General features: G+C 51.1%; 55 protein-coding genes, 1 tRNA gene and 1 pseudogene (1 of these 57 only partly in view). 35 read left to right on the plus strand and 22 right to left on the minus strand.

The features are described 5' to 3' along the window. Nucleotides 1-207: 207 nt before the first annotated feature. The 3 genes from MJO52_RS20190 to MJO52_RS20200 form a co-directional block, all read right to left on the minus strand. Nucleotides 208-537, minus strand: a complete 330-nt coding sequence (locus MJO52_RS20190; protein WP_252083744.1) for a superinfection immunity protein — start codon at nucleotides 535-537, stop codon at nucleotides 208-210. Nucleotides 538-599: 62 nt separating this feature from the next. Next, on the minus strand, nucleotides 600-1193 hold the full coding sequence (locus MJO52_RS20195; RefSeq protein WP_252083745.1) for a hypothetical protein: 594 nt from the start codon (nucleotides 1191-1193) through the stop codon (nucleotides 600-602). After that, nucleotides 1193-1693: an RNA polymerase sigma factor gene (locus MJO52_RS20200; protein WP_252083746.1), complete on the minus strand. Its 501-nt coding sequence runs from the start codon at nucleotides 1691-1693 to the stop codon at nucleotides 1193-1195. Before MJO52_RS20200 ends, MJO52_RS20195 begins: the two co-directional genes overlap by 1 nt. A gap of 191 nt (nucleotides 1694-1884) precedes the next feature. On the opposite strand from MJO52_RS20200, the gene MJO52_RS20205 reads away from it, so the two are divergent. Beyond that, entirely contained in the window at nucleotides 1885-2307 is a 423-nt protein-coding gene (locus tag MJO52_RS20205; RefSeq protein ID WP_252083747.1) for an organic hydroperoxide resistance protein, read from the plus strand. A gap of 49 nt (nucleotides 2308-2356) precedes the next feature. On the opposite strand, the gene hutG is transcribed toward MJO52_RS20205, so the two are convergent. Then, a complete protein-coding gene (gene hutG, locus MJO52_RS20210) occupies nucleotides 2357-3325 on the minus strand; it encodes a formimidoylglutamase (RefSeq protein WP_252083748.1) in 969 nt (322 codons plus the stop codon). Further along, nucleotides 3309-4538 (minus strand): imidazolonepropionase, encoded by a 1230-nt coding sequence (hutI, locus tag MJO52_RS20215; RefSeq protein WP_252083749.1) that lies wholly within the window; start codon nucleotides 4536-4538, stop codon nucleotides 3309-3311. Before hutI ends, hutG begins: the two co-directional genes overlap by 17 nt. 187 nt (nucleotides 4539-4725) lie before the next feature. Between hutI and hutC the strand changes: the two genes are divergently transcribed. The 6 genes from hutC (at nucleotide 4726) to MJO52_RS20245 (ending at nucleotide 10861) form a co-directional block, all read left to right on the plus strand. Next, nucleotides 4726-5436 (plus strand): histidine utilization repressor, encoded by a 711-nt coding sequence (hutC, locus tag MJO52_RS20220; protein WP_252083750.1) that lies wholly within the window; start codon nucleotides 4726-4728, stop codon nucleotides 5434-5436. 88 nt (nucleotides 5437-5524) lie between these two features. Next, complete coding sequence (gene hutU / locus MJO52_RS20225) at nucleotides 5525-7201, plus strand: urocanate hydratase (protein WP_252083751.1); 1677 nt, start codon at nucleotides 5525-5527, stop codon at nucleotides 7199-7201. Nucleotides 7202-7468: 267 nt separating this feature from the next. Next, entirely contained in the window at nucleotides 7469-9019 is a 1551-nt protein-coding gene (gene hutH, locus MJO52_RS20230; RefSeq protein ID WP_252083752.1) for a histidine ammonia-lyase, read from the plus strand. 284 nt (nucleotides 9020-9303) lie between these two features. After that, nucleotides 9304-9645 (plus strand): hypothetical protein, encoded by a 342-nt coding sequence (locus MJO52_RS20235; RefSeq protein WP_252083753.1) that lies wholly within the window; start codon nucleotides 9304-9306, stop codon nucleotides 9643-9645. Nucleotides 9646-9742: 97 nt separating this feature from the next. Then, nucleotides 9743-10243 carry a hypothetical protein gene (locus tag MJO52_RS20240; protein WP_252083754.1) on the plus strand — a complete coding sequence of 167 codons (501 nt, stop codon included), beginning with the start codon at nucleotides 9743-9745 and terminating at the stop codon, nucleotides 10241-10243. A gap of 429 nt (nucleotides 10244-10672) precedes the next feature. Then, entirely contained in the window at nucleotides 10673-10861 is a 189-nt protein-coding gene (locus tag MJO52_RS20245) for a hypothetical protein (protein WP_252083755.1), read from the plus strand. Nucleotides 10862-10956: 95 nt separating this feature from the next. Here the strand turns inward: MJO52_RS20245 and pyk are convergent, their stop codons facing one another. Beyond that, nucleotides 10957-12393, minus strand: a complete 1437-nt coding sequence (pyk, locus tag MJO52_RS20250) for a pyruvate kinase (protein ID WP_252083756.1) — start codon at nucleotides 12391-12393, stop codon at nucleotides 10957-10959. Between the two features lie 181 nt (nucleotides 12394-12574). On the opposite strand from pyk, the gene MJO52_RS20255 reads away from it, so the two are divergent. Then, the gene (locus MJO52_RS20255; protein ID WP_252083757.1) at nucleotides 12575-13048 is read left to right on the plus strand and encodes an META domain-containing protein; all 474 of its coding nucleotides are present in this window, start codon (nucleotides 12575-12577) and stop codon (nucleotides 13046-13048) included. Nucleotides 13049-13112: 64 nt separating this feature from the next. After that, the gene (locus tag MJO52_RS20260) at nucleotides 13113-13610 is read left to right on the plus strand and encodes an META domain-containing protein (protein WP_252083758.1); all 498 of its coding nucleotides are present in this window, start codon (nucleotides 13113-13115) and stop codon (nucleotides 13608-13610) included. Between the two features lie 168 nt (nucleotides 13611-13778). Here the strand turns inward: MJO52_RS20260 and smrA are convergent, their stop codons facing one another. Genes smrA through MJO52_RS20275 form a run of 3 tightly spaced genes read right to left on the minus strand, consistent with a single transcriptional unit; the run spans nucleotide 13779 to nucleotide 15694 of the window. Next, nucleotides 13779-14366: a DNA endonuclease SmrA gene (gene smrA, locus MJO52_RS20265; protein ID WP_252083759.1), complete on the minus strand. Its 588-nt coding sequence runs from the start codon at nucleotides 14364-14366 to the stop codon at nucleotides 13779-13781. 18 nt (nucleotides 14367-14384) lie between these two features. Then, nucleotides 14385-15248 (minus strand): SDR family oxidoreductase, encoded by an 864-nt coding sequence (locus MJO52_RS20270; RefSeq protein ID WP_252083760.1) that lies wholly within the window; start codon nucleotides 15246-15248, stop codon nucleotides 14385-14387. A gap of 5 nt (nucleotides 15249-15253) precedes the next feature. Then, entirely contained in the window at nucleotides 15254-15694 is a 441-nt protein-coding gene (locus MJO52_RS20275) for an acyl-CoA thioesterase (RefSeq protein WP_252083761.1), read from the minus strand. A 130-nt stretch (nucleotides 15695-15824) separates the two neighbouring features. Between MJO52_RS20275 and MJO52_RS20280 the strand changes: the two genes are divergently transcribed. Continuing rightward, nucleotides 15825-16193, plus strand: a complete 369-nt coding sequence (locus MJO52_RS20280; protein ID WP_252083762.1) for a hypothetical protein — start codon at nucleotides 15825-15827, stop codon at nucleotides 16191-16193. 1969 nt (nucleotides 16194-18162) lie between these two features. Further along, a complete protein-coding gene (locus tag MJO52_RS20285) occupies nucleotides 18163-18429 on the plus strand; it encodes a hypothetical protein (RefSeq protein ID WP_252083763.1) in 267 nt (88 codons plus the stop codon). A 47-nt stretch (nucleotides 18430-18476) separates the two neighbouring features. Here the strand turns inward: MJO52_RS20285 and MJO52_RS20290 are convergent, their stop codons facing one another. The 4 genes from MJO52_RS20290 to MJO52_RS20305 form a co-directional block, all read right to left on the minus strand. Next, entirely contained in the window at nucleotides 18477-19631 is a 1155-nt protein-coding gene (locus MJO52_RS20290; RefSeq protein WP_252083764.1) for a hypothetical protein, read from the minus strand. Between the two features lie 673 nt (nucleotides 19632-20304). Then, a complete protein-coding gene (gene secB / locus MJO52_RS20295) occupies nucleotides 20305-20799 on the minus strand; it encodes a protein-export chaperone SecB (protein ID WP_252083765.1) in 495 nt (164 codons plus the stop codon). 159 nt (nucleotides 20800-20958) lie between these two features. Then, nucleotides 20959-21219, minus strand: coding sequence for a glutaredoxin 3 (grxC, locus tag MJO52_RS20300; protein ID WP_252083766.1), 261 nt, complete (start codon nucleotides 21217-21219; stop codon nucleotides 20959-20961). Between the two features lie 39 nt (nucleotides 21220-21258). Continuing rightward, nucleotides 21259-21675, minus strand: a complete 417-nt coding sequence (locus MJO52_RS20305) for a rhodanese-like domain-containing protein (RefSeq protein ID WP_252083767.1) — start codon at nucleotides 21673-21675, stop codon at nucleotides 21259-21261. A 227-nt stretch (nucleotides 21676-21902) separates the two neighbouring features. Here MJO52_RS20305 and gpmI point away from each other — a divergent pair, with 227 nt between their 5' ends. The 3 genes from gpmI to MJO52_RS20320 all read left to right on the plus strand — a co-directional run bounded on the left by gpmI (nucleotide 21903) and on the right by MJO52_RS20320 (nucleotide 26150). Then, entirely contained in the window at nucleotides 21903-23450 is a 1548-nt protein-coding gene (gene gpmI, locus MJO52_RS20310; protein ID WP_252083768.1) for a 2,3-bisphosphoglycerate-independent phosphoglycerate mutase, read from the plus strand. After that, nucleotides 23450-24577, plus strand: a complete 1128-nt coding sequence (locus tag MJO52_RS20315) for a murein hydrolase activator EnvC family protein (RefSeq protein WP_252083769.1) — start codon at nucleotides 23450-23452, stop codon at nucleotides 24575-24577. The genes gpmI and MJO52_RS20315 overlap by 1 nt, the downstream gene beginning before the upstream one ends. Before the next feature lie 211 nt (nucleotides 24578-24788). Further along, nucleotides 24789-26150 carry a S41 family peptidase gene (locus tag MJO52_RS20320; RefSeq protein ID WP_286036996.1) on the plus strand — a complete coding sequence of 454 codons (1362 nt, stop codon included), beginning with the start codon at nucleotides 24789-24791 and terminating at the stop codon, nucleotides 26148-26150. Between the two features lie 80 nt (nucleotides 26151-26230). Here MJO52_RS20320 and hisF read toward each other — a convergent pair whose 3' ends face one another. Genes hisF through hisB form a run of 4 tightly spaced genes read right to left on the minus strand, consistent with a single transcriptional unit; the run spans nucleotide 26231 to nucleotide 29016 of the window. Next, nucleotides 26231-26992 carry an imidazole glycerol phosphate synthase subunit HisF gene (gene hisF, locus MJO52_RS20325; RefSeq protein WP_252083770.1) on the minus strand — a complete coding sequence of 254 codons (762 nt, stop codon included), beginning with the start codon at nucleotides 26990-26992 and terminating at the stop codon, nucleotides 26231-26233. Beyond that, on the minus strand, nucleotides 26992-27723 hold the full coding sequence (gene hisA, locus MJO52_RS20330; protein ID WP_252083771.1) for a 1-(5-phosphoribosyl)-5-[(5-phosphoribosylamino)methylideneamino]imidazole-4-carboxamide isomerase: 732 nt from the start codon (nucleotides 27721-27723) through the stop codon (nucleotides 26992-26994). Before hisA ends, hisF begins: the two co-directional genes overlap by 1 nt. A 55-nt stretch (nucleotides 27724-27778) precedes the next feature. Continuing rightward, on the minus strand, nucleotides 27779-28429 hold the full coding sequence (hisH, locus tag MJO52_RS20335) for an imidazole glycerol phosphate synthase subunit HisH (RefSeq protein ID WP_252083772.1): 651 nt from the start codon (nucleotides 28427-28429) through the stop codon (nucleotides 27779-27781). Beyond that, on the minus strand, nucleotides 28429-29016 hold the full coding sequence (gene hisB, locus MJO52_RS20340; protein ID WP_252083773.1) for an imidazoleglycerol-phosphate dehydratase HisB: 588 nt from the start codon (nucleotides 29014-29016) through the stop codon (nucleotides 28429-28431). The genes hisH and hisB overlap by 1 nt, the downstream gene beginning before the upstream one ends. 116 nt (nucleotides 29017-29132) lie before the next feature. Here hisB and MJO52_RS20345 point away from each other — a divergent pair, with 116 nt between their 5' ends. From MJO52_RS20345 to MJO52_RS20375, 7 genes are all read left to right on the plus strand, one after another. Further along, complete coding sequence (locus tag MJO52_RS20345) at nucleotides 29133-29432, plus strand: hypothetical protein (RefSeq protein WP_252083774.1); 300 nt, start codon at nucleotides 29133-29135, stop codon at nucleotides 29430-29432. Between the two features lie 89 nt (nucleotides 29433-29521). After that, nucleotides 29522-31657: a TonB-dependent receptor gene (locus tag MJO52_RS20350; protein ID WP_252083775.1), complete on the plus strand. Its 2136-nt coding sequence runs from the start codon at nucleotides 29522-29524 to the stop codon at nucleotides 31655-31657. Between the two features lie 176 nt (nucleotides 31658-31833). Beyond that, a complete protein-coding gene (locus MJO52_RS20355; protein ID WP_252083776.1) occupies nucleotides 31834-34002 on the plus strand; it encodes an AsmA family protein in 2169 nt (722 codons plus the stop codon). Nucleotides 34003-34363: 361 nt separating this feature from the next. Beyond that, nucleotides 34364-34891, plus strand: coding sequence for a hypothetical protein (locus MJO52_RS20360; RefSeq protein ID WP_252083777.1), 528 nt, complete (start codon nucleotides 34364-34366; stop codon nucleotides 34889-34891). A 561-nt stretch (nucleotides 34892-35452) separates the two neighbouring features. Continuing rightward, the gene (mutY, locus tag MJO52_RS20365; RefSeq protein ID WP_252083778.1) at nucleotides 35453-36538 is read left to right on the plus strand and encodes an A/G-specific adenine glycosylase; all 1086 of its coding nucleotides are present in this window, start codon (nucleotides 35453-35455) and stop codon (nucleotides 36536-36538) included. A 15-nt stretch (nucleotides 36539-36553) separates the two neighbouring features. Next, nucleotides 36554-36829 carry an oxidative damage protection protein gene (locus MJO52_RS20370; protein WP_152455703.1) on the plus strand — a complete coding sequence of 92 codons (276 nt, stop codon included), beginning with the start codon at nucleotides 36554-36556 and terminating at the stop codon, nucleotides 36827-36829. 125 nt (nucleotides 36830-36954) lie between these two features. After that, nucleotides 36955-37030 (plus strand) — tRNA-Phe (locus MJO52_RS20375). A gap of 152 nt (nucleotides 37031-37182) precedes the next feature. Here MJO52_RS20375 and MJO52_RS20380 read toward each other — a convergent pair. From MJO52_RS20380 to MJO52_RS20390, 3 genes are read right to left on the minus strand one after another with little or no spacing between them, the layout of a single operon-like run. Next, nucleotides 37183-37329, minus strand: a complete 147-nt coding sequence (locus MJO52_RS20380) for a hypothetical protein (protein WP_252083779.1) — start codon at nucleotides 37327-37329, stop codon at nucleotides 37183-37185. Next, the gene (locus tag MJO52_RS20385; protein ID WP_252083780.1) at nucleotides 37316-37504 is read right to left on the minus strand and encodes a hypothetical protein; all 189 of its coding nucleotides are present in this window, start codon (nucleotides 37502-37504) and stop codon (nucleotides 37316-37318) included. The genes MJO52_RS20380 and MJO52_RS20385 overlap by 14 nt, the downstream gene beginning before the upstream one ends. Next, nucleotides 37501-38046: a hypothetical protein gene (locus tag MJO52_RS20390; protein WP_252083781.1), complete on the minus strand. Its 546-nt coding sequence runs from the start codon at nucleotides 38044-38046 to the stop codon at nucleotides 37501-37503. Before MJO52_RS20390 ends, MJO52_RS20385 begins: the two co-directional genes overlap by 4 nt. A gap of 967 nt (nucleotides 38047-39013) precedes the next feature. Between MJO52_RS20390 and MJO52_RS20395 the strand changes: the two genes are divergently transcribed. From MJO52_RS20395 to MJO52_RS20430, 10 genes and pseudogenes are all read left to right on the plus strand, one after another. Then, on the plus strand, nucleotides 39014-39928 hold the full coding sequence (locus tag MJO52_RS20395; protein WP_252083782.1) for a restriction endonuclease: 915 nt from the start codon (nucleotides 39014-39016) through the stop codon (nucleotides 39926-39928). 87 nt (nucleotides 39929-40015) lie between these two features. Beyond that, nucleotides 40016-41707 (plus strand): type I restriction-modification system subunit M, encoded by a 1692-nt coding sequence (locus tag MJO52_RS20400; protein WP_252083783.1) that lies wholly within the window; start codon nucleotides 40016-40018, stop codon nucleotides 41705-41707. Further along, nucleotides 41700-43187, plus strand: a complete 1488-nt coding sequence (locus tag MJO52_RS20405; RefSeq protein WP_252083784.1) for a restriction endonuclease subunit S — start codon at nucleotides 41700-41702, stop codon at nucleotides 43185-43187. Before MJO52_RS20400 ends, MJO52_RS20405 begins: the two co-directional genes overlap by 8 nt. A 1-nt stretch (nucleotide 43188) precedes the next feature. Next, nucleotides 43189-44235, plus strand: coding sequence for an SIR2 family protein (locus tag MJO52_RS20410; RefSeq protein ID WP_252083785.1), 1047 nt, complete (start codon nucleotides 43189-43191; stop codon nucleotides 44233-44235). Then, nucleotides 44232-47393, plus strand: a complete 3162-nt coding sequence (locus tag MJO52_RS20415) for a type I restriction endonuclease subunit R (protein ID WP_252083786.1) — start codon at nucleotides 44232-44234, stop codon at nucleotides 47391-47393. The genes MJO52_RS20410 and MJO52_RS20415 overlap by 4 nt, the downstream gene beginning before the upstream one ends. Nucleotides 47394-47766: 373 nt before the next feature. Then, nucleotides 47767-48192, plus strand: coding sequence for an acyl-CoA thioesterase (locus tag MJO52_RS20420; RefSeq protein WP_252083787.1), 426 nt, complete (start codon nucleotides 47767-47769; stop codon nucleotides 48190-48192). Between the two features lie 332 nt (nucleotides 48193-48524). Then, nucleotides 48525-48617: pseudogene (locus MJO52_RS21545) on the plus strand (hypothetical protein); the annotation flags it as partial. A 20-nt stretch (nucleotides 48618-48637) separates the two neighbouring features. Then, nucleotides 48638-49207: a DUF1963 domain-containing protein gene (locus MJO52_RS21550; RefSeq protein ID WP_353505494.1), complete on the plus strand. Its 570-nt coding sequence runs from the start codon at nucleotides 48638-48640 to the stop codon at nucleotides 49205-49207. 469 nt (nucleotides 49208-49676) lie between these two features. Continuing rightward, nucleotides 49677-50543, plus strand: a complete 867-nt coding sequence (locus MJO52_RS20425; RefSeq protein WP_252083788.1) for a PhnD/SsuA/transferrin family substrate-binding protein — start codon at nucleotides 49677-49679, stop codon at nucleotides 50541-50543. A gap of 41 nt (nucleotides 50544-50584) precedes the next feature. Continuing rightward, on the plus strand, nucleotides 50585-51067 hold the full coding sequence (locus MJO52_RS20430) for a low molecular weight protein-tyrosine-phosphatase (protein ID WP_252083789.1): 483 nt from the start codon (nucleotides 50585-50587) through the stop codon (nucleotides 51065-51067). A 287-nt stretch (nucleotides 51068-51354) separates the two neighbouring features. Here the strand turns inward: MJO52_RS20430 and MJO52_RS20435 are convergent, their stop codons facing one another. Beyond that, entirely contained in the window at nucleotides 51355-52692 is a 1338-nt protein-coding gene (locus MJO52_RS20435; protein ID WP_252083790.1) for a dicarboxylate/amino acid:cation symporter, read from the minus strand. Between the two features lie 289 nt (nucleotides 52693-52981). Next, nucleotides 52982-53998 (minus strand): LysR family transcriptional regulator, encoded by a 1017-nt coding sequence (locus MJO52_RS20440; protein ID WP_252083791.1) that lies wholly within the window; start codon nucleotides 53996-53998, stop codon nucleotides 52982-52984. A 16-nt stretch (nucleotides 53999-54014) separates the two neighbouring features. Here MJO52_RS20440 and MJO52_RS20445 point away from each other — a divergent pair, with 16 nt between their 5' ends. The 4 genes from MJO52_RS20445 to MJO52_RS20460 form a co-directional block, all read left to right on the plus strand. Then, entirely contained in the window at nucleotides 54015-54941 is a 927-nt protein-coding gene (locus tag MJO52_RS20445) for a CmcJ/NvfI family oxidoreductase (protein ID WP_252083792.1), read from the plus strand. A gap of 27 nt (nucleotides 54942-54968) precedes the next feature. Next, nucleotides 54969-56297 carry an aldehyde dehydrogenase family protein gene (locus tag MJO52_RS20450; protein WP_252083793.1) on the plus strand — a complete coding sequence of 443 codons (1329 nt, stop codon included), beginning with the start codon at nucleotides 54969-54971 and terminating at the stop codon, nucleotides 56295-56297. Nucleotides 56298-56360: 63 nt separating this feature from the next. Further along, nucleotides 56361-57155, plus strand: a complete 795-nt coding sequence (locus MJO52_RS20455; protein ID WP_252083794.1) for a prolyl hydroxylase family protein — start codon at nucleotides 56361-56363, stop codon at nucleotides 57153-57155. A gap of 228 nt (nucleotides 57156-57383) precedes the next feature. After that, on the plus strand, nucleotides 57384-57671 hold the start of the coding sequence (locus MJO52_RS20460; RefSeq protein WP_252083795.1) for a DUF6058 family natural product biosynthesis protein. It continues 345 nt past the right edge of the window; 288 of the gene's 633 nt are visible here — the first part of the coding sequence; the start codon lies at nucleotides 57384-57386; the stop codon falls past the right edge of the window.

Genomic DNA, 57671 nt, shown 5'->3' on the forward strand with positions numbered 1-57671 from the left:
TGCCTGAGCAGCGAGGAGGCGAACTATACGGACTTCAGGGGGGCACGGCAAGCTCTTCTTGTAATAAATTTTCAAAAGGTGTCTTGAGCAAAAAACAGGCTACGATTAACTCACTATGTAGACGTGTGGAGGACATTAGATCTATATACCTAATCAAAACGGATAGGAGGAATCCGTCCTATCCGCAGCCTGCAATCCCATGGAGCCTTAACGACCGCTTGATGCTGCGTGCTTGCCAGAAACGCCAGCCTCTTTATTTCCACCAGAAGTAATCTGCCCCTTCGCACCGTCTTTATCGCGCAACTTACCGGTGACAGCCCAAGCTAAAAGGGCAACCCAGGCAATCCAGGAAAGCCCTGCAGGCACATTTGCTGCGAGAATTTTACGGAAGTGTTTTCTATTGAGAAAAAATGCAACTATGGCTGGAAGAAACCAAACAGCAAAAAAGAAAACAACAAATAAAAAACCCTTTAGCGGACTAATTTGGCTCAGCAATTCTGAAAAGCTACTAATTAATTGATCGAGATCTGTAAACATATCCTTATTCCAATTTTAAAGCTGTCCTTTTTACAGTCTCGCCCTCATCCATTTACTTACAACTAATTTAAATATTTTTTTTGTAGATCTTCCAAACTGGCCTTTTCGCGTCCAGTACGCCAGTAGACATAGTAACTATATAGAGATAGAAAGGCTGTCACACCTAAAGTAACTAGGAGAGCTTTTTTAGGATCCTTGATGAATGGTGCGTTTGGATCAATTTCAATTGAAATGAAGTGCCAGACCGCAAATATTACAAGCTGAATCAATAAATAAAACCAACAAAAATTTATCTCCCTTCGTTTTCGGCGCAATCTTAATAACGCTAAATCAATATAAGCTTTTGCCGTTTCCTCCAATGGTCCCCATAAGCCACGTCGATTTACTATTGAAAATCCAATCCCCAACGCAAAGATACTAAATACAAAGAATAACCTGATAGATACATCTGCTAGGTTTCTTTCCAGCACTGTCTTGACTATAAAAAGTGCTAAGACAATCCATGTGATAACCTCGGAAACAATCACAAAACGCATACGTCGCTCCTGACGACGTACCCACTTTAATATAGCAGTAGGCACTTTTGTACTAACCTGCTGCTGCTTCCATAAAGTTTCCAGTTCAGACCACTGTTCTTCACTGCTCGCTTTATTCATTACTCACCTCCTGATAAGCAGATGTTCAGCCGTTCTTTTGCTCGATTCAAGCGCACGGCAATATTGCTTTCACTGATACCAAGCACTTCTGAAATTTCCATATAGCTTAACCCCTCTAAACGCAGGGTCAGGGTTTGACGTAAGCCCAGTGGTAGTTTTTTAACCGCAATTAGCAGCCGCTCTGACTTACGCTCTTCTGCCAGGCGCTCATCGGGACCCGCTTGATTGTCTGGCAGCGTCATCAATTCCTCCTCACCCGCATGTTGAGGTTTTCTTCTTGCTATTTCGGTTACACAACGATTGTGAGCAATGCGATAGACAAAGGTTTTTAAGCTGGCATCCCCTCGAAAGGAAGGCAACGCTCGCCATAGCCCCAACCATATCTCCTGGAGAAGATCCTCATGTTCTGCAGTAGTGCGCACATAGCTGCGCGCTATTCGGGAGATACCCTCGGCATACTCGCTTATCGCTTGCTGAAATAATTGATCCCGTAAATCCACCGGCTACTCCATTTTTTTGTAATGAGTACTGTACCGGCGACGCCAAAAACCTTACAAAAAATTTCGTCTACTTTCTCAGTAAGTGTCGATATCCTCGTTTGATCCGATAACTCGGATTTACCTCAGGCTTTACATACCAACACAAGCCAAGACAACTACACTTCGTCTGCAGAATTCCTTAGGACACACTTATGAAGGCTCTCTATACGGCAGTCGCCACGGCGACCGGTGGACGTGATGGACAGGCGGCTTCGTCAGATGGCGCCCTAGACGTAAAGCTCAGCATTCCCAAAGAGCTGGGCGGGGATGGCGGAGGTGGTACCAACCCCGAGCAATTATTTGCGGCAGGCTATTCGGCTTGTTTTATCGGCGCGATGAAATTTGTTGCGGACAAGGAAAAGGTCGCTACACCGAACGATACCAGTGTGCGAGCTGAAGTTGGCATAGGACCCAGCGGGAAAGGCTTTGGGCTGGAAGTTGATCTCTATATAGAGCTACCGGGCATGGATCAGGTGGTAGCTGAACGCGTGGCCTTAAAAGCTCACGAGGAAGTTTGCCCCTACTCCAATGCAACCCGCAATAATATTACCGTGAGGCTGCATATTACGGTTTAGAAGCATAAGGCTGCCAACCCCTGGCAGCCTTACAGGCCACTTTACCCTCTTACTCTTGGCGAGTTGAGCGCGCGGCCCCATTCGTTATTTGGAAAACCAACCTTGCTGCAGTGCGCGCACCATGATCTTCAATATCGAAATAGGGATTAAACTCGGCCATATCCGCCAAGCAAACCTTGTTTGAGTCCAGAACGGTATCCAGCAGCTCTTCGAGTAATTCCAGCGGGACTCCACGCCCAGAGGGGGCACTGACCGCAGGCATTACTGCTGCTGGTAATACGTCCAGGCATACTGTGAGGTACAGAAAGTCCACCTTATCGGTAAAGTCCCGGATCTGCTGTTTTATTTTATCCAGATTCCAGCTGCTAATTTCTCGATCGCGAATGACTTCTGCACCCAGTTCATCGGCACGATTGTAAAGCGCCGGCGTATTGGCATTATCGGCAGCACCGACACAGAGATAATTGAAAGGGCGGCCATTGATCTGGCACTGTTCCGCAATTTGATAGAAAGGTGTACCCGAGGAGCCCTTGGGTGAAGGGATACGCAAATCCAGATGGGCATCAAAATTGATAATACCCAGGGTCTTTTCCCGGTGTAGCTCGCGCATCCATCGCGCTATGCCCTGATAACTACCAAGCGCGATTTCATGTCCACCCCCCAAAACCAGGGGAAAGTGTCCGTTAGCCAGCAACTCATTGATACGCGCACCGAGTAGTGCCTGTGCGGATTCCAAATCCTCACGATCGACTCGTACATTGCCGGCATCATAAAGAGGTAAATCAAAGGTGGCGGGCAGATTGGCAGTCGCCAAGCGTAGGATTCGCGGCCCTTTCGCAGCGCCAATACGCCCTTTATTGCGGCGCACACCTTCATCCGAGGCGAAACCGAGGATGGCAATTCCAGGGGGGTTATCCAGCTGCAGCGGCGAAACACGTTGGTGCCAACGCTCCCCGGCGCGACCGTCCTCACTGTCTGTGCGGCCACTCCACAAGCGCATATCAGCCAGCTGTAACATCTTTACCTCCCAGGAAAATCTGTGCGGGTTTCAGCGCGCCAAATTCATAGGCCAACTGATCTGGGGTATCCATCGGCCATAACACCATATCTGCGCGCAATCCGGGCCGCAGTACTCCGCGGGAACAGCAGAGCCCCAAGGCCCGCGCGGCTGCGCGAGTCACCCCGGCCAACGCCTCCGCTGGGGTAAGGCCAAATAGGTTGCAGCCCATATTCATCATTAACCGCAGAGAACCGATAGGGCAGCTACCGGGATTCAGGTCTGTGGACAAAGCCATGCAAACCCCCGCCTCGCGCAGTTTCTCTACCGGTGGCATCTGGGTCTCGCGCAATGTATAAAAAGCTCCAGGGAGCAAAACTGCCACGGTGCCGCTTTCAGCCATGGCCAGCACATCCGCATCGCTAATATATTCAATATGATCTACGGAGAGGGCGCTGGCTTTGGTTGCCATCTCAGTGGCGCCAGTGCGTGCCAGCTGCTCGGCATGCACTTTAATGGGCATGTCCAACTGCTTGGCGGCATCAATTACCCGCTGACACTGCTCTACGGTAAAGCCGATGGTTTCGCAGAACATATCCACCGCATCGGCCAGTTGCTCGCGCGCGACTGCCGGCAATATCTGCTCGCAAATCAAATCGATATATTCATCGGCACGACCATCGTATTCCGGCGGCAGGGCGTGAGCGGCCAAACAGGTGGTAACGATTTCTACCGAATTGTGCTGCGCCAAACGGCGAGCGGTGCGCAGCTGTTTCAGCTCCGTATCCAGATCCAGGCCATAGCCGGATTTGATCTCGACAGTGGTGGCCCCCTCGGACATCAAGGCGCGAAGGCGCGGCTCCGACAAACGGTATAATTCCTCAGCACTGGCGGCACGAGTGGCCCTCACAGTGGAAATAATGCCACCACCAGAACGGGCTACTTCTTCATAGCTCTCCCCGCCCAGGCGGCGGGCAAATTCTCCAGCGCGGTGACCGCCGTAAACCAGATGGGTATGGCAATCGATCAGGCCCGGTGTCAACCACTGCCCCTCACCGTCGATCACCTTATCTGGAGCACAGTCCGGTAACTCGCGACGCGGCCCCAGCCAAACAATCTTGCCGCCGGTTACCGCCACTGCGGCATCCTCTACAGCACCGTAGCCCCCGGCAATCGAAGGGTCCATGGTAGCGGCGTTCACATTCGTAATCAGTAGGTCACAGCGTTCTGTCATAAGCTTCTAGCGGCGCGCTTTTCCTTCTTTAACCATAGATGCCCAGTGCAATACCGAGCGGGATTTGGGCAGTCAGCATACAGACCATCGTCCCGGCTTGACAGTCATCTTTAAGACAACCATAGTAGCTTCTATTATTTCTTGTATATACAACCATATACAAGCCATAAAGGCATTAAACCCGAGTATGAATACTGCAAGCGAACCCCGCTACGCGGCGATCAAGCGCCATATCCGGCAAAACATCGAAAACGGCAGCTGGCCCGTGCATTTCCAGGTGCCCTCAGAAAATCAGCTGGCGCAGGAATTCGGTGTCAGCCGTATGACCGCCAGACGCGCTTTAAGTGAATTGACCGATGAGCGGGTACTGATGCGCTCCCAGGGACTCGGTACATTTGTGGCCGAACCAGTACCGGCTGGCTCCCTGTTAGAAGTGCGCAATATTGCTGATGAAATTTCAGCACGCGGCCACAGCTACAGCAATCGAATTTTGCTGGCACAACATTGTATGGCTAACGCCGAAGTAGCCCGTGCCCTGGAAGTGCCGGAACAGGCCAAGGTTTTTCACACCATTATTGTGCACTGTGATAACGGCGTTCCCATTCAGTGGGAAGAACGCTTTACCAATCCGGCCCTGGCTCCCGAATACTTACAACAGGATTTCGCCCACACCACGCCAAACGCCTATCTTTCCAGAGTCGCACCATTGACCGAGGCGGATACCACGGTTGAGGCAATCTCAGCAGAAGCTTCTATTGCCTACGCACTGGAGATCGCCACCGGCGATGCCTGCCTACAGGTGTGGCGGCGTACCAAGAGTAGCGCCGGTACTGTGAGCTTTGCCCGCCTGGTGCACCCGGGTAAACGCTACCGCCTGGGGGCTCAGCTGAGATTCTAATTTCTGCATGTATCTCATACGTCCCGGCAACACTGGATTGCCAATCATAGGGCGCAAGAATTTTTACCTAATAATTTGAGAGGAATGTATGTCCGCTGATAAACGCCACGACCCCAGCCGCAAAATCCGCGCGCCTCGCGGCAGTGAGCTCAATGCCAAAAGCTGGCTCACCGAAGCTCCCCTGCGCATGTTGATGAACAACCTGGACGCCGAGGTAGCTGAACGCCCGGAAGACCTGGTGGTTTACGGTGGTATCGGCCGCGCCGCGCGGGATTGGGAGTGCTACGACAAAATTGTCGAGGTGCTGAAGCGCCTGGAAGACGACGAAACCCTGCTGGTGCAGTCCGGCAAGCCCGTCGGAGTCTTTAAAACCCACGCCGATGCACCTCGGGTATTAATTGCCAATTCCAACCTGGTACCCCACTGGGCCAACTGGGAACACTTCAACGAGCTGGATAAAAAAGGCCTGGCCATGTACGGCCAGATGACTGCCGGCTCTTGGATTTATATCGGCTCCCAGGGCATCGTCCAGGGTACCTATGAAACCTTTGCCGCAGTCGCACGCAAACATTTTAATGGCGAAGCGAAAGGCAAATGGATTCTTACCGGCGGCCTCGGCGGCATGGGTGGCGCTCAGCCACTGGCGGCGACGATGGCCGGTTTCAGCATGATCGCCGTAGAGTGTGACGAAACTCGAATCGATTTCCGCCTGCGTACTGGCTATGTCGACAAAAAAGCCACCAGCCTCGACGAAGCCCTGCAAATGATTGAAGCCGCGATGGAAAAAGGTGAAGCCATTTCCGTTGGCTTGCTGGGCAACGCAGCAGATATTTTCCCGGAAATTGTAAAACGTAATATTCTGCCGGATTCGGTTACCGACCAGACTTCCGCACACGATCCTTTAAATGGCTACCTGCCCCAGGGCTGGACCATGGAATACGCTGCGGAGATGCGCAAGAAAGATGAAGCCGCAGTAGTAAAGGCAGCCAAACAGTCTATGGCGGTTCAGGTTGAAGCCATGCTGGAGCTGCAAAAGCGCGGAGCCGCGACCCTCGACTACGGCAACAATATTCGCCAGATGGCTCTCGAGGAAGGTGTAGAAAATGCCTTCGATTTTCCCGGCTTTGTACCCGCTTATATTCGCCCTCTGTTCTGCGAAGGTGTAGGTCCTTTCCGCTGGGCAGCCCTGTCCGGCAACCCGGAAGATATCTACAAGACCGATGCCAAGGTTAAAGAACTGATTCCCGACAATCCACAGCTGCACAACTGGCTCGATATGGCCCGCGAGCGGATTCACTTCCAGGGACTGCCCGCACGTATCTGCTGGGTGGGCCTGAAAGATCGCGCGCGCCTGGCACTGGCATTTAACGAGATGGTAGCCAACGGTGAATTGGAAGCACCGGTAGTGATCGGCCGCGACCACCTCGACAGCGGCTCTGTAGCGAGCCCCAACCGCGAAACTGAAGCCATGATGGATGGCTCCGACGCTGTCTCCGACTGGCCGCTGATGAATGCCCTGCTGAACACTGCCTCCGGCGCTACCTGGGTATCCCTGCATCACGGTGGTGGCGTAGGCATGGGCTTCTCCCAGCACTCTGGGGTGGTCATTGTCTGTGACGGTACCGAAGCTGCGCGCAAACGTATCGAACGGGTTCTCTGGAATGATCCCGCCACCGGCGTAATGCGCCACGCCGATGCCGGTTACGAGATTGCAAAAAAATGTGCAAAAGAGCAGGGCCTGGACCTGCCCATGCTGAACGACTGATTTTTTACCGCAATAAAAATACCGCCGGCGGAAATCTTTTACAGCCCGAATAACTTTGATCGGGCTGCGCCGCCGGCGCCCAACAGGGTGTTGAAAAAGCCAACAAGCGACTTTTTCAAGCCACCTTTGCGGCACATTTCCACAAAGATGGGCACTCAAATCAAGCATTTGCAGTGCTTGATTTTACGGCAGGCGCTTTCGCACCGCCCGCGCTGGCTGTTTTTCAACAGCCAGCTAAGCAGTAAATATTTTTTGGTGAATGAATTTATGTATCAATTGGAAATCGATCCCGGTCAATTGAGCCTTGCGCAACTGCGCCGCGTAGCCCGCGAGTCGGTGCAGCTGTCCCTGGCGAAAAGCGCCTATCCCGCTATTGAAGCCTCTGCCCACACCGTTGCCCAGGTTATTACCGAAGGGCGAACGGTATACGGAATTAATACCGGTTTTGGTTTATTGGCCAACACCCGTATTGAAAAGCACGACCTGGAAAACCTGCAACGCGCTATCGTACTGAGCCATGCCGCCGGTACCGGCAACTTTATGAGTGAAGCCACCGTGCGTCTGCTGATGGTGTTGAAAATCAACTCGCTCGCGCGCGGCTTCTCCGGCGTGCGCCCGCAGGTTATCGAAGCTTTAATGCAACTGGTCAATGCCGGTGTCTACCCCGCTATCCCTGAGAAAGGCTCTGTCGGCGCTTCTGGCGATTTGGCGCCGCTGGCTCATATGAGCGTGGTACTTCTCGGTGAAGGGGAAGTATTTATCAAGGGCGAGCGCAAGAGTGCTCACGAAGGCCTCAAAGCTGCGGGGCTAGAGCCCATTACCCTTGCTCCCAAAGAGGGCCTCGCCCTGCTAAATGGCACCCAGGCTTCTACCGCCTTTGCCCTGCTCGGCCTGTTCGCCAGTGAAGACCTGTTCGCTGGCGCCCTGGTAACCGGTGCCATTACCCTGGAAGCCGCCAAGGGCTCACGCCGCCCCTTCGATGATCGTATTCACAACGCCCGCGGCCAACAGGCTCAGCGCGACGTAGCGGCAATTTATCGGGACCTGCTCGGTGAAACCAGCCAGATCGGTGATTCCCACCAGTTCTGTGAAAAAGTGCAGGACCCCTACTCCCTGCGCTGTCAGCCTCAGGTCATGGGTGCCTGCCTGCAGCAGATGCGCTTCGCTGCCGAAGTATTGTTGGCCGAGGCAAATGGTGTTTCCGATAACCCGCTGGTATTTACCGATGAGGAAAATCCGGATAACTCCGACATTATTTCCGGTGGTAACTTCCACGCAGAGCCTGTTGCTATGGTCGCCGACAACCTGGCGCTGGCATTGGCAGAAATCGGCTCTCTATCCGAGCGTCGCATGGCGCTGCTGATCGACAGTAACCTATCGGGCCTGCCTCCCTTCCTGGTGGAAAATGGCGGGGTGAACTCCGGCTTTATGATCGCCCAGGTCACCTCAGCGGCACTTGCCAGTGAGAACAAATCCATGGCGCACCCTGCCTGCGTGGACTCACTGCCCACCTCCGCCAACCAGGAAGACCATGTATCCATGGCCACCTTTGCCGGCCGTCGCCTAAGGGATATGGCCGACAATACCTGTGGCATCCTGGCGGTAGAGCTACTCGCGGCCTGCCAGGGATTGGATTTCCGCGCGCCGTTAAAATCCACGGAAAAACTGGAGGCCGCCAAGGCAAAACTTCGCGCCCGAGTACCTTTCTATGACAAGGACCGCTACTTTGCCCCGGATATTGAAGAGGCAAAGCAGTTGCTGAGCAGCGGCGCCTACCTGGAATCCATTGATCCAGCCCTGCTCCCAAGCAGTCATTAATTTCCTTTAATTTCTATAAATTAATTTTTATAGAAGATTTCGTTACTAAATACCGGGGCCTAAATCCCGGTATTTTTTTCTCTGTCTTTGGTCCGCCAGCAACAGCGACTCTAAAGTAGCTGTTTGTCCACGGTCGCGATTTAAAACAAAAAAATCAGTAAAGAGACAAGCTTTTCTTTATCAAGTACTGCTAGAACAATTTTTTTTCTTTGTGAGGAAATTTGCGCCAAAAGTGCTAGGCTGACAATTAGACGTTTTACCCGCCAAAAGGTGTGGAGGTCTAGATGAAACCGCTGTCGCTTCGGCTGCTCCGCCACTCGGGCTACGCGCTGGCTATTGCCACAGGGTTTGCCCTGTCAGCCTGTAACGGGACAGGTTATCCCTGCGGGGGAGGCTATGACTGCTCAGCTAGCTATTACGGATATAGCCCTTATTACAGCAAGTCATATTACAACCTACGGGGCCGCTATGCCCACTGCCACCCCGATGGAACCTGCCACAACATGCAGCATTGCAATTTTTACTGGGATGGGAATTTTTATCGCCTGAGGCCGCCCGCGGTGGTGAACACAAGTTACCAGGTAATTGATCTGCCGGATCCGCCCTACCAGGCCAGGCCCTACTGAGAAAGAAATTCTGTGTGCGTCCATTTGGCACACATAAAGGGGCTTGGCCCCTGCCGGGCCTCTCCGGGGGGAACTTTCGCTTACCGGAGATTGCACTATGAATAGAGCTGTTAAGACGGCTTTTATTGCCGTCACGGTATGCACGGCCCTAACTTTAGGTGCCTGTGCAACCGATAGTTACTATAACGGTGGCTACTACGGCGGTTACTACAGAGGAGGGGGAGTGGCCTACACCTCTTCCTTTGTTTACCCTTACGCAACCCCGAACTACTATCCCTCCAGTAATATCTATGTCTCTTACCGCACACCGGTTTACCAGTATTACCGGGCAACCCCACGCTATGGCTATTATTATCGCGGTGCCTATTCCTATTACCGCGCACCAGGTTATCGCGGCAACCCCCGCTACCGGGCCAGGTACTTTTATCGCGGGCTTCCCTACTACAACCGCTTTAACTCCCCCGGTGCTGCACAAATCCGCTATCGTGCCCAGCACCGTTACTATCGCGGCGGCCACCGAGGATATCGCAGCCACCGCAGCTATAGAGTGCGTGGACACCATCGCGTCCGCGGTGGATATCACCATAGAAGACGCTAGCGTTTAGCTGCTATTAATCCAGCCTTGAAATAGCTGAAATCCAGATATTTCATTTTGCCCGCAAAATGCCGGTACAGATCAATAACATTACCGGTATTTTGCGGACTCACCAATCCACAAAACAACATCAATACAAATTTTAAATGGGTCCGCTAATAACTTTGAATTAATCATTTAGAAATATTCGATTACTTATTTGCACGCAAAAAAAAGAGTGATCAGAAAAATCTCTCTTCGATAACTCACATCCACTCCACAATAATGACCGGCGAGTTTACTCACTGGCTACCAACGCCTGGCTTATCTTTAGCCATTCAACAGCTCTGTCGCCACTTTTTGCAAATTGGCGTTCTTTTCCTCACTTTGACAGCTATTACCACTACCCTGAGTTAAGAAAGCGAATCCTGTAAACCTTGCGAGGTAAGTGCAGTGCAGAAACTCCTGCCGAAACTGCTGCCGAAACTGCTTGCAGTGACACTGGTAATAGTCATTATCGGCTGTTCCACAACTAAATCACAGGGCACCCCAAAATCTTTATCACTCAACGGAAAAAAATTTCACTGCGTTGAACAGGAACTGGAAACAAAAACTCTAGTGCGCTGCGCACGTTCCGGCTAAAAACGAATTTATTAAATACCAGAAAAATACAGATAAAAAAGTAGGGATTTCGATTTAAAAAAAAATTGAATTTTCGCCCAGAGCGAAAAAAATGCTTACTCAACTCTTACGACCCTTAGGGTATCGGTCTGGCCGCCGGCATCTTGTCGATAGCCACGGGAAACCAAGACAAAATCCCCCGATTTTAAAAGACTTCGCTGCTTCAAATGGTCGATTGCCTTGTGGTCACGGGAGGGGCCATCCATACCCGCCACCGCCATTAAAACCGGATCGACGCCGCGATAAAGGGCAACCCGGTTACAAACTCTACGATGCCGGCAAAAGGCGTAAATCGGAATGGCTGCGCGAACCCTGGACATCAAAAGGGCTGTGTTGCCCGTTTCTGTCTGGCAGATAATAGCCTTGATATCTCGACAGTGATTGGCAATGGTGATGGCAGCCATAGCGATACAGGCATCCCCGGCAGGGTAATTGCCACGCAAACTATCCGAAGGGCGCTGTGTTGCACGGTGTTTTTCCGCCCCAATAATTACCTCGTCCATATGCCGAACAGTCTCCACCGGGTAGTCCCCGCTGGCGGTTTCCGCCGACAACATTACCGCATCGGTGCCATCCAACACCGCATTGGCGACATCACACACCTCCGCCCTCGTAGGCACAGGGCTGGAGATCATTGACTCCATCATCTGTGTTGCCGTAATTACCGTGCGATTCAGATAGCGGGCAAAACGAATTAAATGTTTTTGCACCCCCATCAATTCCGCATCGCCAATCTCTACTGCCAGATCGCCGCGCGCCACCATGATGACATCGCTCGCCAGAATCAGCTCCTGCAAGTGTTCATCAGAAGAGATCGCCTCGGCCCGTTCAATCTTGGCGACAATCTGGCTGCTACCCCCCGCCTGCTGTAGAAGCTCCCGCGCCCTATGAATATCCCGCGCATCGCGAGGAAAGGACACCGCCAAGTAGTCCAACTGCAGATCGGCGACAACTTGAATATCGCACAAATCCTTGTCCGTTAATGCAGGCGCGGTGAGGCCACCGCCCCGCTTGTTAATTCCTTTTCGATTGGAGAGCCAGCCCCCATCCTGTACCTCAGTGATAACCGCACTGCCTTCAATTTTCTTGATCTGCAGACTGAGCCGCCCGTCGTCCAGCAGCAGGGTATCTCCGGGGCGGCAGTCCTCGGCCAGCTCGGCGTAATCCACCGAAACCCCGGCGCTGTTGCCCTGCTCCCTTGGCCAAGTGGGGTCCAGAGTAAACTCGGCTCCAGAGCTGAGATGCACACCGCCATTGGTGAACTTGCCCACACGAATTTTCGGCCCCTGAAGATCACCCAATATGGCGATATGACACCCTTGGCGAGCGGCCTCTGCCCGAACCTGCTCAGCGCGGCGGCGGTGCTCGTCGATTTCACCATGGGAAAAATTCAGGCGCACGATGTTCACCCCGGCGGCGACCAGTTGCCCCAGGGTGTCCCCCTTATCGGTTGAGGGACCCAGTGTTGCGACTATTTTTGTCCGCCGGATCATGCCGCACCTAGCCTCGTTTTACTGCCCGGATAGCACTCGCTTTCACAGGTGAAGCATAGCTTGTCACACCTGTCGTCTCTCAACAGAGGCCAGCGACTAAGCTTTGCATAGAGCGGGTTATAGGCTAAAGCGACAGGCCCGTTTGAGATTGTAGGTGCAAGGGTCAGGGAGTAACTCGCCGATGAGCAGGTTGGTGCAACTGTGGCTGCTAGGGGCCCTACTGGTCATTGGCGGATGCCTGTCGAACAGTGCGGAAGAAGCCCGAGTTGTGCAGAGTGCGGGAACAGCAAGTTCAGTCTGCAATAAGAAGTGGCAGCTGGTACGCCTGCGTATTAACGGCGCTGCGGTGCCGATCCAGAAGCCTGCAGATTTTACTTTCGTGTGTAATCTCGATGGCAATGTGATGGGGCGCAGCGGTATTAATACCTACCGTGGCGAGCTGCAGATAACTGAAAACGGCCTGATGTTGTGGGACAGTTCCAGCTTCGCCTCGACCAAGATGAGCGGCCCGGAGATCCTACTGCAGCAGGAAAATGCCTACCTGCGCGCCCTGGCCGGTACTCGCCAGGCATTTACCAAGTCCCGCGGTAAGCGTTTGATCCTTCGCGACGCCTCTGGCGATATTTATATTGAATATGTCAGGGCAGGATCTTGAACACCACCACAGACCACTGATAGCTTTTACGATTAAATGTCGCAAAAACAATGAGAACGACATCATGCCGCGATCTCACTTACGCTTGCAGCTTGTGGTCCCAGCCGTATTGAGCCTGCTTTTTTCCGGGTGTATGTCTTTCAGGGAGCCCACTCCCCAGCCCCCCAAACAGCCGGCGTGGTCTGCCTGTGAGCACGACTGGATACTCTCAAACCTCCGAGATGGCGAGAACACCTACGAGTACACGCTACTGTGGAAAAAGTTCTGGCGCGAGCGCCCATTCTTTACCTGTGATCGCTTCGGCTACGTACGGGGTAACGGTGGCATCAACCCCTATCTGGGGCGCTTTTCTCTCGAGAGCAGCGGCGAACTTTCCTGGCCCAGGTCGCCGATTATCTCCAGAGTGGGAGGTCGCCGCCCCAGTGATGAACTAGAGGCCGACTACCTGAAAGCCCTGCGCAAAACCCGTTTTCTCGAAGTGGTGGGCGACAAGCTGATCTTGAGCAGTAATGACAAATCCACACGGCTAGAATTTAACCGGGTCGATGACATTATGCGTTGAATTCCCGGTACCAATGCCTGTAGCGCAGCCATAAAAAAGGCGACCCAAAGGGTCGCCAATATTACAATCAAGAAGAATCAAAAAGATGAGTCAGATGCGCATTCACGTTGGAAAGCCTCGGCGCGTATCATAGTGCCCACAGATGACAAAAAAATGACATAGCGGTCCTTAAAAACGCCGCTGATGTCTCTCCAGATTCTCCTGACGCTTGCGCTCGCTCTTGCGCAGCAAAAGGTAAGTAGCGCCCATACCACCATGTTGTTTTTGCGCGCTGTGGAATGCCAGCACCTCATCCAGTTGCGGCAGCCAATGATAGATACAGCTTTTCAAAAGTGCGGGCTGCTTGCGGCCCTCGCCCTTGCCGTGGGTAATAAGCGCACAGCGCACATCCGCCTCGACACAATCACGCACAAACTCCACAACGGCGCTGCGCGCCATTTCCACCGAGTGACGATGCAGGTCGAGACGTGCATCCACCGTGTACTTGCCCAGGCGCAGATTGCGATAAACACCGTTCTGCACCCCATCGCGCTTGAATTCGATAGGGTCCCAGGGCGCCACAAGCTCAATATACTCACCGGAAAGAGGGTTCATTTCGCTCTCGGTCAAACGCGTCGCAGCAGCACGGCGCTCGCGCAAGATACGCTCGGATGGCTCGCTCTCCTTGCGCAGGGTGACGCGGCGCTCCTGCACCAGCGGTTTCACGTCTCCCAGCTCACCGAGAGCGTCTTTAAATAGCTTGCTGTCGCCGCTCATGAAATACCCCCGCCAGCGTCAGTCCAAAAATAAATCCTTAGTCAGGTCCCCCGCATTATCGGGGTTGTGGGCATAGTCGGTAAAATCTTTTACCCCGCGTTCCACCAGAAGTTCCTCATCGATCAGCTGACACCCGCTCAAGGCGGCTTCCTTGGTGATCAGTACTTCGTAGGCAGCATCGGCCATAATCGCCGGCCTGCGGCTCTGTTCAAACATCTCGCGGCTACCCACGGCAAACTCAATGGCGGCGGTAGCCACCAGAGTGCGCGGCCACAGAGTATTAACGGCAACCCCCGCCTCGCGCAACTCCTCCGCCAACCCCAGGCTGAGGATAGTCATGCCAAACTTGGACAGTGCGTAGGGCGCAAAAGGCCCCAGCCACTTGGGCTGTAGGTTAAGCGGTGGACACAGGCTGAGGATATGGGCGCTATCCGATTTCTTCAGGTAGGGAATCGCCAGGTGTGCCGTCAGGTACACTGCGCGGCTGTTGATGTCTTGCATCAGATCGTAACGCTTGGGCGGGGTGGACTCGACATTGCTCAGGTTGATCGCGCCGGCGTTATTGATCACTGCATCGATACCACCAAACTTGTCGGCTGCCTGCGCCATCGCTTCCTGCACCCGCTGCTCATCGCGCACATCCACCTGCAGGGCCAAGGCCTTACCGCCAGCGCTCTCCACCTCCTGCGCTACAGAGAAGATGGTGCCGGGTAGCTTCGGGTGGGGCTCTGCGGACTTGGCGGCGATCACAATATTAGCGCCATCCGCCGCGCACTTGAGCGCTATAGCACGGCCAATACCGCGGCTAGCGCCAGTGATAAAGATGGTCTTGTCCTTAAGCGCCCCTGTGTTTTCTGTCAGGGTTACAAACTCTTCACTCATTTTTTTCAGCCTCCGGGGGCAGTCACTGCCGGACTGTAAATTTCCTTGAAGATCGCCGGCATGCGCTTCGGTCTACCACTGGAAAGTTCGATGCATACCAACCGCCACTGGGCCCGCAATACCAATGCTCCATCGGCGGCGCGAAAGACTTGAAAGTGGCGGGTCATATTCAGGCGCCCATCCACCTCGGTGAGCCAGGTGCCGAATACCAGTTCATTCGCCTCTTTCGCCGCCAGTATATAGTCATATTGCCCATGACGAATGGCCATTCCCCGGTCGAGGTCCTGGTAATTTATGACATCCAGACCCAATGCGGCACTATGGGCCCAGGCGGTAGCCTCGCACCAACGCACATACTCGGCATTATTAGCATGGTGTAATCCATCCACATGCTCAGCACTTACCCTGACTCTGTGGATAAAGGGATTGGGTAAATCCCATTGCATAGGCAGCCCCCGCTGGATCTCATAAATGACTGGTATTTATTTTTACTAAAAATGGATAATGGTTACTTGTTGTAGATTAAATGTAATTTCTGATGTAACTAATAAACAATTTGGGTGCGTTGGTGATGGTGTGGCTGATGATTCAATGATAATACAGAGTCTGGCGACATTTTATAGTGAATATAAGGTAAAGGGGTTGATAACTTCGCCATGTAATCTAAATAATTCAAATATTAAAGTCTTTAAGAGTGTTGATATTAAGTGTATTGATGATAGGAAGCTGCTTAATGGTTCATTAATCGCTAAGGAAAGTGTAGGTGCTGATACAGCTATAACAAATAATGTTTTTAAGGGCTTTAGTGTGATTGATGCTCATGGATCAGAATTGATACCTGGAGATATGATTTTTATTAGGGGTATACTAACTGTCTATCAGCAGATGCTGGGGAAGATCAGTTGGGAGATTCTCCAACAAGAAATTATTTTGCAGAGTTTTTGACTGTACTTTCTGCAACCAATACAAAAATTACGATACAGGAAGCAATTTAGTGGAATTATACAGTAAGCCCGCAAGGTGAATCAGGCTCCAGAACAGTTTTTACAATTCAAAAAGTAAATCTTTAGATGATGTTCATTTAAAATTAAATGTTAATGGAAAATCAACAAATGAATTCACCTCTGTTGGTTTGGAGTTTTATAGGAATGGGCTTGTAACAGGTAACTACCATGGCTGGTGTCGCTCCCTTTGAAAATGAAGATCACCTAAAAGACCTGGTTAAATTGGCTAAATCGTTTAATTAGGATGGTAGCCGAACGGTTTACACCGTGGTCGACAAACCGCCAACGTTGGTGATGTTCGTCAAGTTACTTTTACCCATGATTTTAATGTTAATAAGATGGCTAAGTTTGATACTTGGAGCGTGGATTTTTCGTTAAAACAATTTAATAGCGTGGCTTAGCAAAAAGAGGAGCGTTCTAGCCCTACCGTCGAGCCTGTTGTAGATAGCGTTACTAGGAAGGTGATTAGCACAACAATAGAAGAGGCGGAAGATGTAAATCATGGCAATGTTTATAAATTGCTAAAAAACATATAACTATTTGACCATAGAATAAAGATAACCAAGCAATTAAAAATTAATGGTAATAATTACAAATTAGTTAGTGATCAAGTTCGCTTGCAAATGCAGACTTCAGGTCATTGAATTTTGTTGGTTTCTGGTGATGAAAATCCAGTAACGGGAGACCGATTAGAAATTAATACTCAATTAAGTAATAGGGGATTACGTCGAATTTTCTATGGCTTTGTCGAGTGTGTAACTCCTGTTCAAAATGGCTTGCATAAGGTGGTGGGCCATGGATTCTCAGCGCCACTAAATCAAACCACACCTATTAATTTACGCCATGCAATACCGGATAAGGTTCTATAAATAATTAGCAGTAAAACAAGATTGAAATTCATCTTGCCCGATAGTAACTGGGTAAATATTACTCCGGCTAGATTTCAACATATCGGTGGTGGCTATAGGGTGCTGGATTACTTATTAAATGCCAGGCAGTTGTCGAAAGGTTTTTGACACCAATAAACCGAAAGAAAAATTTATATTGACGAGATTGGAAAATCTGTACCTAGTAAGAAGTTAGTTAGATTACCTTCTAATATTTTTCAGTCAGTGAGTGTTAATGGAGGAGTCTTGCCTTTGTTACCAGAGTTACGCTCTGGTGTACAAATTGAAGTAGCAGAAAAACACTCTTTATAAATAGTCTGGATTTTCAAAACGAAACTATGCGTTTAAATTGGCTGGCAAACCCTTAGGATAAAAAAATAAGGGCTGTAGCATGAACCCAGAATTAAGAAAACAAATAACCAAGGAGTTTCCAGAGTTGGCTGCGGTTATTATTTGCCCGTCATGATTGAAGTATTAGCCGTACCCGATACCCCTAAGAAAGGAGGCATTAATGACAGTTACCGACCACGCTTAGGGTTGATGTAGCTTTGTTGGATAGCCAACTGAAAAGTACATCTATATAAAAATATACTGTGCCAATTTCTTTTCAGGGTAGCGGAGGTTAACGAGGTTTTTTTGATTTACCGCCAAATGGAATGCTGGTGGAAATCGTTTGGTCAAATGTTTCACCTGAGAGGCCTTTTGTTCGTTCTGTGTTGGGTGAACATCAAGCCTTACCTTGGATGGATGAGCTCAGCATGCCATGGCAGCAAAGTGAAGATGTAAAGCAGAGCGTGGATGCATCGGGAAAATAGAACCGAAAAACCAATGAAGATATTAAAGATAATTGCTTTAACTATGAGTTAGAGTCCCACAGAAAAATAGAAACCTTGGATGAATAATTTAAGCGTGTACTTCGACATAGCATTGAAGACATAGATAAAAAAACAAATTTAAGCCAGCGCCATACATATTATATCGGCCAGCGTATTTAATTTATTATCTCTGGGAAGTATTAATCAGGTGGCAGGAAAGCATATAACCCGTACCGCCACTAAAGATATTAGTGACCATACTGGTGGTGAGTCTGAAACAGTAGCAACAAAAATTAATCTAGGATCAAAAACAGTTGATTTAGTTACTCAGGCTGAGGCTTTGGCTGCACAGGTAGAAGCCTTGGATGATGCTATCAAAAGCCACACTCATGCTAGTGTGGCTGAGTATGCTAAAATAGATAAACCAGATTCATTCAATAGTGTTAAATCTGATGCAATCAAAATAAAGCCTTAGGCAACTGAGATTAAAGTTACTGAGACTGAAGTTTGATATTCTTGTTATTATGCAATTGATGCGGCTTTATTCTTTTCTTTTGAAAAGTTATTTTCAATTTTACAGCTTAGTATTTTTACTTTAACTTCATATTTGGAAGCCCACCTGATAATTCCACTTTCATATTCTTTTTCCATTTTAGGAATCTTTACTGAAAAGGTATTAACCCTCTCACTTGAGGTTAGGTATTTAAAATAACCTACTGAATTTGAAAGACGCCATCCGGTGCTTACTAGAGCTTTTATGTCAGTGTCGGTTATATCCCCTTTAATAAAAATAAGAAGTTTTTCGCCGACTTTTTCAAAAACCCCTTCAACCTCAATTAAATCAAAAAAAGTATCAATAGGAAGGGCTTCATCTGGCTTGTCTTTAGCAATAATAGTTGTTGGCAGGTTAGTATTTCTGCTCGAAATTCTTTCTAGCGTCTCGATTGTTTCACTTTTGCTTTGAACTCCACTGTGGCCTCCTTCTTTATCGTATTCTATGAACTCACAAGGCCCATAAGAAATTAATGCTCCCCTATTTTCCCCATACCATTTTATAAATGGTAGATAATGGTTGTTAAAGTGAGTTAAGTCCTGGGTGTTCTGTAGAAAAGTAATTTGTGGGATGTACTTCTTATCAGATAAATATCTCATAATATTTATTTTCTGGTGTGTAGGTTTGTACCCAGTGTTATCAATGAACTTATCAAATATTTTGTAATTAAACTTACTCAAATCAGTTTGCGCATTTCCCGCAATGCATGATGACCCTCTAAGAATGCTGGCTAGTAATATACCTGCATAACCTCCACCGGAAGTGCCATAAAATATAATTTTATTATTTCTTAATTTTAATGAGTCTCGGATTTTTGTAATCGCAGATACAACAGAGCGTAAGAATGACCCGTTAGGCTTCCCTAGATACCAAGCAAGTTCTAGACTGTCATTAATTTCTACAGATTTGTCAGAAATAACAATAGAAGAGAAAGGGGTGTCTTTTGTCCATGACTGACGATGAAAAACTGGAGGTTGTTTGATTTTACGGTTAATTGATCCATTTAAATAAATAACTAAATGGTCAGACTCTTTTATATCTGCATAAATTGGTAGGTCTTCACCAAGAAGAGTTCTGTCCAAGTAACCAGAAAAACCTGGATTTAAATAATCCGTAAGTAACATGTAGCTCCTTAATTGTCTTTTTAATTAATTACTTATTTAAACAGTTAGATATACAAAATAGTGTTTAACTTTTTATGTATTGGCATGCATCTATTTACGTGTCTATTTTTTAAGCTGATAAGAAATTCATATGGTTAAGATCAAAAACTTCACTCATTAGGGTCTTGTATAAAACTTGGCTATAGCCAACGTAAATTAGACCAAATTTCTCTTTGATAACGCTTATCACTTACCAATACCACCCCAGGCCAGTGTTCACGCGAAAAAACAACCCCCCCAGAAAAAATTCTCCTCCTCATCTCCCGCGAGACTTTTTTGACACTTTTTTTTGCACGTTTTAGATGGTGCATAAACGGGCGTGAATAGCCGCAGAATACGGGGTGTAAAGATAATGGGGTAAATGCACGGTTTGCAGCTTTAAAACGTACCTGCGCAAGTAGCCAGTTTTATTTGTATGGCGTGAATTCAATAGGGTTACAGGACAATTTAGGGGTTGCACAATTTTGTGTAACTTTCCTCTACAGCCCGCATTCCTTCGTTTGTGTAACTGGGTTTTTTCAGGGCTGGATTTTTAGGCTAAAAAAGAAAAAGCCCTGTAAACACGAGGGCTTGTAGGGCTTTTTTTGAATTCTGGATGGTGGGCCCAGCGAGACTCGAACTCGCGACCAACGGATTATGCGTCCGCGTTAGCCTGTGCGCCTTCCGCTTGTTGCTGCGCCTGATTCAGGGCTTGGGCAAACAGGGCGTCGAAGTTGACTGGCGGCAGCATCAGAGCCGGGAAAGAACCCTTAACAACCGCGTTGTCGATCACTTCGCGAGCGTATGGGAACAGGATCTGTGGGCAGGCAGTGTTCAGGGCCTGAGCTAGCTGCTGACCTTCCAGTCCCTTGATACCGAACAGACCGGCCTGCTTCACTTCCACCAGGAAAGCGGTGTCTTCTTCCAGCTTCACGGTGATAGTGAGCGTCAGTGCCACTTCGTACAGGTCTTCTTCAACCTTGGCGGTCTTGGTGTTCAGCTCCTGATTTACCTGGGGCTTCCACTGTTTCTTGAAAACCTCAACGCCCATGGGAGTCTCGAAGGAGAGATCCTTCAGGTAGATGCGCTGCATCGCGAATTGTACTTGTGGAGCCTCTGCGCTTGCCGCGCCGTTTAATTCTTCAGCCATGTTACTGCCTGTTTTTATAAAAAGTTTATTGATGCCTTCCGTGAGAAAGGCTCCCTGTATGAGCCTTCAGATTGGGGCCTGCAAATACCGTTTCAAGGCCCGGACCGGATTAATAGCAAATAAAAAGAGTCACGTGAGGCACGCGGCGTCAAACCTTTATCAGCCTGCTGACTTAAGCAAGCCGCCAAGCTTACCGCTGCGCTCAAGGGCCATCAGATCATCGCAACCGCCCACATGGAAGTCGCCGACCCAAATCTGCGGCACCGACCGGCGCCCAGCCTTGGCCGCCATCTGTGCGCGCAGCTCAGGTTTATTGTCCACCGCAATCTCGCGATAGTTCACACCCTTGCTGTCGAGCAGCTGCTTGGCGCGAATACAGTAGGGACAAAAACGGGTGGTGTAGATGACTACATCCTGCATAATAAAACTCCGCCTAAAGCCATCTATAAAACTACTGAGCTAGCCCTTGCCTTTGACCAGGGGCAGATTCTGATTAGTCCACTCGCTCATACCGCCCTGTAGGCGACGTACCTGGAAGCCCTTCTGCTTAAGCAGGCGGCCCGCAGGACCTGCGTGCTGACCCATTTTATCGGCGACAATCACCACCTTATCTTTAAAGGGTTCCAGCTCGGCGAACCGCTCGGCCACTTCCCCGTGGGGGATATGCAGTGCATCGACAATATGCCCGGCGGTAAACTCGCTGCGATCGCGCACATCCAACACCTTGGCCCCATCACTGTTGATCAGCCGGGTCACTTCGTGCAGGGAAACCGGTACGCCCGCCTTGTAACGCTCGCTCAGAACCAGCGCATAGAGCAGTGCCACGAGCAGGCCGACCAGCAGCCATTGCTCACTTAAAAAAACGAAAAAATCCACTCCGCCCCCAAAATCCATCGTGGTTATCGTTACGGCGCAGCTGCGCCAAAGCTGGCGGGAGTATACACGATTGTGGCGAATTTCTAACCAGCAAAATCATACTCCAACGGCATGGATATAGACTCAAATGGACTCACCCAACACTATTCGACGTAGTTAAACGATGGCCGAACGGGTTAAAATCCGCGTCCGCAATCCAAACCACCCGATAGAGGAAATCCGTCGCTATGGCCGCTTCGCAAGCCCCGCACAAACGCCCCTTGGTCCTGCTGATTCTGGACGGCTTCGGCCACAGCGACAATGCCGAGTACAACGCCATTCGCGCCGCGAAGTCTCCAGTATGGGACAACATCTGGGCGACGCGCCCCAAGACCCTGATCCAGACCTCCGGTATGGCGGTGGGGCTGCCCGAAGGGCAGATGGGTAACTCCGAGGTGGGACACATGACCCTGGGAGCCGGCCGTGTGGTTTACCAAAATTTCACCCGTATCAATAAGGCCATTCAGGACGGCGACTTCTTCCGCAATACCACTTACACCACTGCGGTAGATAAGGCCATCGCCAACAACAGCGCGGTACATATTATGGGACTGCTGTCCGAGGGCGGTGTACACAGCCACGAGGACCATATCGTCGCGATGGTGACCCTGGCGGCCCAGCGCGGAGCCCGCGCCATTTACGTACACGCCTTCCTCGATGGCCGCGACACGCCGCCGCGCAGCGCCGAGCCCTCCGTCGCGCGCCTGATGCAGGTGTGCGACACCGTCGGCAATGCCCACATGGCCACTTTGGCAGGCCGCTACTTTGCCATGGATCGCGACCAGCGCTGGGAGCGCACCGAATCTGTCTACGACATGCTCACCCTGGGTACCGCAGAGCACAAAGCCACTGACGCCCTGGCGGGATTAACTGCCGCCTATGAGCGCGGTGAAAATGATGAATTCGTTGCGCCGACAGTGATCGGCGAGCCCGCTCCCATCAAAGATGGCGATGCTCTGATCTTTATGAACTTCCGCCCAGATCGCGCACGCCAACTGACCCGCGCCTTTACCGAAGCGGACTTCAGCGGCTTCGAGCGCAAGGCCCAGCCCAAGCTGGCAGACTTTGTCATGACCACTGAATACGCCGCAGACATCCACGCCAGCTGCGCCTTCCCACCAGAAAACCTGGTGAATTCCCTCGGTGAATATCTGTCTGCCCAGGGCAAGACCCAGCTGCGTATCGCCGAAACCGAAAAATACGCCCACGTGACTTTCTTTTTCAGCGGCGGCCGCGAAGCGCCCTACAACGGCGAAACCCGCGAGCTGATCAAGTCTCCGGACGTAGCCACCTACGACCTGCAGCCGGAAATGAACGCGCCGGAAGTAACCGACAAGCTGGTCGCGGCGATTGAGAGCGGCGAGTACGACACCATTATTTGCAACTATGCCAACGGTGATATGGTCGGCCACACCGGTGTTTTTGAAGCGGCAGTAAAAGCGGTAGAAGCCCTGGACCAATGTGTTGAGCGTGTCGTGGATGCAGCCCTGAGCGCCGGTGGCGAAGTGCTGATCACCGCCGATCACGGCAATGTGGAAGAGATGTTCGACACTAACTCCGGCCAGGTCAGTACCCAGCACTCCACCCTGCCGGTGCCTTTTGTATACATCGGCGAACGCAATGTGCAAATGTGTGACGGAGGCAGTCTGGCGGATGTGGCGCCAACCATGTTAGCGTTGATGGATCTGCCACAGCCGGCGGAAATGACCGGCCACAGTTTGGTAAAAATGGACTGATGAAAACTCTCGTACTCTTCCTGATTGCCCTGCTGTCACTGCCCGCCTGGAGCCAGGCGGAAGCGGACCAGCAGGCACGCCTCGCGGAAATCAAGCAGCGCATCGACTCCCTGCAACAGGAGCTCAACCAGGTGCGCGGCCAGCGCGACCAGTTGCTCAAGGATCTGGAAGAGAACGAGAAAGATATCTCCGGGCTGTACCAGCGCATAGACCAGATCAAGCGGGATATGCGCAGCCGCACGGACAAGCTGCGCGAACTGCAGCGAGAGCAGAAACAGCTGCAAGATGCGCGACGAAGTATGCAGCGGCGGGTCGAGCAGGAGATCGCCGCCGCTTACCGACTGGGCCGACAAGAACAGATCAAGCTCCTTCTCAACCAACAAAATCCACAGAATATCGCCCGCCAACTTCGCTACCACGATTACTTCCTCCAAGAACGCAGCCGCGTTATCGACAACTACCTGCAAACCCTCGCCTCGCTGGAAACGGTTTCCGCCTCGATCGAGCGCGAGCGCAATAGCCTGCAGGCGGAACGGGCACAGCTGCAGGAGCGCCAGGACAAATTGCGCAGCGCGCAACAAACACGCAAGCGCACCCTGGAAAAACTCGCGGCGCGGCTCGCCAATGGCGGAGGTGAACTCAAGCAATTGCAAGGGGACCGAAAACGTCTGCAGACCCTGATCGATGAAGTCGGGCGCGCGATCGCCACCCTGGTAAATCCGGACCAGCACAAACCCTTCGCAAAGCAGCGGGGTAAATTACAGTGGCCGGTCAAGGGCCGCCGCGCCAATGCTTATGGACAGCGCCGCGCCAATGGAATCAGCTGGAAGGGAGTGATTATTCGCGCCGCCGAGGGGGAGCCCGTGCAGGCAATCCACCGCGGGCGCGTCGTCTTTTCCGATTACCTGCGCGGCCACGGCATGCTGGTGATTGTCGATCATGGCGATGGCTATATGAGCCTCTATGCACACAACCAATCCCTCAGCCGCAATGTCGGTGAGTGGGTGGAGAACGGTGACACTATCGCTCGGGTAGGCAACAGTGGCGGCCTCACCCACAGTGGGCTTTATTTTGAAATACGCCATCGCGGCCAGGCCCGCGATCCCACCGGCTGGTGCCGTGGCTAACACTTTGCTGCTCTCTTCTGCGACGATACGCCCATTTTTCCCTTGACGCCAGACTTGTGTACCAGTGCAAAAGGGAGTTGTAAGGCAGTTGGGCTTTTCACGACTAAGCCTGTGGCACAGTAGAATTTGGCGGCGCATTAGAATCCCTGCCAATCTCTGCGGTCTACACTTTCGCAAAGCAGCGAAGAAATAAGGCAGAGGTCACAACAATATGTTCATCTCCAAGGCGCTCACCACATTTCTCGGAGCCGCCGCCCTCACAGCCCTGCCGTTAATGGGTCTCAGCGAAGGTGGCCAACAACCCAATCTCGCCACCGAGAACAGCGGGCGCCTCCCCCTCGAAGACCTGCGCAGCTTCGCCAAGGTGTTCGAACAGATCCGTCAGGGCTATGTGGAAGAAGTGGATGATCGCACCTTATTGGAGTACGCCATCAAAGGTATGCTGCAAGGACTCGATCCCCACTCCTCCTATCTGGACCGCCGCTCTTTCGACGATCTACAGGCCAACACCACCGGCGAATTTGCCGGCCTGGGGATTGAGGTGGGCATTGAAGATGACCATATCACTGTGATCACCCCCATGGATGACACTCCCGCCTCGCGCGCGGGTCTCAGAGCCGGTGATGTGATACTGCGCCTCTCCGGCAAATCCATGAAGGGGGTCGGCCTCGATGAGGCGGTGGAATGGATGCGCGGCCCCAAAGGCAGTAGCGTCACCCTGACTATCGCCCGCAAGGGCCGCAAACAGCCCTTCGACGTCACCCTCAAGCGGGACACCGTGCGCGTGCGCAGTGTGCGCAGCAAGGTGCTCGATGAAGGCTACGGCTATCTGCGCATCAGCCAGTTTCAGTTGGATACCGGCGCCGATGTGGCGGAAGAGCTGATCAAACTTCAAAAGAAAGGGGCGCTCAAAGGCCTGATTGTCGATCTGCGCAACAACCCCGGCGGCGTGCTGCAGTCTTCGGTGGAAGTGGCCGACGCCTTCCTTGAGGAAGGGCTGGTGGTCTACACCGAAGGCCGCAATGAGGCCGCCAACCTGAGTTACTCCGCCGAACCCGGCGACCTCACCGAAGGCGCCCCGCTGGTAGTGCTGATCAATGCCGGCTCCGCCTCGGCGGCAGAAATTGTCGCCGGAGCCCTGCAGGACCATCGCCGCGCCGTGGTGATGGGCACCGACAGCTTCGGCAAGGGCTCGGTACAGACCGTGATACCTATCAATAGCGAACGCGCCATCAAACTCACCACCGCGCTCTACTACACCCCTAATGGCCGCTCCATCCAGGCCCAGGGCATCACGCCAGATATTGTTGTGGAAAGGGCCAAGATCACCCGTTTGAAAGATATGCAGCGCCCCACCGAGGCGGACCTGGCCGGCCATTTAAACAATGGCAACGGCGGGGCTGATCGCACCTCGGAAGACCGCGCGCGGGAACGGGAAGAGGGAGAGCACGACAACTGGATGGATCGCGACAACCAGATCTTCGAAGCACTCAATGTACTTAAGGGGCTGAATCTCTACGCTCACAGGGACCGGGGTCTGCGCGAACGCTTTGCCCGCGCAGATAAACAGTAGTAACTGGCGCGCGGCGGGCTCAAGCCCGCCGCCAGCGCATCCGCCCCAGCAGTGACATCCAGCCTTCCTCAGCCCACAGGCTAAACTCGCATCTCTATTCCCGCTTCCTGCATAAACGCCTTGGCTTCGGCGATGCTGTATTCTCCAAAGTGGAAGATACTGGCCGCCAGCACCGCATCGGCGCCACCCTGCAGAACACCTTCGGCCAGGTGCTGGAGATTGCCGACGCCACCGGAGGCAATGACCGGCACTGGCACCGCCTCGCTGACCGCGCGGGTCAGGGCCAAATCAAAACCGTTCTTGGTGCCATCTCGGTCCATACTGGTGAGCAGTATTTCCCCAGCACCCAGCTCCGCCATCTGCCGAGCCCAGGCCACAGCGTCTATGCCGGTGGGCTGGCGCCCGCCATGGGTGAATATATCCCAGCGGTTCTCTCCCACCTGTTTGGCGTCTATCGCCACTACGATGCACTGGCTGCCGAATCGTTCAGCAGCCTCGCGTACAAACTCAGGTTTTTTTACCGCTGCAGAGTTGATCGCGGTCTTATCCGCGCCAGCATTTAACAGGTTGCGGATATCCTGTAAGGAGCGTACCCCGCCGCCCACGGTGAGTGGAATAAATACCTCATTGGCCATCTTTTCCACGGTGTGCAGAATGGTATCGCGCTGTTCGTGGGTCGCCGTGATATCTAAAAAGGTAATTTCATCGGCACCCGCCTCGTTGTAGCGGTGAGCAATTTCTACCGGATCACCAGCATCGCGGATATCGACAAAATTCACACCTTTAACTACACGTCCGGCATCAACATCGAGGCAGGGGATAATTCGCTGTGCTAACGCCATTATGTATTCCGCTGATCACAAAGTTGTTGCGCTTCGCGCAGATCCAACTTCCCTTCGTAAATTGCCCGCCCTGTAATTGCCCCGTAAATTTTTCCGGTATCTAGCAATCTCTCGATATCTTCGATGCTGCTGACACCACCGGAAGCAATTATCGGCAGGTGAGTCGCTTGGGTCATTTCCAAAGTGGCCTCTAAATTGACCCCCTGCATCATGCCATCGCGGGCAATATCCGTATAGATAATTGAGCTCACCCCACAGTCAGCAAAGCGTTTAGCCAATTCCGTGGCTCTTAGCTCAGACACTTCTGCCCAACCCTCAGTAGCTACCAGCCCATCTTTTGCATCCAGCCCCACAATAACGTGTCCCTCAAATTCTTTGCAGGCCTGCTGTACCAACTCAGGAGACTTCACTGCAGCGGTACCAATAATTACCCAGTTAACTCCAGCCTCCAGATATTTCTCAATCGTGTGCAGGTCACGAATCCCTCCTCCAATCTGGACCGGCAAGTCAGGGAAGTGCTTAGCAATTCCAGTGATGATTTCATCATTCACCGGCTTGCCGGCAAAGGCACCATTAAGATCCACCAGATGCAAACGTTTGATTCCCTGTTGAACCCACTCCTCAACCTGGGCCAATGGGTCCTCGGAGAATACGGTGACATCATCCATTTCCCCCTGGCGTAGACGCACACACTTGCCATCTTTCATATCAATAGCGGGTATTACAATCATGCTTCTCTGTTTCCGTCAGCAGTTAACTCAATATTTCAAGATAGATAGTGGCAACTCAGGCCCGGCCATTCCAGTTGACAAAATTCTTCAACAATCTCAAGCCAGTATCCGCGCTCTTCTCCGGATGAAACTGGGTAACAAAGACATTTCCTCTACCCATTGCGGCAGCTAATGGGAGGCCATATTGAGTCTTACCCGCTATCTCATCATTGTTTATTGCCGGAACATAATAGCTGTGTACAAAATAAAAACGGCTGCCATTTTCAATACCTTCCCAAAGAGGGTGTTCGCGAACTTGCTGCACCTTATTCCAACCCATATGCGGTACTTTCAATCGTTCGCTACCCTTCACCGTTAAAAGGTCGCTGGCAAAAAATTTAACCGGCTGCGGGAAGATATCCAGGCAATCGATACCGTTATTCTCCTCGCTGTGGCGCATCATGATTTGCATACCCACGCAGATACCCAATACCGGTGTACCCGCGGCGATAGCGTCTTTGAGCAACGGCGCAAAGCCCGCGTCAACAAATCCCGCCATACAGTCACGAATAGCGCCCACCCCCGGTACCAACAAACGCTCCGCCCCCTGGGCCTGCTGCGGGGTTTGCGCCAGTACCACTTCGGCTTCCGGCGCCACCTTATCCAGAGCACTGGCAACCGAGTGCAGGTTGCCCATGCCGTAATCGAGGACCGCGATCTTGCCCATCACAACACCCCCTTGGTAGAGGGCATGGTGCCAGCCATGCGCGGGTCCAAGGTGAGCGCCATGCGCAGGGCGCGGCCGAAGGCCTTGAATACCGTCTCTACCTGATGGTGGGCGTTGTGGCCGCGCAGGCAATCGATATGTACTGTTACCAATGCGTGGTTGACGAAGCCCTGGAAGAATTCATAGAACAACTCGGTATCAAAATTACCGATGCGTTTCTGGGTAAAAGGCACATCCATCACCAGACCGGGGCGGCCGGAAAAATCGATCACCACGCGGGAGAGAGCTTCATCCAGGGGGACATAACTGTGGCCGTAACGGGTCATCCCCTTCTTGTCCCCCAGAGCCTGAGTAATGGCCTTGCCGAGGGTAATACCGATATCTTCCACCGTATGGTGGTCGTCGATATGGGTATCCCCATCACAATGAATATCCATGTCGATCATGCCGTGACGGGCAATTTGATCGAGCATATGCTCGAGAAAAGGAACGCCGGTAGCAAACTGGCCGTGCCCCTGGCCGTCCAGATTGACGTTGACTTGAATCTTGGTTTCCAGTGTGTCGCGGGTGACGCTAGCCTTGCGCATCGAAAGCGTTCCTTTTATGAGCAATAAGACAGAGGGCGCAGATTATAAGATGAATGATGCCCTCTGTGGTTCGCTAGTGTCAGATGAAACTTGATTCGTAACCGTAAGTACCTATCATGCGCGGTATGGTTACCTTAAAGCGCCGAAAATCCCATTACTGGGCCAGCCTGTTCCTGCTACTTGCATTAGTAGCAGCTCAGCCGCTGTGGGCGGAGCACTTCCATCTTGGTAACAGCCAAGTGGAACTGTGTGACCTGTGCTGCATGCATTCACCCGCAGCACTCGGCAGCGAGCCACTGCTCGTTCAGGCTGAGCCCCAAAGTCACTGCAACCGGCCCTCTGCGCTAGCAGCGCGCGATCGCCAGCCGGAGCGCCAGAGCGCACGCGCCCCTCCCCTGTCCCTGTCTCTCAGCTAACCCTAAAAAAACCAACAATTTATTTTTGTGGATGCCCGCGCCTGTGCGCGTACGGCAGCATCCGCCTGTGACAGGACATAAAAAAACAAATGATCAAGTTCAATACTCTGGCCCTGGCTATTGCCAGCCTGGCTGCGCCCACTATTTACGCCGCTGAATACAACTCGCCCTTGGAAGAGGTCAACGTTACCGTATCGCCGCTGGATAAACCCGCAGATGCTGTGGCAGCACCAGTTTCTATTCTCTCCGGCGACGCACTGCGCAAATCAGCAGCCGCAACCCTGGGCCAGACTTTGCAAGACCAGCCCGGCGTCGCCAATGCCTCCTTCGGCAGCGGCGTGGGCCTGCCGGTTATCCGCGGCCAAAGCGCCAACCGGGTCAAAATACTCAGTGACAACCTGGATGTGTCTGACGCCTCCAATACCAGCGCCGATCATGCCGCCAGCATCGAACCCCTACTGGCCGAGCGCATTGAAATACTGCGCGGCCCCGCCGCCCTGCGTTACGGCAGCGGCGCCGTGGGCGGTGTGGTGAATATTACCGACGGACGTATTCCCACCGCCGTGCCCGAGAAAGTGGAAGGCGCGGTAGAGCTGCGCCACAACAGCGCCGACAATCAGGATGCCTCGGTATTTCGCTTCACCGGTGGCGCCGGGCAGCTGGCTTGGTATGTGGACGGTGTCTACCGGGAAAATGACAATACCGAAATCCCGGGTCTCGCTATCGTTGAGCACGGTGAACATGAAGAACACCATGATCATGAAGAGCACGCAGGAGAAGAAGGCGAACACGAAGAGGCATTCAACACCGATGGCTTCGTGGGCAACACCAATGCCCGCGCCCACAGCTATAGCGGTGGCGTTTCCTGGGTCACCGACAGCGGCTTTATCGGTTTCTCCGTAAACCGACTGGAAAACAATTACGGCATCCCCCTGGGCACCCATGAGCATCACCATGACGATGAGGACCATGCGGGTGAAGACCACGATGATCACGACCATGATGAACACGAGGAGCACGCCGAGGCCGGTGAGATCGATGCGGTACGTATCGACCTGGTGCAAACCCGCTATGACCTGAAAGGTGAGCACCGCTTCGACGGCGATTACTGGGACAAACTGAGCCTGCGCATCGGCTACAACGATTATGAGCATGTGGAGCTGGATGCCGGTAATCCGGGCACCCGCTTCACCAACGAGGCCTGGGAGAGCCGGGTTGAAATAACCCACGATGCCGGCAACGGCTGGCGCGGGGCCTACGGCCTGCAATTGACCGACAAAGACTTTGCCGCAGTGGGTGGCCACGCCTTTATCCAGCCCTCACGCACCCGCAGCGCTGGCTTTTTCACCATGAAAGAGCGCGAGTGGGGTAACTGGCACCTGGATCTGGGCGCCCGCCTGGAGCGAGTGGATATAGATCCGGAAACCGCCAGCGACCGCGATTACAACCTGATCGGCGCCAGCGCGACGCTGCAGTACTTCCTCGCCGAGCACCAGCATATCAGTTTCGGCGCTACCCACTCCGAGCGCGCGCCCGTGGCCGAGGAGCTGTTTGCCGACGGAGCGCACCTGGCAGAATCCCGCTACCTCTTGGGCAACAACCAGCTGGATAAAGAGAACGGCGTTAACCTGGAACTGGGTTATCACCACCACAACGAAGCCGCCAACGGCTGGCACGCTGCGCGTATTGAGGCCAGTGTGTTCTACAACCAGATCGGTGACTATATCTACGCGCAAAACACCGGCGGTGAGGAAGAGGAATTACCGGTCTATGCCTATGCCAACCGCGATGCAACTTTCTACGGTGCAGAGGCCTCGGTGACCTTCCCCTTACAGGGAGGCCACTATGTCACCTTGTTTGGCGATATGGTGCGCGCCAGCTTCGATGATGCCATCGCCGGCGAAAGCTCCGATGTACCACGTATGCCGCCGCTGCGTATGGGCCTGGCCCTGGGGGCCGAGTACGATCAGTGGGGCTGGGAGTGGCGCACGGTACAGGCGGCGGACCAGGACCGCGCCGGTGCCTATGAGGAGCCCACCGATGGCTACACTCGCATGGATCTGAGCGCCGAGTACAACCTCAATATCGGCGGCAGCGACGCGGTGCTCTTTGCCAGCGCCCGCAACCTGCTCGACGAAGAAATCCGCAATTCCACCTCTCTGCTGCGCGACTATGCCCCGGCACCAGGCCGCAGTATCGAAGCCGGCGTGCGGTTTATTTTCTAAGCCACAACTGCTTCAATGGCCCCGCGGCGCACCCAGCTCCGCGGGGCTGCATCTCCTACACTTCCCGGATAGGCTCTCGGTGAACACCTGTGGGAACATCAACCCCCACCGCGGCGTCTGAAGTATTAATACACGCTCGACGTACCTTCTAAAAAAACACAGGGACAATCCACTCCATGGCCTGGATCAAGCGCACATTTATCGCTCTATTGGTCGTTTTCCTGCTACTCGCCGGCGCTGTCGCCTGGCTGCTGGCTGGCCTCGACATCAATCAATACAAGCCGCAACTGGAAAAACTCGCCGCCAAACAGGGAATCTCCCTGCAACTCCAGGGCGATATCGGTTGGCAGCTGTGGCCCAAATTGGGGCTGCAATTAGATGATGTCACCATGGCGCCATTGCAGCTGCCGAAAGAGACCCTGGTGCGCGCCGACAAAATCGCCGTGGGTGTGGCCCTCAAGCCACTGCTGCAGCGCCGCGTGGAAGCCGAGGAAATCGTGCTGGTGGCACCGCAGATCGAACTCTCCGTGGACAAAGAGGGGCGAGGTAATTGGGAGCTGATCAGTGAGGCTCTGGAGGCAAAGAAAAAACAGCCACCCAAGCTGGAGATTCCCAAGGAAACACAAGAGCCCGCCGCGCAACAGGTTGAGCTCAGCCTGGATAAACTGCGTATTGAAAAAGGCCTGCTCTCTTACAGTGATGCCCGCAGCGGCAAGGCCTACAAGGTTGAAAACCTGAGCATAATCGCCGACAACCTGGTGCCCGGCGGCGAGCCTGGGCGACTCAACGCCAATGCCAGCGTGACAGGCAGCGACTTACGTTACCCGCTCAAACTCAAAATGGATAGCACCCTGGCCCTGGATGAAGGCCTCAACGGCCTGCGCCTGCAACCTCTGCAGCTGGTGCTCACCTCCGACAACAACGCCAAAGCCACGATGCACCTGCGCGGCTATGTGCGCCGCGACAACGGCAACCAGCCCTGGCGCGTGCAGATGAATCTAAACGCCAGCGCCGATCCCCTGCGCCCCTGGCTGGAGCTGACCGGCAGTGAAATAGTGACCCGCGATAGCGCCGCACTGCAAAAGCTGAGTATCGAAGCCAGCATCGAAGGCACCGAACAAAAGATCAACCTGACCCCCCTACAACTGCAACTCGACGGCACCACCTTTAACGGCAACGCCCAGCTGCGCAATGCGGAAATGCCGGGGTTAGATCTGAGTCTGCGCGGTGGCGCTTTCAATCTGGACAACTACTTGCCACCCGCCGATGAAAAAGGTGGTAAGCAGGACGAAAAAACCAGTGGGGAGTCAACTACCAAGGCGCCCTCTACTGAAGCCACCGCACAGAGTGTGGAGTCTACCCAGACCCCAACTTCCGCAGAGACCCTGAGTGCCCAACAGACAGAAAAGAAAGCCACCACCAAAGCCGGTACCCAACAGGTATCCGCCGAGCCCCTACCTCTGAGTGATCTGCGCGGCTTTAACGCCAATATCAACCTGGCCTTGGACCAATTACAGGCCGCCGGCCTACAGCTGGACAGCCCCGAAATTCTGCTCACCGTGGATAACGGTCTCTACCAGCTGCAAAAACTCAGCGCCGACCTCTACGGCGGCCAGCTCAATAGCAACGGCCAGTTCAATGCCCGCGCCCAGACCGCAGAGGGACAGGTGCGCGGCGGCCTTGTCGGTGTGGATATCGGCAAGGTCCAGAAGGCGCTGTTCCCCAATGAAAAAGTGCAGGTGGCCGGCGAAGCCAGTGTCAACTGGGACGGGCAGACCAAGGGCAAGACCTCCACAGATCTGCAGCAGAACCTGCGCGCCGCCGTCAATGTGTCCAGTAAAGAGCTGTCCATAGCGCCGTTCAACCTGGAGAAGAGCATGTGCCAGCTGTTCAGCTACGCCGAGAATACTCCACTGCCGGAGAGAAACTGGCCCGCCCAGACCGATCTGCAGGATGTGCGCGCCACAATCGCGGTGAAAGGGGACGAAGTAAAAGTGACCGAAATTCTCGCCGGCATCGAGAATATCGCCATGACCGGCGATGGCGAGGTGGACCTGAAGAAACAGGATTTCGACTTCGCCCTCGGCCTCGCTCTAGTGGGTGAGAGCACCTCCGCCGATGGCTGCACCGTAAAGAACAAACGCTGGCGCAATCGCCCGCTGCCACTGCGCTGCAAAGGCGACTTCGACGATGTGGGCCCAACAACCTGTAAACCCGACAGCCGCCGCCTCGACGACTTGGTGCGCGAAGAGCTGAAATACAAAGCCAAGAAAAAATATGGCGATAAGGTGGAAGAAAAAGTCGACGAACTAAAAGAAAAACTTAAAAATCTTTTCGGCCGTTAATGTAAGCCGCACCGGGTTTCGCCCGGTGCGTAACCCCGCCCCCAATATTGCACGCTATTCCATCTCCGAATCCTCTCCAAAGCGCCAAAGCCACGACAAAAATACCGCGCTAAATTGCAGCAACCAATGACCGCGAAGCGCATAGAGTGTGAATAAACCATTAAAGGACGGGGTTAGTGCGATCTACTTAACGCGGCCCCTAGCCAGTGCCGGGAGCTGTCATCAGGTGCTTCTACATCACCCCGGCCATCTTTTACTTTTATTTATATTTTTTCCCATTGCGCGACAATTTCCTTATTACTTGCACTTTCTTTTTCCAAGATCAGTACAAGCTTGATCGGCCATATAAAGGGAATAACAAATGCCATTAATGCAACGAGCGCAAGACAATAAATCCAAACAGGTGATCACCAAGCTGGTTACTAGCGCTGCGAAAAACACACCTGCAGAGGAGGCCTGGGGTAACCACCACGTGAACTGCTATGCCTGGGCCGCAAACTGCGAGAAGCCCCACAAGGGCAAGCCAGACCCTGGCTCCAACTCCGGCTATGTCGCGGGCTTGGATAATGACCGCCTGATTGAGGGCGCCAAACGCGATGGGATGGCCTATGTAGCCAACGCCCCAGCAAACAATCCCCCGCCTTTCACCAAGGGTTATTACTGTGTTGCCCTGTATAAGTCCACAACCGATCACCACTGGTACCGACGGGACCCGGAAACCGGCTACTGGACGCACAAACCAGGCGCTCACGGAGTGAAAAACTACGGGCCCGGTTTTGTGATTCTGCCCAAGCAGCTGGAGACGGCAAACCATAACTATGGTATGGCTGCCACAAATTATCACTTTGTCGGCTATTTCTATGTGCCGGAAGAGGGTATTCAGGTCTAATCGCTAAGCGAAGATCGTCACGGTGCTGCTCAGCCTGAGCTAGATAAGATGGGCAGCAAAGCCTGCCCTCACCGAATGTTCACCAGAGCGGTCCACCCAGTGTCCGCAACGCGAGTGGAAGCTCCCCCAGGCTATTCGCAGCCGGCGGGGGGTCTAGCAGAGACAATTTCTGCTTCGGGCAGATAGTAATCTCCACCGCTCAAATTCCAACTGATCAATGCTGATCTGATAGCGCGTTTACCCCTCCATTGGCCACACAGGCGGTATCCCTCTCTTTGTAACCCGCTGGCGCATCGACCCGCTACCACGGAACCGCAAGGCTGACGTTGAAAACATAGATACGGCAACACCCGACATAAGTCGCCTTGAAGACCCAGTGCAAAAAAGAGCTTCAATACAACACCAAGAAAAAATATGGCGATTGGGTAGAAGAAAAGGTCGACGAATGGAAAGAAACCATGAAAAATCTCTTCAGCCGCTAAGGCTCAAAGCAAAGTGCACCAAGGTTAGCCCGCGCACAGCCCAAGGTTTCCATCACAAACATCAGCCCGCAGTATCTCCATGACCCCAAAGCAGTTCCAAAACGCCGTTCTTAAATGGTTCGACAAACACGGGCGCAAGGACCTGCCCTGGCAGCAGAGTATCAATCCCTATCGCGTGTGGGTTTCCGAGATCATGCTGCAACAGACCCAGGTCAGCGCGGTGATCCCCTACTTCGAGCGCTTTATGCAGAGCTTTCCCACCCTGGAGAGCCTCGCCACCGCACCGCTTGATAAGGTGCTGGCTCACTGGAGCGGCCTCGGTTATTACGCCCGTGCGCGCAATCTGCACAAATGTGCGCAGACGGTGTTGCAGGAACACGGTGGGGAATTTCCACAGGATGTAGAGGCGCTCACCGAACTGAGCGGCATTGGCCGCTCTACCGCAGGCGCCATCGCCAGTATCAGCATGGGACTCAGAGCACCGATTCTGGATGGCAACGTAAAACGGGTACTGGCGCGCTTCCACGCCGTGGAAGGCTGGCCGGGGCAGAGTGCCGTGGCCAATCAATTGTGGGAGCTGGCCGAGACCTACACCCCGGACAAACGCGTTAACGATTACACCCAGGTGATGATGGATCTGGGTGCCACCCTGTGCACCCGCAGCAAACCCCGCTGTGAAGAGTGCCCGTTAAAGAAATCCTGTGTGGCCCACGCCCAAGGCAATCCGCAGGATTACCCCGGCAAAAAACCGCGCAAGGAAAAACCGGTGCGCAGCGCCACCCTGTTACTGCTGGAATACCAGGGCGAAATTTATCTAGAGCAGCGCCCCGACAGCGGCATCTGGGGCGGCCTCTGGTGCCCTCCCCAAGCAGAAGATGCCAAGGCTTGGCTCAAACAACAGCGTTGGCGCGCCAGTGAAATACAAACGCTGCCGCTGCTGCGCCACACCTTTACTCACTTCCACCTGGATATTACCCCGCTGTGGGTACAGCTCGACAAAGTCTCCACCCAGGTGGCGGAGAGCGGCGCCGGCTGGTATAAACTGCGGCAACTAAACCGCGCCCGCGCGGCCCAGGAACTGGGGCTACCCGCCCCGATCGTAAAGCTGGCAAAACAACTATTGGCGCTGCAGGCACCCCTGCTCGCCCCAACTACGGCCGACTAGAACCAGGAGGAGTCCATGTCCAGAACCGTATTCTGCCGCAAGTACCAAGAGGAATTGGAAGGCCTGGACGCACCGCCCTTCCCCGGCCCCAAAGGCGTCGATATTTTCGAGCATGTTTCCAAAAAAGCCTGGCAGGAGTGGATGTCGCACCAGACCATGCTGATTAACGAAAAGCACCTGAACATGATGGAACCCTCAAGCCGCGCCTACCTGAGCGAGCAGATGATGAAGTTCCTGAGCGGTGAAGAGTACGACGCAGCCGACGGCTACGTACCCCCGGAACAGCAGTAAACGGGCCCCGCAAAGCCTCCCCCCAAAAGAAAAAAAACTTTTTACAATCAAGGGGTTGACTCAGGCCCGCGATAAGGCTTTAATACGCGCCTCGCGACGCAGGGGAAGCCCAGCAAGATCGCAAAGCCCGGATAGCTCAGTCGGTAGAGCAGGGGATTGAAAATCCCCGTGTCGGTGGTTCGATTCCGCCTCCGGGCACCATTTTTAAACCCGCGCAAGCACTCGCTTTCGCGGGTTTTTTAACGCTTGATCAAAGCATTAAAGTTCCCGGCAGCGCCTGGTTCAATTCCACCAAGCCCCCCGCCCCATCAGCTAGAGGGTTTGTCAAAGGGGCATCAAATAGCAGCTACTGCCTATTTTTTCTTTCGGCTGTCACTAGCAAAGCGATTTTGATCTTTCATCAACTTCAATCCAAGCTCCACCTTCTTAACTTTATCCTTCAGCACGGATTTTCTACTTTTTAATTGTGACTGAATATCTCTAATCTCATCTATCTTCATTTCGCTTTAAAATCCTTTTTACATGTATCTCACTAGGGTTTGTAAGCTTGCCTCTCGGCTCATTATCGACATCTTTTTTTGCAAGCTCTTTCAGCTCTTCTATCTCAGGGCGTAGTTTTTTAAGAGATCTTTTTATCTCTTCTCGCCCTTCTTTTGTTGTTGGATCATGCTTCATAACAACCTTCTCTTTTTCATTTGCCCTGGCACCTTTTGATGGTAGTAGGTGCGAGGACCAAAACCTACTGACTGATAGGTCTCTTCTAAATGGGCAAAAGGCTCAATTACCCATATTTCATCTGCACCGACGATATCAGCGAACAGGGTCGCAGCAGCAGAGATTACCGGAAGAGATCTCATCCCCAAAGGACTAGGCCTTACCGGTGTTGACTCTATAAAATCCAAACGTACTTTTGAGCCGGCTCTAGAAGTTTGGCCATATGCCAGCGCCCCCAATGTCCCAGCTGAAGTAAGAGCAATTTCGAACCGATTTGGCTTATTCTGATAAGATTTAAACAGCTCAACCCAATCCCAACCACCCCTATCTTTTCTATATCCTTTGCCTTGAAGGTTCTCCCAGTTATTTGCAAACTGGCAATCTCGCAATGTCACTCCTTTTGCATTAACACCAAAATCATTTCGAATTTCTTCAAATACAATTTCCCGGATAGCATTATATTTCTGCTCCTTTATATTGTGATCATGGCGACGCGGATACACGCATACTCTCCTTTTTATCCAATTAACCCATAGTGCTTCTTGCAGGGATAAGACTTACAAGTTTATCCAGGAGTACGAGCAGCTAGAACCATAAAGAAATTTTAAAAATAGTTTTATGACCGCCCTTGAGAACCAGGTCTCATCCAAGCGTACCTACAATAATTGATAGGCTAATCACTCATACAAAACGTACGTACCATCTAAGTATGTTTATCACTTTATTTTTTGTATAAGAATACAATTAACCGTAACCAGGAAAAGCTATGGAATCACCTCCGTACGGAAAGCAAATCGAAAAAACGTACAACTTACAATTCAACACTTGGTCAACAGGCTTAATTATAAGTATTAGAAAATTCACTCCAGAATGAGTTAAAAACCTTAAAGACTTAACTGATTATAAGTGCCTGAAAAAAAGATAGAGAAGGACACCAAAACGGCCCCTGTTGCACCAACCAAAACTAAAGAAAATTTAAAAAGATTAAGAAAAATAAAAGTCTTGGATTATTTATCTCAATACAAAAATAACAGTATGAGCTGGCAATTTTGCTAATACCGGGGAACAATACTGCTCCTTCAATGCTCCACCCCAAAATATTGAATATCGCTCAACTTTCTCCACTCAAACATCCAAAATATTTGGCCACGAGAAAAGTATTGTCCGCTTAGACTCGGCAATTTCTTATGCAAGCATCATTATTTCTTGCTTCGTTGGCACCATAAATTGAAAGCCGTTTGCACCCTCATTCATCAAGTGGGCTCCACCAGTAACACAAAGCTTACGCAGGCCCTCACTCTAGCTAAGTGGTCGTTGCAGTAATGGCCCCATCCTTTCCCATCGCTCAGAAGTACCAAGCCACGGCCACAACGCCCGGTAATTTCACGCAATCCGCACCTCCAATTACCCCAACCTTCCCCAAAGATTTATGGTATTTTCTATCGCTTAAAACGGCGTCACAAAACCAAAATGCCTATTCCAAGTTATCAACAACTCTTCCGCCCGCTCTTAGCAGCCATAGAAGATGGCCGTGCCCACCAAATGGTCGACCTGCATGAGCGCCTAAGTACATTCTTTGAGCTAACCCAGGAAGAAATCCAAAGGCATCTCCCCAGCGGCCGCCAAACCTATTTCCGCAACCGCCTCGGCTGGGCCCGCACTTATCTAGGCAAAGCAGGGCTTATCGAAATCCCCGTACGCGGTAGCTACAAAATTACCGACCGTGGCCGGCAAGCATTGGTCGACTGCCCCAATGCCATTAGCAACGCCTACCTGCGCCAATACCCAGAGTTTGTAGAATTCACCCGCGGCTCCCGTGAAACCGCTGATAGATCCCAGGCAACCACCACCGACAACGACCTAACCCCAGAAGAACGGCTACGCAGCGCCCACGCCGAGCTCAAAGACACCCTGGCAGACCAATTGCTTACCCATATCAAGCAGTGCAGCCCGCAGTTCTTTGAGCGTTTAGTCGTCGACCTGATGCTCGCTATGGGCTACGGCGGTACCGCCGAAGACGCGGGCCTTGCCACCCAATACAGCGCCGATGGCGGTATTGATGGCATTATTAAGCAAGATCCGCTGGGACTAGACAGTATCTACCTGCAAGCCAAGCGCTACACCGAAAACACCATTGGCCGCCCAGAGATACAAAAATTCTGCGGCGCACTGGATATGTGCCGCGCAAAGAAAGGGGTATTCATAACCACCAGCCGCTTTAGCCAGGAAGCTCAAGCATTTGTGGGCATGATTGAAAAGAAAATTATCCTGATCGACGGCGACAAACTCGCCGACCTAATGATCACCTATGGACTCGGCACTAGTGTCAAAGAAACCCTGACCCTACAAGCCATAGACTCCGATTACTTTAGTGAAGATGATTAATATCGGTCTAAACCTGCCCCATCAGCCGATGCAAGCACTGAAGAACACATCGAACAACCACAAGATTTAACCAATAGTCGTAACTCCATGACCAACAGCGAAGAACAACAGTTTCTCAACGACCTCGAGAAAAAACTCTGGAATGCCGCCGACAAGCTGCGCTCCACCCTGGATGCCGCCCAATACAAGCACACCGTACTGGGCCTGATCTTCCTCAAATATGTCTCCGATGCCTTCGATATCCGCCGCGATGAACTCAGGCAGCAGCTCACCGATGCCGACCACGACTACTTCCTCGACCCCGAGGACTTTGGCGGTGCCGACAGTGAAGACTACGCAGCAGAAATCGATATCGAACTGGAAGTGCGCGACTACTACCTGGAAACCAATACCTTCTGGGTGCCGCAGCAGGCCCGCTGGCAGTTTCTGCAAGACAACAACAAGGCCGTAATCGGCGGTGCCGAACTCAGCTTCCAGGACGAGCGCGGCGAGGACAAAACCCTCAAAATCAGTTCCGTCGGCCACCTGATCGATAACGCCCTGGAAGCCATCGAAGCCGACAACCCCAAGCTTAAAGGGGTGCTCAACAAGCGCTACACCCAGCTGCAAATCGACCAGTCCAAACTGGGTGAGCTGATCGACCTGATCGCCACGGTGCCGTTCAACCACGCCAGCCTCAACAGCAAAGATATCCTCGGCCACGTCTACGAATATATGCTCGGCCAGTTCGCCTTGGCCGAGGGCAAGAAGGGTGGCCAGTTCTATACGCCCAAGTCTATCGTTAGCCTGATCGTGCAAATGCTCGAACCCTTCAGGGGCCGCGTGTACGACCCGGCCATGGGCTCCGGCGGCTTCTTTGTGCAGTCCGAGCACTTTATTACCGAGCATCGTGGCAAGATTGGCGAAGTCTCCATTTACGGCCAGGAATACAACCACACCACCTGGCAGTTGGCCGCGATGAATATGGCCATTCGCGGTATCGACTTTAACTTTGGTAAAGAGCCGGCCAACACCTACATCAACGACCAGCACCCGGACCTGCGCGCCGACTTCGTTATGGCCAACCCGCCGTTCAATATGAAGGAGTGGGATACCGGCGTGGCCGACGATGACAAGCGCTGGCAATACGGCAGGCCGCCGTCTGGCAATGCCAACTTCGCCTGGCTGCAACATATGCTCTACCACCTGGCCCCCAACGGCAGTATGGGCTTGCTGTTGGCCAACGGCTCCATGAGTTCCAACACCAATAACGAAGGGGAAATCCGCAAGCGCCTGATTGAGGCCGACCTGGTGGAGTGTATGGTGGCCCTGCCCGGCCAGCTGTTTACCAATACCCAGATCCCCGCCTGTATCTGGTTCCTGAGCAAAAACAAAGGGGCGCGCACCTCCGTTGCCGGCCGAAAGCTGCGCGATCGCCAAGGCGAAGTACTGTTTATCGACGCCCGCAACCTGGGTTATATGAAAGACCGGGTACTGCGGGATTTTACCCAGGAAGATTTAAACCAAGTTACCGAGACCTACCACAACTGGCAGACCGGCGAAAACTACGAAGACGTACCGGGCTTTGTTAAAGCCGCCAAGTTGGAAGAGCTGCAAAAGCACGATTTTGTACTGACTCCGGGCCGCTATGTGGGCGCCGCTGCGGAAGAAGACGATGGCGAACCCTTTGCCGAGAAAATGGCCCGTTTAACCGGCCAGTTAAAAACGCAGTTTGCAGAATCGGATCGTTTAGAAGCGGAGATTAAAAAGAATTTGGCGGGGTTGGGTTTCGATGTCTGATTGGCAAGATGTAGCGTTAACTGATATCTACGACATTAGTTCTGGCTTATCAAAGCCAGCAGGCTCCTTTGGCTCAGGCTATCCGTTTCTTAGTTTTAAGGAAGTATTTGGAAATTATTTCTTACCTGATGAACTAGAGCAGTTAGTTGAGTCCTCCGAAAAAGAGCGAGCAAAAGGGTCTATTAAACGGGGAGATGTATTCTTAACAAGAACCAGTGAAACAATGCATGAACTGGGAATGAGTAGCGTCGCTCTCAAAGACTACCCAGAGGCAACTTTCAATGGTTTTACAAAGAGACTAAGACCTAAAGTAGACTCTCAATACGAAGTGCACCCTGAATTCATGGGCTATTGCTTACGTAGTTCTAGTTTTAGGACAGGGATGTTGGCGTTCTCTACGATGTCGACACGTGCAAGCTTAAATAACGATATGATTAGCCGGCTCGTAATTCAGTTGCCGCCAATTGATACTCAAAAACATATAGCCAGAGTATTAAAGGCGTTGGATGACAAAGCAACAGTCAACCGCCAAACCAACCAAACGCTGGAACAGATCGCCCAAACATTGTTTAAAAGCTGGTTTGTCGATTTCGAACCCACCCACGCCAAAATCGCCGCGAATCAGGCCGCTCAGCTGCGCCAGCAAGGCCAAAGCGACAGCGAGATTCTAAGCAAAATCCAGCAAGACCCACGCTGGACCAGCGCTCAGGCCGCCATCATCGCCCAAGGCAACCCCGAACAAGCCGCCATCGCCGCCCTTAACGGGGGCCAAGCCTGCGATACCCTAAGCGAAGCGCAGCAAACCCAACTTAAAACCACCGCTGCTTTGTTTCCGGATACGCTGATGGATTCGGAGTTGGGTGAGATTCCAGAAGATTGGGTATATAAAGATGCTTTGAATGTCGCGAATGTTGCAATTGGAAAAACGCCACCTAGAAAAGAAAGCCAGTGGTTTTCTAAGTGCAACGATGACATAAAATGGGTATCGATTAAGGATATGGGAGAGTCTGGAGTATATATCCAGAAAACAAATGAATTTCTAACACCAGAAGCGGTAGAGAAATTTAAGGTACGGCGCATTCCTGATAACACTTGCTTGCTTAGTTTTAAAATGACTGTTGGCAGGGTATCAATAACAGATGGAGAAATGCTATCAAATGAAGCTATTGCTCATTTTAAACTAGACGAGCCATTCACGGTGTCTACAAATTATTTGTATCTTTATCTAAAAAACTTTGATTTCCAAGGGCTGGGGAGCACCTCATCAATAGCAACGGCTGTAAATTCTAAAATGATAAAAAGCATGCCTATTCTAGTCCCAAACAGTGAGACATTAAATGCGTTCAACGAACTTACTTCACCAATATTTTCAACAATTAGAACGCTGACATCAGAAACAAACTCTCTTGAGGATATTAGAGACAATTTGCTACCAAAATTATTAAGTGATGAACTAATGCTCGACAGGGTTGCCGTTTGACATGGAGTATTTGAAGGAACAATTTAATATCGAACTACAGACTGAGTCAAACACATACATTGATGAAGGACGAATACATATACGAGAGATGCATTGGTCTCCAGATGAAATGTTAGGTCTTATCGATGAAAATGTATATGATCAAATTCTTAACGAATGGTTCGACGAACGGAAGCAAAACTACCTGCAAATAGCTGATGAAATTTTAGAAAAATATGACAATCGAGACAGATATGAAAGTTTAAAAGAGACATTTCAGGAGGGAGTTGTGATTCCCTTTATTGGTGCTGGAATGTCCATATCGAGCAACTATCCTGGCTGGAAGGATTATCTTAGGAAGGTTTGCTCTGAAACCAGGGTAGACTTAAGCCAGCTAAATAAACTAATGGCTACCGGCAAATATGAAGAAGCTGCACAATTGTTATTTGATGATATGGGTGCAGCTTCATTTAATGAACATCTTAAAATTACATTTAGTCGAAAAAGAGAGATTAAAGGCCCCGTTAATTATTTGCCAAAAATATTTAATTCTGGAGTAATAACAACAAACTTTGATTCTTTATTGGAAAGGACATATGCAGATCAGGGATTAAAGTTTGAAGAGATAATGTTGGGGAACTCGGCTTCAGAGTTTCCTCGGTTAGCGGCTACAGGCAAACCATTTTTGTTGAAGTTACATGGTCATGCTAATAGACAAAGAGATAGAGTTCTTACCTTTGCTGAATATGAGGCTGCCTATTCAGAAAAAGCAGTGTTGAGAACACTTGTATCTCATACTTTTTTTGCCAAGACAATGTTATTCATGGGATGTAGTTTATCCTCTGATCGGACATTAAAGTTAATGGCTGATTATGTAGAAGAATTTGGCCATGAAAATTTACCGCAACATTATGCTATTGTAAATTTACATGAAAGTGAGGACAGGATTGCTAGAAGAGAACAGCTCGTTGCAGCAAATATCTTTCCTATATGGTATGAAAGCTCCGATCATGATGAGGCCATCGAGGCACTGCTACTTGATTTAGTCGATGGAAATATAAAAATATGATCACGGAAGACCAACTAGAACAACTCTGCCTAGAATGGTTTAACACTCTAGGCTACAACTATACCTGCGGCTACGATATCGCCCCCGACGGCGATACCCCGGAGCGCAGCGACTACCGCCAGATTATCCTGCACAAGCGCCTGCTAAGCAGCCTGGAAGTTATCAACCCCCAGGTGCCGCTATCCACCCTTGAGCGAGTCACCCAGCAGATCGCCACACCCGAAACACCCATCCTGATCAAAAACAATAAACAGTTTCACCAGTGGTTGCAGGAAGGGGTCAAGGTCGAGTTTAAGGATAACAACGGCGAAGTAGTAACCGACTATGTAAAGCTGGTGGACTTCGCCAATACCAAGCGCAACGAATTTTTGGTCGTCAACCAATACACCATCACCGGCACCAAGGGAAGTCGCCGCCCGGACATTATCGTATTTATCAATGGCTTGCCGCTGGCGGTGATTGAGCTGAAAAACCCCGCCGACAACAGCGCTGATATCTGGTCAGCCTACCAGCAGCTGCAAACCTACAAAGAAGAAATCCCCGACCTGTTTATTTTTAACCAGGCGCTGGTCATCAGCGATGGCCTCAATGCCCGCGTCGGCTCCCTCACCGCCAGCAAAGAGCGCTTTTTGCCCTGGCGGGTGGTCAATAACGAGCACGACAAACCGCACTTTGAGTATTTCTTAGAAACCCTGGTAAAAGGCTTCTTTAAGCCCGAACTGTTGTTGGACTATATCCGCCACTTTGTTCTGTTTGAGCAGGACGGCGATCAAATCGTTAAAAAGATCGCCGGTTATCACCAGTTCCACGCGGTGCGCCAAGCGGTGAAAGCGACCGTGGTTGCCGCCGAGCAATCCAGCGCGGTGACCGAACCCCGAGCGAATTATGCCGATAAAGTAGAACCCGGTTCCGGCAAGGCCGGGGTGGTTTGGCACACCCAGGGCTCCGGCAAGTCCATCTCCATGGTGTGTTACGCCAGCAAGTTGCTGGCACAGCCCGCCATGAATAATCCCACTATCGTAGTTGTCACCGACCGCAATGATCTGGATGGCCAGCTGTATAACACCTTCTGTATGGCCGCCGATGCCCTCAAACAGACCCCGGTACAGGCCGGCGACAGAGACGAGCTGCGCCAGATAGTCGCCGCGCGCCAGTCCGGCGGTATCGTGTTTACCACGGTGCAAAAATTTGCCCTACTCGGCGAGGAAACCAGCCACCCGGTGTTGAGCCGCCGCCACAATATCGTCGTGGTCAGCGATGAGGCCCACCGCAGCCATTATGGCGACAAGGCCAGGTTCAACACCCAAAAGGGCACTTACGCCTTCGGCTATTCCAAGCATATGCGCGATGCCTTGCCGGCGGCCTCGTTTATCGGCTTTACCGGTACCCCGGTCGACTCGGCCGATAAAGATACACGCAGGGTATTTGGTGAGTATGTCTCCATCTACGATATTCAGGATGCGGTAGACGATGGCGCCACGGTGCCCATCTACTATGAATCGCGCCTGGCCAAGCTGGATATCCACGCGGCCGATATCGAGGCGCTGAACGAGGATGTTGAAGAGGTTATTGAGGACGAAGAAGATGTGGCCGAGCGGGAGAAAACCAAATCCCACTGGGCCACGCTGGAAAAACTCGTCGGCAGCCAGCCCCGGGTGGAGCAGGTGGCCAAAGATTTAATCCAGCATTTCGACAGCCGCACCGCCTCCATGCCCGGCAAGGCCATGATCGTGGCTATGAGCCGCGAGATCTGTGTTGACCTCTACGATGCCATCGTCGCTATCAAGCCGGAGTGGCACCACCCAGACACCGACAAGGGCGCGATCAAAATTGTGATGACCGGTTCGGCATCGGACAAAGCCAAGTTGCAGCCGCATATCTACAACAAAGAAACCAAGAAAGCGTTTGAAAAGCGCTTTAAGGATGTGAACGATCCGTTACAGCTGGTGATCGTGCGGGATATGTGGCTCACCGGCTTCGATGCCCCCATTTGCCACACCATGTATATCGACAAGCCCATGAAGGGCCACAACCTGATGCAGGCTATTGCGCGGGTTAACCGGGTGTTTAAAGACAAGCCCGGCGGCTTGGTGGTGGACTACATCGGCATTGCCAACGAGTTAAAGCAGGCACTTAAGACCTATACCGGTTCTAACGGTAAGGGCAAACCCACCCACGACGCCCATGAAGCCTACGCCATTCTGCTGGAAAAGCTCGGCGTACTGCACGATATGATGCACGGCTTTGATTACAGCCAGTACGAGACCCAGGCCCTGCAACTGTTGCCAGGCGCCATGAACCATATCCTCAGCCTGAAAAACCCCGGCAGCGGCGAGCTGGATGGTAAACGGCGCTTTCTCGATGTGATGGCTGCGCTCAGCAAGGCCTACACCCTGTGCAGCACCCTGGAGGACGCCGCGCCCTACAAGAAAGAGATCGCCTTCTGGGGCGCGGTGAAAAACGCCATCACCAAGTTCACCGCCATCGACAAGCGCCGCACCGATGAGGAAAAGAACTCCGCACTCAAGCAGATTATCGACAACGCCATTGTCACCGACGGTGTGGATGATATCTTCAGCATGGTGGGCCTGGACCGCCCGAATATCGGCTTGCTGTCTCCTGAATTTATGGAAGACGTCGCCAATCTGAAAGAAAAAAACCTGGCCGTTGAGCTGCTCGAACGGCTACTGCGCGACGAAGTAAAAGCGCGCATGAAAACCGATGTGGTGTCAGAGAAAAAATACTCCGACCGCATTATGGAAGCCCTGCGCAAATACCACAATCGCGCCATTGAAACCGCTCAGGTGATTGAAGAACTGATCCAGATGGCCAAGGACATGGCCGACGATGCACAGATGGCGGAAAACTCCGGCCTCAATACCGACGAAATCGCCTTCTACCGCGCCTTAATCCAAAACCAGTCGGCGGTAAAAGAACTGGGCGATAACAATCTTCGCGAACTCGCCAAATACGTCACCCAGCAGCTGCGCAAATCCACCACCGTGGACTGGCAGGTGCGCGACAGCGTGCGCGCCAAACTGCGCAACCTGGTGCGCCGCGCACTGCGCAAATGGAAATACCCACCGGATGGGGCGGATGAGGCGGTGCAACTGTGCTTAAAACAGGCGGAGACATTGAGTCATAGCTGGAGTGCTTAGGTGTTATAGGAAGCCTCTGGCTTACAGAGCGGTCACAACCATGGCGCGGTTGAAATGCAGGGTGGCAGAACGGAATGATCTCGTTCACCACCTTCTGACTGATTTCGACTGAACATCTCCTGAAAGCTATGCAACTCTGGGCGAGATGTTGGACTGGCAACCTATTTAAGATAGATTTAATCCAGAGATCCCTAGCAATTTATGAATATAAATTCCGATCAAACTTCTGTTAATGAGTAAGAAATAGAAAGTTAATATTGACGTTTTATTGCAGCCTTGCATGCCCCTTACAATATAAAATATAAACCTACTCATAGCTCCGTCAGCCCATTACAATTAACCGCTTTACTGTTTTGATTTAAGTGTAATAACAATGAGCGAAGCCCCCCGCAACCTTCTATATCAGGAAACCTTAGCTGTACGCTGGGGTGATATGGACGCCTTTGGCCATATTAACAACGCCACCTATTTCACCTACTTTGAGCAGTGTCGCTGTAGCTGGCTAGCCTCGATATATAGCTCGGGTGCTCTTAGCAGTAATCAAGGGGATGGTCCTGTATTACTCAATGCTTCAGCCAATTTTCATTTACCGTTGGTATTTCCAGCCAACATTACGATTAGTATGTATGGCGGTAATCCAGGGCGTAGTAGCTTTAATAGCTATTACGAGATCAGAGATGCGGATAACACCGATAAACTCTACACCACCGGTGAAGCTAAGATTGTTTGGGTAGACCAGCAGGCTGGAAAATCCATGCCAGTACCTGATGATATACGGGCCTTATTGCCCACCGCTTAAATTGGATTTCGTCATAAGACTAAGAAGGCAGAAGGAAAGAATAGGCTGCTCTCGGGAAAAATCAGGCGCGGATGCCGAGTTCAAACTTGCAGAGATCTAATCACAACGCATCTCGAATCAGTATGTTCTTTCCTTTCAATACACAAGTGTTAATTAATAGTAAATAAGAACACTGATTGTAAGTACATAGTTTACCTCTCTGTCACAAAATTAAAGGGATGTTGTAATGATTGAAGATGTGAAAAAGCCTTTGGCATGAATGCTTACGCTTATTTGGCTCCCCCACTGAGACAAACAGCTTTTTAGGCGGATTTCCCATTGTTTGTCAGTAAATTAAGTGGCCAGGAAATAATGATCAACCTTTAAGCTTTATCGCCCAGCTGGATTTATCTGAAATTAATGCCGACCAGTGTATTGACTGGCTACCTAAACAGGGGCGACTATTATTTTTTATGACCTTGAAGAGTGTCCTTGGGGCTTTGCCCAAAAAGATAAGGACGGATGGGCCGTTATCTATGAAAATGGTAGCGATGAACCCTTTGAACAACCGTTACCCCTCAATATAGATCCCGAATCTGTTGCTTCAGAAATCAAATATTTAAGGCCTTCTACGTTTACCAGCTACCCCGACTTAGATCGTCTAGATATTTCTTACACAGAGCTATCGGATGAAGATCACTGCGATTATTATGAATTTATCGCGAATAATTATGGGGATGATCCTTACCATCAAGTGGGAGGTTACCCAAAGCCCGTGCAGAATGACTGCATGGAGGAGGAATGTCCGCTGGTTAGCGGTGGCGTCTATTGCGGTGAACCTGAAAGCTTTACCTCAGAAAAAGCAAAACAACTAAGGGACCAGCTAAATGACTGGAAATTACTTCTACAGTTTGATTCCGACGATGATGTTAAGGTTATGTGGGGACATTGTGGCAGGCTCTATATCTGGGTTAAGGAAAGTGACGCAAAGCAATGTAACTTTAATAACTCGTGGATGATTATGCAGTGCAGCTAAATTAAATATCATAAAAATACTAGAACAAATAACTCTTCAAGAATCACACTAAAGCTAACTTATAGCTGACTATAAAAACCGTAGCACACTCAATATATGCAATCTCACGACAATACAGACATAAAACTATCTATTGATTTTGTTTACCTCAATATAGAGCAAGACATAATTTTAAGTAAATGTTTAAATGTCATAGGAGTATAGGAGAGCCATAGAGACTGTTCATCCAAATCTCTTGCAACAATAGACTTACCTATTCTCTGATAGATAAATCATATATAAATATTTACAACTCAAACTACTCACTCACCACAAAATCCACTCCGATTAAAAGAGTCTATTCTTAAAAAAGGTTTTTAATTATGTGTCAACTGGGGTTTTAAGCGCCAAACAAGGAAATTTATCTTATTAAAAAATTAAAAGGCAACACCTATTTGTAGTAGGTATATAGAGCTCAAAGTGGCCCTACATGACTATTTTAAATCTGACTTACTATAATGATTTTTATCAGGGTTCCTCCCCATCAAAAATACGCACAACCATTAATTTATTTTCAAAAAAATTAGCTGTCTGGCTGTCAGAAAATTCAACCGGAACAGTTCTTATTAATGTAAGGGATGGCATGACTGTCCTAGAGCAATATGATGACATGTGTAATGATCACTCTCAAATTGCCCTAATGAAGCCTGTAGAATATATTTTTGCCCATAAAAAAAACAACCATATAATACCTGCCTGTGCTGCATACCGTTCAGCAAATGGCAAAAAAGACACCTATTATTTTTCGCAGATTTATGTCAACAAGGAATCCGGCATCAAGTCCCTCTCTGACTTAAAGAAAAATCCAGGAAAATTCAGGATTGCTTATGGAAATAGATTTTCCACATCCAGCTTCTTAATCCCTGCAGCTCATTTAAAAAGACTTAATATTCATCCATTTCTGCATTTCAAAAAGTCAATTTTCGCCGGGTGCCAAAATTTGGCGGCAAAAGCAGTATACTTAGGAGAGGCCGATATAGGTACCGGCCATGAAGCAGTAATCAAATCACTGGGTGAAACGTACGCCGATGCAGAAGACAAGTTAGTTCAATTGCATAGAGAGAAAATCTATACTGACCCATTAGTTATAAATAAAATTCCCTTGCCAGAGAGCATCTCTTTTAACCTGATACAAAAAGGGCTTATCGAAGTTGTCAAAGATCCTGAAATTAGAAAGTCTTTAAGCATTTTTTGGAGGGGCATGCAAGGGCTTAGCCCTGTCTCTCACCATAGTTATCAAACCGTTGAATCGGCAATAAATGATATGCACTTAAAAGAAAATGACATTCTGTATTAGAGACCCTGCAAAACTACAGGTTAATTTAAAAAGGATTTAACTTGAATATCAAACCTCGCTATTCGATATTGTTTGTCTGCTTAGGTAATATCTGTCGATCTCCTCTTGCCGAGTCAGTCTTTCGCACCAAAGCACAACTCGCAGGATTTTCTTTTTTGGTAGATTCTGCAGGAATTATTAATCAACATGTTGGCGAAAGGCCCGACCAGCGAGCGTTGAAACTAGGTGAGGATAACGGCTATTCATTCAGAAATTTCCATGCAAGGCAGGTCCGAGAGGGAGACTTTTCTAGGTTTGATTATATATTGGCAATGGACAATGAGACGCTAAAATCACTTAAATCTCTTTCTCCAATCCAATATCAATCAAAACTGTATCTATTCTTAGACTTTGCTGGAGACACAACAAAAAAAAACATACCAGACCCCTATTTTGGGGGCTTAAGTGACTTTAAAAAAACATTAAGCGCTATTGAACAGGGAGTAGACTTACTTATTGAAAAATTAAAAGAAGAAAATAATTAAACACAACGTTGAAAAACTCATACCTTATATAAAACAATCAACCCCCTAAAAATAAAAAAGGTTTTCTGCTTAACAAGTGATTTGTTTCCTTTAATTAAAACACATCCAATAAAGTGAGCAATTAATTCATTTTCCCAAGGGCTCATAAAGCTATTCTTAAAAAGTATTGATGACTTTTTGGCTAAGCATAAAAAAGAATCAAATATTTTGCTTATATTTTAAGCAGCTCAATGCAATAGATCACTGCATAACATTCCAGGAATTCTCCCCACATATATTGTCATAATTCAGGCCACCTGAGTGGTCACTTCCTCCAGGTTATCGCTCCCCAGTAACTTATCCATCACCAGACAAGCAGTCAGGTCGCCTGTGACATTTACTGCGGTTCGACACATATCCAGAATCCTATCTACACCAATAATCAAGGCAATGCCCTCAGGAGGAACACCAATACCAGCAAGAATTGTCGCGAGAATAACGATACCCACGCCCGGCGTACTGGGCGAGCCGATGGAGGCCCCCACAGTTGTTAACGTCAACCCAACCAGTTGGGCGGTACTGAGATCAATTCCATAAACCTGAGTTAGGAATACAGCCGCTATCACCTGATAGAGCGCGGTGCCGTCCATATTCACCGTAGCGCCAAGGGGCACAATAAATTTGGCTATGGAAGGTTTCACTCCCAGGGAAGTCTCGGCAGTGCGCATTGAAAGCGGCATAACGGCCGCGGAGCTGGAAGTGGAAAAGGCCAGTAGCTGAACGCCGCTGATGCGCTGCAGGAAGCTCAAAGGCCGCATTGGCGTGGCCAGTGCGACAATCAACAGGTAGAACAGCAGTAGGATTAGTAGCCCCAGAATAACCGTGCCTACATAGACAGACATCCCCACTATCGCCGTTAAGCCCACGCGAATGGCGATATCTGCCAATAATCCGAATACCGCCAGCGGCGCGAACAGCATGGCCCAACCGACTATTTTCAAGGCGATTTCCTGCACTATGCCGAAGGCATAGACTGCAGTTTCACGCTGCTTTTGCGGCAGCAACATCACTGCCACTCCGGTGAAAATCGCGTAAACCACCAGCTGCAGCATATTGCGCATGGCGATGCTCTGATTCAGGTTGGCCGGAATCAGTTCGGCAATTCGCTCCGGTAGCGGCTTGGATTCCAGCATCTGTGGTGGTGGGCTGCCGGGTAATTCAGTAGCTGCCGTGAGCAGGGCCTCATCGATATAGTTACCCGGTTGAATAAATTGGGCCAGGACTATGCCGATAACCACCGCTACTGTGGTGGTGGCAATAAAATAGGGCGCTATACGCAGGCCAACCCGCTTGAGCTGGGATACATTTCCACTGCCACAGAGCCCGAGGATAATGGAGGAGACCACCAGTGGAATCACCACCATTTGGATCATATTCAGGAATAGGGCACCGGGCAGCTTGAACCAGCTGGCCAATATTACGCTGAGATTCTCATCGACCAGCCCAGCCCCTTCCGGCGACAGCAGCAGCCCAATACCGAGCCCCAGCACCATAGCCAACAGGATTTGCATCCACAGGCGCGTGCGCATCAACAGGCCCAGGGATTCCACCATCCTGAACAGGTAAACATTGGAACCATAATTCATACGAGAATTACCAGATTCAAATTCATTAACTCGGCACCCAAAAGGAAAGCCACCAGTATCCTGCAACTCTAGAGCAAAACTCTTTAGTCAGATCAAGTGAGGGCGATCACGCAATCCCAGGCAATGATTGGTAAGAGTGGTTGCAGAAAGATGACACCGTGAGTCCCTAGTGAAAAAGGGCAAGGGGTAGATCGTTCACCACTCTAAAAATACTACGGCCTGTTTACCCACATTCAACACCAATGCTTTATCTAATAGCGAGGCCGCTAAAGAATACTCTTGCGCGTTTTTACTGATGATCCGTCGCTGGAGCAAATTGCTGCGCCAATAACTCCCTGATCCATTTATGCAGCGGATCCTGCCCGCTGCGACTGTGCCAGGCGGCGATCACATCGAAACCGGGGGGCTGGTCGGCAATCGGCAGGGTACTCAGGCGCTCATCGGGCAACAGGCGCGACGGCAGGAAAGCCACGGTATTGGTGGAGGCAATACATTCGGCTGCAGCGGCAAAAGAGGGAACCGACAACACCACATTGCGCTGCAGGCCAAACTCCTCGAACCAGGTATCGGCCATGCCACGCAGTTCTCCGCGGGAGGGAGACACCACCAATTGCGGTAGCGCCGCCAACTGTGCCAATGCCAGGGTTTCCCCTGTTAACTGGCCGGGTATTTTTGCATGGCGGCAGCACACGCAAACATAGTGCTCTCGATATAGCAGCATTGTCGGGCAGTTGTCCGGCACAAAACCGGGTGTACTGAAGACCAAATCTACCTCACCGGTTTGCAGCTGCTGCGCCATGCGGTCGATTTCCAGCTTGAGTACAACCACTTTGAGGCCCGGGGCCTGTTCACGCAGTTTTTTCAGCAGCCCCGGCAATACCACTCGCTGTTCAAAGTCGGTGGCACTGATAGTAAAAATACCGGTGTACTCGGCCGGCAGAAATTCGTGCCCACGCAACAGTGAGGCGATTTCGTTTAACACGCTATCGATCCTCGGTGCCAGCCGTTCTGCCAGGGGAGTGGCTACCACTCCATTGCTGGTCCGAATAAATAAGCGGTCACCAAAGATCTCCCGCAGTCGCTTGAGCTGTTCACTCACGGTCTGCTGAGTCACACCGAGCTGGTCGGCCACCCGGGATAAATTTAACTCCCGCAGAATTGCCTGCAGCAACCGCAGTTGCTTTAGTTCAAGCCGGTCCAGGCGATCGTCTCTGTTGCCCCTAGTCAAACCTGTATCACTCACAATCGTTACTTGATTTTCATTGTATCTGCTCCAGCCTAGCATTGCCGATACATAGACCTTCATGAGTGAGGAACCCACTATGCCAGGCGCGACTCTGCAATCATCGACACCGGGCTTAATGCGGGCAAGTATCAACTACGCAGACCCCAGCGCAGAGCTGGTCTACGACCAACGCCATACAGGCCCCGGCCCCGCTAGCCTGATCGATCAGGTAATCCCCCACCTGGTGACAGTTCATGACGGCAGGCAACTGCAGGCTGCGGGGGAGACCTTCCGTTTGGACGAACAGGGGTTTGAGCTGGTAGTGCCCAGCCTCGGTATCGACCTGCACCAGCTGGATGACACTTTAAAAGCGCTGGATAGCAACAAGCCTTCAGCCAATAGCACAGTGCTTTCGCCAGAATCCCGAGACACCTTGATCCGTACTCAGTGGTATCCGGCGATTGAGCGATGGCTGGCTGCTTATTTGGGGGCGGACCAGGTTGTGACCTTCGATCACACGCTGCGCGCTCAGACTAAAGCAGACGCCATCGCTGAGCAGAGCCGCAGTCGCCGCGCCCCGGTAAAAATCGCGCACAACGATTACACGCCCTGGTCTGCCCAGCGCCAGCTCAAGCAGACGCTACCGGAATACGGCTTAAATCCGGACGATTTTCCCCGGTTTAAGTTTGTGAACTTGTGGCTGCCGCTGCTGCATCGGGTTGAAGAGTCCCCCCTGGCTATGGCGGATCTGCGCAGCGTGGAAGCAGCGGATTTCCACAAAATGCGCCTGATTTATCCAGAGCGGGAGGGGCAGATTTCTGTCATCAGCTCCAACCCTCAACACCGCTGGGTTTGGTTTAGTGGTATGCGCCCCGGCGAAGGGTTGCTACTGCGGGTTTTTGATAGCGAACACAGCGATGTGATTACCGGCAGTCCCCATAGCGCCTTCGACTTACCGGAAAGCGAAAATGCTCCCCGGCGTACCAGCCTGGAAATTCGCACTATCGCGTTGTTTAAACATTAATTAAATTGAAATATCGATCAAAACCCCATGAATAAAACCCTGAACTCAACAGATCCTTTAAATAACGAAGTTATCGGTAGCGTCGCTATTTGTTATGAAGACGATTTAAAAGGATTGCTGCAGCAGGCAAAGCAGGCACAGGTTGAGTGGGGCAAAAAATCCATTCAGCAGCGTGTACAGCTTGTACAACAAGCCTATAAGCAGCTTGAACCCATACAGGCGAAATTGGCAAAACTGATCAGCCGTGAGATGGGCAAAGATGCGCGGCGGGCCAGCTACGAGGCGGGTGGTGCCATCCACAGTGGCCCCTGGTTGGCCGGAGATTCCGGTGAGGCCCTGCGCAGCCAGCGCCAGGGTAATAGTGAAATTCAATATCGTCCGTTGGGCGTGGTCGCGGTTATTTCCCCCTGGAATTACCCTCTGGCGATGGCCAATAACCTGATCGTACCGGCACTGATTGCCGGCAACAGCGTGATTTTAAAACCCTCCGAAGAAACCCCTCTGGTTGCAGACCTACTGGTAAAAACTCTGAACCAATCGCTGCCCAGCGGAGTATTACAGATTGCCCATGGAGATGGAAAAACCGGAGAAGCCCTGGTCAAAGCGGACATCAATATGGTTGCTTTCACCGGCTCCCGTGCAACCGGCCAGGCCATCATGGCCAATGCCGCTCCCAAGTTAAAGCGCCTGATCATGGAATTGGGCGGCAATGATCCCATGCTGGTTTTGGCCAGCGCCGATATTCACCGCGCCGCACAATTCGCCGTGGCTTCCAGCTTTGAAAATGCCGGACAAATGTGCACTTCAACTGAACGTGTTTATGTAGACGAGCGTATCGCGGACCCGTTTGAACAAGCGGTGGTTGCCATTGCAAAAAATTATCGCACCGGTGGTTGGCCAGAAGGGGATGTCGATATAGGGCCATTGGTCAATCCCCGTCAGCATCAAAAAGTGGTTCGGCATATTCATGACGCCATAGAGAAGGGCGCAACGCTTTTGCTGGGAGAAAAATCCCCCGAGCTTCCTTTTATTCCTCCCACGGTCATCAGTGGTATCAAACCGGGTATGCAACTTGAGGACGAGGAAACTTTTGGCCCGGTAGTCGCAATAGACCGGTTCAGCACCATTGAAGAGGGGATTCACAGAGCCAACGACTCTGTATACGGCTTGGGCGCCGTGGTATTTGGCAAAGCAGATGTCCAGGAAGTCGCGAATCAACTACAGGCGGGCATGATTGGTATTAACCAGGGGGCCGGTGGAACACCATGGGTAGGTGCCAAACAGAGTGGTTTTGGCTACCACGGCGGGGCTGAGGGACACCGACAATTTGCCCAGCTCACCCTTATTAATCATTAATTAAAAAACTCGAGTGCAGATATTTTGGACGAAGTCATTATGCCAAGTTCTCAAGACATTGCGATGAACCCATCAACTGAGGCCAACAACAGCCTTGAGCAGGATTTCTTTATTATCGCCAGGGAACCCGGTGCGGAGCATCCTGCTCTGCCCACCTGGGCCGCACGACTGGCAAACCCAGCCTCACTAAAGGGTAACGCCCCGTCTTTGGTTCAGCGCAGAGAAATTGCCGAGGTGCCCGGCGCTTTTCAATTACTCAATGTATTTTCCAGTGAGGAATGCCAGCGCCTCATCGATATCACTGAAAATATCGGTTATCTGCCAGATGCCGCCGTTTCTTTGCCCAGGGAGGTACGCCATAACGACAGCCTTACCTGGGTAGTAGATGAAACTACCGAACGGCTAATCTGGCAGCGGTGCAGCGCTTTTATGCAGGACCCCAATGGCTACTTTGAAGGGCGGGAGCCAGTGGGACTCAATCAGCGTTTTCGCTTTTATCGTTATGGCGAAGGTGATTACTTTCAATTTCACACCGATGGAGCCTGGCCGGGCAGCCGAATCATAGATGGCCAGTTGGTCGCTAATGGTTTTCCAGACCGTTTTAGCGAAATGACTTTTCTAGTTTTACTCAGTGAAGATTTTGACGGCGGCGCCACACGTTTTCGTGTCAATGCAGATAACCCCTACCAACAGCCCAGCCGGCACTCCATGATGGATATTGATGTAAAAACCCCCGCTGGATCCGTACTGTGTTTCCCCCATGGTATGCACCCCTTGCATAGGATCCACAGCTCAACGGCAATTACTCGTGGAATAAAATATATTATTCGTACAGATATATTATTTCTTCAGGATTGATTAACAAGGTTAACAATTTTATTTAAAAAATCTTAATAAAGCATTCAGTCGCAGGGAAGCGGCTCGAACTTTAATAACAATAAATCGCTACTTAGAGCTTCCCTAAATTCGCTACATATAATCTATAGCCCGACTTATATACTACGCCCTCCATCGAAGTGTTGCCGTAAGGTTTATGTCAAGCTGCACTGCCAATCTGATCGCAACGGCACATTCGGGTGTGTACTTATGGAATTAATAGAATATTTACAGAGTCACTTTTATAGTAAAGAGGAGCTGCTATCGCTAAGCAGTTTAAGGCAGGAAGAGTTTGTAAGCTACCAGAATGCCCTTGTGATGCCTAAAGCTTCCTACACGATGGTGCTGGGCCTGCAATGCCATTCATTCTTCGGCACCCATAATGAATCCCATAACCGAGAGTTCTACGCCAAAGGTTATGTATCCTGGTTAAAAGACCTTCGGCTACAAAATAATCCAAAACAGATTTTTGATTTATTTAAAACAAGATACACGGAT

Origin of the sequence: Microbulbifer variabilis (genome assembly GCF_023716485.1) — a bacterium.
GTDB lineage: Bacteria > Pseudomonadota > Gammaproteobacteria > Pseudomonadales > Cellvibrionaceae > Microbulbifer > Microbulbifer variabilis_B.

What these genes read in the sequence shown, in the direction of transcription:
- MJO52_RS20190 (WP_252083744.1), bottom strand. Translation starts at nt 537, where the DNA reads ATGTTTACAGATCTCGATCAATTAATTAGTAGCTTTTCAGAATTGCTG.
- MJO52_RS20195 (WP_252083745.1), bottom strand. Translation starts at nt 1,193, where the DNA reads ATGAATAAAGCGAGCAGTGAAGAACAGTGGTCTGAACTGGAAACTTTA.
- MJO52_RS20205 (WP_252083747.1), top strand. Translation starts at nt 1,885, where the DNA reads ATGAAGGCTCTCTATACGGCAGTCGCCACGGCGACCGGTGGACGTGAT.
- hutG (WP_252083748.1), bottom strand. Translation starts at nt 3,325, where the DNA reads ATGTTACAGCTGGCTGATATGCGCTTGTGGAGTGGCCGCACAGACAGT.
- hutI (WP_252083749.1), bottom strand. Translation starts at nt 4,538, where the DNA reads ATGACAGAACGCTGTGACCTACTGATTACGAATGTGAACGCCGCTACC.
- hutC (WP_252083750.1), top strand. Translation starts at nt 4,726, where the DNA reads ATGAATACTGCAAGCGAACCCCGCTACGCGGCGATCAAGCGCCATATC.
- hutU (WP_252083751.1), top strand. Translation starts at nt 5,525, where the DNA reads ATGTCCGCTGATAAACGCCACGACCCCAGCCGCAAAATCCGCGCGCCT.
- hutH (WP_252083752.1), top strand. Translation starts at nt 7,469, where the DNA reads ATGTATCAATTGGAAATCGATCCCGGTCAATTGAGCCTTGCGCAACTG.
- MJO52_RS20235 (WP_252083753.1), top strand. Translation starts at nt 9,304, where the DNA reads ATGAAACCGCTGTCGCTTCGGCTGCTCCGCCACTCGGGCTACGCGCTG.
- MJO52_RS20240 (WP_252083754.1), top strand. Translation starts at nt 9,743, where the DNA reads ATGAATAGAGCTGTTAAGACGGCTTTTATTGCCGTCACGGTATGCACG.
- pyk (WP_252083756.1), bottom strand. Translation starts at nt 12,393, where the DNA reads ATGATCCGGCGGACAAAAATAGTCGCAACACTGGGTCCCTCAACCGAT.
- MJO52_RS20255 (WP_252083757.1), top strand. Translation starts at nt 12,575, where the DNA reads ATGAGCAGGTTGGTGCAACTGTGGCTGCTAGGGGCCCTACTGGTCATT.
- MJO52_RS20260 (WP_252083758.1), top strand. Translation starts at nt 13,113, where the DNA reads ATGCCGCGATCTCACTTACGCTTGCAGCTTGTGGTCCCAGCCGTATTG.
- smrA (WP_252083759.1), bottom strand. Translation starts at nt 14,366, where the DNA reads ATGAGCGGCGACAGCAAGCTATTTAAAGACGCTCTCGGTGAGCTGGGA.
- MJO52_RS20270 (WP_252083760.1), bottom strand. Translation starts at nt 15,248, where the DNA reads ATGAGTGAAGAGTTTGTAACCCTGACAGAAAACACAGGGGCGCTTAAG.
- MJO52_RS20275 (WP_252083761.1), bottom strand. Translation starts at nt 15,694, where the DNA reads ATGCAATGGGATTTACCCAATCCCTTTATCCACAGAGTCAGGGTAAGT.
- MJO52_RS20290 (WP_252083764.1), bottom strand. Translation starts at nt 19,631, where the DNA reads ATGTTACTTACGGATTATTTAAATCCAGGTTTTTCTGGTTACTTGGAC.
- secB (WP_252083765.1), bottom strand. Translation starts at nt 20,799, where the DNA reads ATGGCTGAAGAATTAAACGGCGCGGCAAGCGCAGAGGCTCCACAAGTA.
- grxC (WP_252083766.1), bottom strand. Translation starts at nt 21,219, where the DNA reads ATGCAGGATGTAGTCATCTACACCACCCGTTTTTGTCCCTACTGTATT.
- gpmI (WP_252083768.1), top strand. Translation starts at nt 21,903, where the DNA reads ATGGCCGCTTCGCAAGCCCCGCACAAACGCCCCTTGGTCCTGCTGATT.
- MJO52_RS20315 (WP_252083769.1), top strand. Translation starts at nt 23,450, where the DNA reads ATGAAAACTCTCGTACTCTTCCTGATTGCCCTGCTGTCACTGCCCGCC.
- MJO52_RS20320 (WP_286036996.1), top strand. Translation starts at nt 24,789, where the DNA reads ATGTTCATCTCCAAGGCGCTCACCACATTTCTCGGAGCCGCCGCCCTC.
- hisF (WP_252083770.1), bottom strand. Translation starts at nt 26,992, where the DNA reads ATGGCGTTAGCACAGCGAATTATCCCCTGCCTCGATGTTGATGCCGGA.
- hisA (WP_252083771.1), bottom strand. Translation starts at nt 27,723, where the DNA reads ATGATTGTAATACCCGCTATTGATATGAAAGATGGCAAGTGTGTGCGT.
- hisH (WP_252083772.1), bottom strand. Translation starts at nt 28,429, where the DNA reads ATGGGCAAGATCGCGGTCCTCGATTACGGCATGGGCAACCTGCACTCG.
- hisB (WP_252083773.1), bottom strand. Translation starts at nt 29,016, where the DNA reads ATGCGCAAGGCTAGCGTCACCCGCGACACACTGGAAACCAAGATTCAA.
- MJO52_RS20345 (WP_252083774.1), top strand. Translation starts at nt 29,133, where the DNA reads ATGCGCGGTATGGTTACCTTAAAGCGCCGAAAATCCCATTACTGGGCC.
- MJO52_RS20350 (WP_252083775.1), top strand. Translation starts at nt 29,522, where the DNA reads ATGATCAAGTTCAATACTCTGGCCCTGGCTATTGCCAGCCTGGCTGCG.
- MJO52_RS20355 (WP_252083776.1), top strand. Translation starts at nt 31,834, where the DNA reads ATGGCCTGGATCAAGCGCACATTTATCGCTCTATTGGTCGTTTTCCTG.
- MJO52_RS20360 (WP_252083777.1), top strand. Translation starts at nt 34,364, where the DNA reads ATGCCATTAATGCAACGAGCGCAAGACAATAAATCCAAACAGGTGATC.
- mutY (WP_252083778.1), top strand. Translation starts at nt 35,453, where the DNA reads ATGACCCCAAAGCAGTTCCAAAACGCCGTTCTTAAATGGTTCGACAAA.
- MJO52_RS20370 (WP_152455703.1), top strand. Translation starts at nt 36,554, where the DNA reads ATGTCCAGAACCGTATTCTGCCGCAAGTACCAAGAGGAATTGGAAGGC.
- MJO52_RS20380 (WP_252083779.1), bottom strand. Translation starts at nt 37,329, where the DNA reads ATGAAGATAGATGAGATTAGAGATATTCAGTCACAATTAAAAAGTAGA.
- MJO52_RS20385 (WP_252083780.1), bottom strand. Translation starts at nt 37,504, where the DNA reads ATGAAGCATGATCCAACAACAAAAGAAGGGCGAGAAGAGATAAAAAGA.
- MJO52_RS20395 (WP_252083782.1), top strand. Translation starts at nt 39,014, where the DNA reads ATGCCTATTCCAAGTTATCAACAACTCTTCCGCCCGCTCTTAGCAGCC.
- MJO52_RS20400 (WP_252083783.1), top strand. Translation starts at nt 40,016, where the DNA reads ATGACCAACAGCGAAGAACAACAGTTTCTCAACGACCTCGAGAAAAAA.
- MJO52_RS20405 (WP_252083784.1), top strand. Translation starts at nt 41,700, where the DNA reads ATGTCTGATTGGCAAGATGTAGCGTTAACTGATATCTACGACATTAGT.
- MJO52_RS20410 (WP_252083785.1), top strand. Translation starts at nt 43,189, where the DNA reads ATGGAGTATTTGAAGGAACAATTTAATATCGAACTACAGACTGAGTCA.
- MJO52_RS20415 (WP_252083786.1), top strand. Translation starts at nt 44,232, where the DNA reads ATGATCACGGAAGACCAACTAGAACAACTCTGCCTAGAATGGTTTAAC.
- MJO52_RS20420 (WP_252083787.1), top strand. Translation starts at nt 47,767, where the DNA reads ATGAGCGAAGCCCCCCGCAACCTTCTATATCAGGAAACCTTAGCTGTA.
- MJO52_RS20425 (WP_252083788.1), top strand. Translation starts at nt 49,677, where the DNA reads ATGACTATTTTAAATCTGACTTACTATAATGATTTTTATCAGGGTTCC.
- MJO52_RS20435 (WP_252083790.1), bottom strand. Translation starts at nt 52,692, where the DNA reads ATGAATTATGGTTCCAATGTTTACCTGTTCAGGATGGTGGAATCCCTG.
- MJO52_RS20440 (WP_252083791.1), bottom strand. Translation starts at nt 53,998, where the DNA reads ATGAAGGTCTATGTATCGGCAATGCTAGGCTGGAGCAGATACAATGAA.
- MJO52_RS20445 (WP_252083792.1), top strand. Translation starts at nt 54,015, where the DNA reads ATGCCAGGCGCGACTCTGCAATCATCGACACCGGGCTTAATGCGGGCA.
- MJO52_RS20450 (WP_252083793.1), top strand. Translation starts at nt 54,969, where the DNA reads ATGAATAAAACCCTGAACTCAACAGATCCTTTAAATAACGAAGTTATC.
- MJO52_RS20455 (WP_252083794.1), top strand. Translation starts at nt 56,361, where the DNA reads ATGAACCCATCAACTGAGGCCAACAACAGCCTTGAGCAGGATTTCTTT.